The organism is Maribacter caenipelagi, from assembly GCF_004364175.1.
GTDB lineage: Bacteria > Bacteroidota > Bacteroidia > Flavobacteriales > Flavobacteriaceae > Maribacter > Maribacter caenipelagi.
The window spans coordinates 1-48,501 of record NZ_SNZW01000019.1 but is presented as its reverse complement, the minus strand read 5'-3'; the positions used below and the strand labels follow the sequence as shown (position 1 = coordinate 48,501).

Here is a 48,501-nt window from a genome sequence, read left to right as displayed (position 1 = left end):
TGCAGATTGGGCTACGCTAACTAATATCCCCCCTGATTTCATGGATGGAATTGATAACGATACTAATCTGGACGAAGCAGCCGTCGATGCTTTTGTAGCCAACAACGGTTACCTTACGGCAGAAATAGATGATAGCATTACAAATGAAATACAAACACTTGGCATAACAGGTAACAGTCTATCAATAAGTGGTGGAAATACAATAACGTTACCAACAGCAGCCACTGCAGATTGGGCTACGCTAACTAATATCCCCCCTGATTTCATGGATGGAATTGATAACGATACTAATCTGGACGAAGCAGCCGTCGATGCTTTTGTAGCCAACAACGGTTACCTTACGGCAGAAATAGATGATAGCATTACAAATGAAATACAAACACTTGGCATAATAGGTAACAGTATATCAATAAGTGGTGGAAATACAGTAACGTTACCAACAGCTGACCCAAATTTTGGAAACGACAATATTATAACGAATGGTAATGTTCAAGCAAACAGTTTTATTTCCGCTACCGCAACTTACCCTGATTATGTTTTTCAAAAGTATTTTTTAGGTAATTCTTCTATTAAATCTGATTATGAATTTTCATCCTTAGAAATAGTGGAAACATTTCTAAAAGAAAATCACCATTTACCCGGTGTAAAATCGGTTTCAGAAATCGAAGCAAATGATGGCAAGTGGAATTTATCAGAAGGTGCGCTTGTTAACCTAGAAAAAATAGAAGAATTATTTTTGCATACTATAGAGCAAGAAAAGAAAATTAAAGAATTACAGAGTGCCAATACTAACATGAGTAAAGAATTAGAGGGGTTAAAAGCTCAAATGGCAGAGATTAAAACCATGTTATTAGAAAAGCAGAACGACTAATGAAAAAATACATACACATACTGTTCTTTCTGTTTGCAGCAACTATTTCTGCCCAAACGGCACTATACAATAATGGTAACTTACGTATTCATGAAGGTGGGCAAATTGGTTTTCACACCAATCTTATTAATGAGTCTCCGACGGACAACAACCTTGGGCTAGCTGGTTTTTATGGTTCTGAGCTATTGACCGTTTCGGGCAGTGTTACTCCACAGTTCTATGATATGGAAATTGCCTTGGAAAACAACATGCAGTTAGACCTAGGAATGGACAATACCAATAACACTAACTTTATTTTTGGTAGCATTCTAACCCCTACCGCCCAACCAGATATTTTTTACAACTTTGTAGATAATTCTTTTTACAGTGGCGAAAATGACTTTAGTAAAATTGAAGGCTATGCGGCAATTACCAACCAGCAAAATTTTGGTTTCCCGGTAGGTGATGTGCAATATTTAAGACCGTTGATCATCAATTCTGAAAGCGTTAATCTATTTGCGAAATGTGCCTATTTCTACGAAAACCCAAACAATGCACCTGCACCTCTTGGTTCATATGATACCGGCGCAACCGACTTAGATGTAGAATTGGTAAACACCTTTGAATTTTGGAGACTAGAGGGTTCTATGCCTTCCACTGTAACACTAAGTTGGAATATACGTAGCACTGTAGAAAGTTTAACCGATAATGTAGACGAAGTCATACCTGTAGGGTGGAGCAAAGCCTCTCAACGATGGGTAAACCTAGTAGGCACTGTTCCTGTTGGTACTTTGACCGAAGGTTTTGTTACCACAGAATCTTTTATACCAGACGATTATGAAGTTATTACGCTGGGTTCTTCTAAAAGTCCGTTCGAACCTTTAGCTAGAGACGTACTTTTTATAGATAATTTCTTTATTTCTGTAAATGGTGACGGAATCAATGACAGCTTTTACATTGAAGAATTACAAGATTTTGACAGTAATTTTCTTCAAATTTATGATCGCTACGGTCTTAAAGTGTTCGAAAAGACAGACTACGTTGATGATTTTGTCGGATTTTCAAATCTGAACAATGTCCCATTCGGTGAAGAAAAAGGATTGCCTACTGGCGTCTATTTTTATACGATTTACATTCCCGAAGGCGATTTAAATTATCAAGGCTTTTTATATCTATCTAGATAATTTATCGATTTTTATAATATCATACTCTTATCATATTTTGTGACAAGAGTATGTCTACCATGATATAAAATATCAAGAACATTGACCCTAATATCTTTTATTGTTAAGATTCATTACTTTTACATTGCATGGTTTACCAATTTCAAAAGTTTTTTCATTTTGATCAAGTTTGGCAAATCTTTTGTATTAAACAACACCAATATAGAGTTATGCAGAGAAGAACATTTATCAACAGAAGCAGTTCAGCTGCTTTGGCACTAGCCATTACCCCAACTTTCTTTATTCAAGAAGATACCGAATATTCCATATTAGAACTCATGGGTAAAGAAGATATTGAGCTCTATGGAAAAGATATTAATCTTCGAAAAGAAGCTCATGATGCCTTTGTAGAAATGAAAAAGGCAGCTTACAAAGATGGTATCGATCTTAAAATAGTTTCAAGCTATAGAAGTTACGATAGGCAAGAAGCAATTTTTGAACGTAAATTTTTAAAATACACTGACGATGATGGCATGAACCCTACAGATGCTATTGACAAAATCATCGAATACTCTACGATACCCGGAACGAGCAGACATCATTGGGGCACCGATATTGATGTAGTAGATGGATATAGAAAAGTAGAAGGCGATGTTCTAGTGCCACACAAATATGAAGGCGAAGGTCCTTATGTTGATTTTAAAAAATGGATGGACGAAAATTCGGAAACCTACGGATTTTTCTTAGTGTATACCGACGAAGCAAAAAGAAGAGGTTTCAAATATGAGCCATGGCATTATAGCTATGCACCATTATCGATACCTATGCTTGAACAATTTAGAAGTAAAAATATCGCATCTATTCTTATTCGTGAAGATTTTTATGGTGCCGAGAATTTTACCATGAACTTTTTAAGATCCTACTTACAAAATAATATATTAGATATCAATAGAAACTTATTGTAAGCATTTTGTACATTAGAGCCTGTACTATAATACATTACCATGAGAAGAGGAAGTTGGAAAATTAGAATATTTATAGGTCTGGCCATTGTTGCCTTTGCATTTATACAAAAATGCAGTAATACCGAAGAGAACCCATATACTGGTCGGTCGCAACATATTACAATGTCTTCTGACCAAGAAATCGCTATAGGTTTACAAAGTGCTCCAGAAATGGCACAACAACATGGCGGACTCTACCCTGATGAACGTTTACAAGCTTTTGTTGAATCTGTCGGCAATAAACTAGTTCAAAACAGTATAGCCAGAGAAACACCCTATCAATATGATTTTCATTTATTGGCAGATGATCAAACTATTAATGCATTCGCCTTACCGGGCGGACAATGTTTTATTACCTATGCATTGTTCTCTCAACTTAACGAAGCACAACTGGCCGGAGTTCTTGGTCATGAAATTGGGCATGTAATCGGTAGACACTCTGCTGAAAGAATAGCAGATAGCCAAACGTGGCAAACTGCGACTATGGGTGCAACCGTTGGTGCTGGCGATATGGGCAGTATTTTAGGAAGTATTGGTCAGAACACACTACTAAAAAATGGTCGTGGCGATGAATTGGAAAGTGATGAACTAGGAGTTCTATTTATGATTCAATCTGGTTATGATCCTTACGAAATGATCAAGGTGATGGAAATCTTAAAAGCTGCCGGGGGACCAAACCGTACTCCTGAATTTCAGAGTACCCACCCTGATCCTGAAAATAGAATAGAAAAAATCAGAGAAGCGATAGACAAATACAAAAATCAAGGTTAATCGGTTTTTTTGCACACTTAATCTAGAGGACAATACTCAGTGTTTATATTTTTGTAGATTTGAGGAAGTCCCAAGCTTATTTTGCCATTTACGAATTGCCTTTATAGCTATGATTTAATCATAGAAGAACACTATAATGGGAACTATTACACATTTCAGAAACTTATACGTGCAGGCGTTTGAGAACTGTAAACCAATTGTATTGGTTGCTTTTTTAAAGGTCTACTCTGTATTTTGTGCCCTAATGATATTTTCGGCACTGTATGCTTTCGTTGTGAGAGCAGCAAATGGATTTGATTTTTAACGCGTTTTACTCTTTTACCTGAACACTATTTGAAGTAGAATTATTTAGAATTAAAAAAAGGCTCATTGATATTTCAATGAGCCCTTTTTATTTTCATAAAGATAAATCTATGAATCTTGTTTAATTACATCTAATACAGCTTTAGCATTCGACATTTTCGCATAGTCTTTTGCAGTATAACCTTGGTCACTTTTAATACTAAGGTTAGCGCCGTTCAACAATAAAACCTTAAGTATTTCTGCCTTATTATATCTAGCTGCATACATTGCCGGGGTTAGACCTAAAGACTTTTCATTCGATTTTTCACCTAAAGCCAATAAACTTCTTACCTGGTCTAAATCACCTTTCATGACTGCTTTACATAACGCACTAATTTCCTCATCTACAGAAACAGATACTGCTTCGTTCGAATTGATATAGTCTCTAGTATTTGCATAAACTCCTGTTAATGTAAATACACTAATGAGTAATAAAATTGAGATTGATTTTTTCATAATATTTACGTTATTTTGATTAATAAAATTATAGATATATTAAATTTACATATGTAATTTTAATAATTACGTAATATTAAGAAAGATATAATAAATATTTAACAATTAAAAAACAACCCAATAACCTAGAGGTAACCTAAGGCTTTTCCAAATTTTATTTTCCTAAATAATAAAATGACCAATAGCCCTTTAAATACCGATGGCAGTTTCAATTATTTCTAATGCTTCAGAGGCATTTGACAATTCTGCATACCGCTTGGCAGTATACCCTTGACTACTTTGAATTTTTAAATCCGCACCATTTTTAATAAGTATTTCTAATATAGCCACCTTATTATATCGAGCAGCAAACATAACCGGTGTCATACCTAAGGATTTTTGATTTACATCTTCGCCTAAATCTATCAACCGTTTTACAGTTTCTAAATCTCCCTGTATTACGGCTTTACAAAATGAGCTAATACCTACGCTAGCAAGGAGTTCTGTTTGGTGTGTTGATACTAATTCTTTCGCGTTAGTCTCTTTCGCTGTAGCTCCAAAAGTAAGAGCTACCACTGATAATGTAAGGATTACTTTTCTCATGATAATTGATTTTTGATTGATGCGTACAATAGTGTACATTTAAAAGACGCCAGTTTGCATTTATTGTTTCATGCTTTAACATTGTTATAACTAAACTTTAACAAACAAATCTTCACCCAAACTGAAAATATGTTGCGATACACTACCAAAATGAAAAAGGTAGGTAATCTAGTAGCTTAACTTAGCAGAACATAGTATTTTTGTACTCTTAAAACCTTATAAAGATGAACAAAAAAGTAATCTTAATGATATTAGATGGATGGGGTAAATCTCCTGACCCATCTGTATCTGCAGTAGATAAAGCCAACACTCCTTTTATAGATAGTTTATATTCCAAATATGCTAATTCTAACCTTCTTACCGATGGTATGAACGTAGGACTTCCTGAAGGTCAAATGGGCAATAGCGAAGTAGGTCATATGAATTTGGGTGCGGGTAGAATTGTTTATCAAGACTTGGCTAAAATCAATAAGGCAGTCAAAGAGAATACCTTAAGTTCTGAGCCAGTTTTAAAAAGTGCTTTCGAATACGCTAAAAAGAACAATAAAGATGTTCATTTCTTAGGGCTTTTAAGCGATGGTGGCGTACATAGCCATACCAATCATATCAAAGGATTAATCTCTGCAGGTAAAGCGTCTGGTGTTGAAAACATGTATTTACATGCTTTTACCGATGGTAGAGATGTAGATCCAAAAAGTGGAAAAGGTTTTTTAGAAGATATTGTACATTTTAGTGCTGATAAAAACACAAAGCTAGCTACCGTAATTGGCAGATATTATGCTATGGATCGTGACAAACGATGGGAGCGAGTTAAAGAAGCTTATGATGTTATTGTTAATGCAGAAGGTGAAAAATCGACTGACATTGGTAAAACCATTCAAAAAAGCTATGACAATGATATTACCGATGAGTTTATAAAACCTATCGTCATGACCAGTACAGATGGCACCCCTGTTGCTTCTGTAAAAGAAGATGATGTCGTTATTTTCTTCAATTTTAGAACAGATCGTGGTCGAGAACTAACGCAGGTTTTAAGTCAAGTTGATATGCATGAGCAAAACATGCACAAACTTAATCTGTATTACGTTACGTTGACAAACTATGACGAGTCTTACAATAACGTTCATGTAGTTTATAACAAAGACAATATTGTTGAAACTTTAGGCGAGGTATTGGCCAACGCAGGAAAAAAGCAAATTCGTATTGCAGAAACAGAAAAATACCCACATGTTACTTTCTTTTTCAATGGTGGTAGAGAAGTTCCTTTTGAAGGCGAATCACGTATTTTATGTCCGTCACCAAAAGTGGCGACATATGACCTTCAACCAGAAATGAGTGCTTATGAGATTAGAGATAAAATCATTCCTGAAATTCAAAAAGGAGATGTTGATTTTATTTGTCTAAACTTTGCGAATCCTGACATGGTAGGTCATACTGGTGTTATGGAGGCTGCAATTAAAGCTTGTGAAACGGTAGACGAATGCGCCAAAGATGTAATTACCGCAGCCATAGAAAAAGATTACTCTGTAATTGTTATTGCCGATCATGGTAATTGTGAAACAATGGTAAACGAAGATGGTAGTCCTAATACAGCACATACTACTAACCCTGTTCCACTAATTTTAGTAGACAAAGATATTCACCAAATTAAAGATGGTGTTTTAGGAGATATTGCACCAACAATTTTGAAATTAATGGGTGTAGAAAAGTCAGAATTTATGACCCAAAATTCTTTGGTATAAATTTTGACAATATTGAAAGGATAATATTTTATGATAAAAATAAAAACAGCGGAAGAAATTGAATTAATGCGTGAAAGCGCATTAATCGTTTCTAAAACATTAGGAATGATTGCCTCTGAGGTAAAACCAGGGGTTACTACACTTCATTTAGACACTTTGGCAGAGACCTTTATTCGTGACCATGGTGCAGTACCAGGTTTCTTAGGTCTTTACGATTTCCCGAACTCACTATGCATGAGCCCAAATGCTCAAGTAGTACATGGTATTCCGAATAACACTCCTTTAGTAGAAGGCGATATTATTTCGATTGACTGCGGAGCTTTAAAGAATGAGTTTTACGGAGATCACGCTTACACTTTTGAAGTAGGAGAAGTAAGTCCTGAAATCAAAAAGTTATTAGAGGTCACCAAAAAATCATTGTATGTTGGTATACGAGAATTCAAAGTTGGTAATCGTGTAGGTGATGTCGGGTATGCCATTCAAAAATTTACTGAAGACCATGGTTATGGTGTAGTTCGTGAATTGGTTGGTCATGGTCTAGGTAGAAAAATGCATGAAGGTCCTGAAATGCCAAATTATGGTAGACGTGGTAGAGGAAAGAAATTTGTTGAAGGTATGACCGTTGCAATAGAACCTATGACCAATATGGGTACAAAGAATATTAAGCAACTTAAAGACGGTTGGACAATTCTTACTGCAGATGGTAAACCTAGCGCTCATTTTGAACATGATGTTGCCATAGTTAACGGAAAACCAGAGTTACTATCTACCTTCAAGTATATTTACGACGCTTTAGGTATTGTAAGTAACGAAGAAGATGAGTTCAGAAACTCTACCGTAAAAAGTTAGAAAATACAGATGAAGAAAATTTTTAAATTTTTTCTTAACCTTGTTCCAAGGCCTGTATTAATTTCTTTAAGCTATTTAGTAAAACCTTTTTTCAAGGCTTACTATCGTGGTAATACCTATGAAGATCCTATTGACGGCAATACTTTTCGTAGCTTTTTACCTTACGGATATGAAAAACCTCGTGAGAACGTGCTCTCACCTTCTACCCTTTCGTTAGAACGCCATCGTTTACTGTGGTTGTTTTTAAAAGAGGAGACCGACCTTTTTACGGCTCCACTACATGTATTGCACTTTGCACCCGAACAAGCATTCTATAAAAGATTCAGAAAACTAAAAAATCTAAATTACGTTACCACGGACTTGAATTCACCTTTGGCAGACGTAAAGGCTGATATTTGTAATCTTCCCTTTGAAGATAATATGTTCGATGTAATTTTATGTAACCATGTGTTAGAGCACATACCAGATGACACGAAAGCAATGTCTGAATTATATAGAATACTAAAACCTGGTGGTTGGGGGATTTTTCAAATTCCACAAGATTTAAGCAGAGAAGAAACTTTTGAAGATGACACTATAACTGACAAAGTTGAACGTGCAGAAATATTTGGTCAATATGACCATGTTCGCATTTATGGCAGAGATTACTTTGATAAACTAAGAGGTATTGGTTTTACTGTTGAAGAAATAGATTATACTAAACTTATGAGCCAAGAAAATATCGATAGGTATCGCTTAGCACCTGGTGAGATAATTCCATTCGTGAAAAAATAGTTATTTGACTACAAACGATTTAAATCCTTTGGTTGAAAATTCCTTTGTATCCCCATTCTCATCTAAATAAACAATATAAGCTTCTAACATTGTATTTTCTTCAACAAGTTTAAAAGCATCATTTAAATTCATCGCCATTAATGCCGTAGCATAGGCATCTGCAGTAGCGCAATTATCAGCTAATATAGTTACGGCAAGTGTATTTGAAACTTGAGTATAACCTGTTTTAGGGTTTACAGTATGTACGAACTTCTTACCGGTTTCTTCATCAATTCTATACTTGCGATAGTTGCCCGAAGAAGCTAATGCCCTATCATTTAAATGAATTAATATTTTGGTAGCCCTATTCATTTGCTCTTCTGGATCATCAATGCCAACCACCCAAAATTTATCTTTTATGGTATTCTTTCCTTTGGCTACCAATTCACCACCCACTTCTATCAGATAATTCTCAACACCCTTAGCATCTAACATAGCCGCAAGCCTATCTATAGCGTAGCCTTTAGCAATTGCATTAAAGTCTAGGTAAATACTAGCATTAGCTTTTACTACATGATTGCTATCATCCAAACTAACCTTATCTAAGCCAACGAAATTTAGCAAACTATCGATTTTTAGGCTGTCCATTGATATTTGGCGCTCAGGTCCGAAGCCCCATGCATTTACAAGCGTACCAACCGTTGGGTCAAAAAAGCCATTAGTTTCTTTGTGAATTGATTTCGATAAAGAAAATACCTCTTGAAACATCTTATCGACAGCTATAGTACTATCTCCTTTATTAATTCTTGAAATATCAGACTCAGGAATATAAGTAGATAAAGAATGGTTAATAACGGCGAATACGGAGTCAATATCCTTTTCTAAATCTAATTTCTCACTAGAGATTGAAATAATACTATAAGATGTACCTAAAGCACCACCAACATTTTCATTTCGAAATTTAGTATCAGAATTCTCTTTACAAGAATGACACAAGCCAATTATAGCGGCAATTACTAAAATATAGTTCTTCATAATTCTACTAAACCATCATAGTCAACAATATACTCTTCATCTAAATACACGGGTAAATTATGATCTGTAGCATTTACCAAGCCAACCCCTGCGTAGAAAGTTGTTGCCTCAAATTTTATGGCATGTTCTTTCATTTTATTCAGGTCAGACATAAAAAAATCCATATCCTTGGGATCACCTGGGTACTCAATTGCCTTCACCACAACAAAGCGCATCTTCTTATCTTTAGTACATACAAACTGCGGATTTTTACGTAATTCACTGTTTACGGCTAAAAATTCAAATCCTTCATCCTCCAATTGCTTGCCAACAATATTCATGGCTAAATTATGAAGTTCTTGCTCTGTTAATACATGCATACTTAACTATGTTTTATAAAAAAACCGATACATTACATATCGGTTTTTTTTTATTATTCAAAGGACTTAAGGCTTATCCACCAAAGTCATCAAAACGTATATGTTCATCTGGGATACCGAAATCTTCACCCATTTTCTGAACAGCCTTGTTCATCAATGGAGGACCACAGAAATAAAGTTCAATATCTTCTGGAGACTCATGAAGACTTAAGTAGTTATCAATTACACAATTGTGAATGAAACCTACGAAACCATCACCAGGAGCATCAATATTCTCTTTTACTTTCCAGTTATCCTCTTCTTGAGGTTCAGATAATGCCAAGTAAAATTTGAAGTTTGGAAATTCTTCCTCTAATTTATAAAAGTGATCTAAATAGAATAATTCTCTTTTAGAACGACCACCGTACCAGTACGATACTTTTCTTTTCGTTTTTAATGTTTTGAATAGGTGATATAAGTGAGAACGCATTGGCGCCATACCTGCACCGCCACCTACGTATAACATTTCTGAATCTGACTCATTGATGAAAAATTCACCGTAAGGTCCAGAAATAGTACAATCATCACCTGGCTTCAAATTAAAAATATAAGAAGAAGCAACACCAGGATTAACATCCATCCATCCATTTTTAGATCGATCCCATGGCGGGGTGGCAATACGCACATTCAACATAATCTCTCTACCTTCAGCAGGGAAAGAAGCCATTGAATACGCTCTTTCAACCGTTTCTGGATTCTTCATTGTCAAAGGCCAAAGGTTGAATTTATCCCATTCTGCTTGGAATTTATCTGGAGTCTCATGTTCTTCTGGGTGCGCTGTAATATCAATATCAGCATATTTTACTTCACACTCAGGAATTTCAATTTGAATATACCCACCAGCTTTGTAGCCCATATCTTCAGGGATTTCAACTACAAACTCTTTAATAAAAGATGCTACGTTATAATTACGAACAACTTTTGCAGGCCATTTCTTAATACCGAACACCTCTTCAGGTATGGTAATTTCCATGTCTTGTTTCACCTTAACTTGACAAGCTAAACGTGCACCGTGATTTAATTCTTTCTTAGAGAAATGAGGTGTTTCTGTAGGTAATGCTTCACCACCACCAGAAAGTACATGGCATTCACATTGAATACATGTTCCACCACCACCACAGGCAGATGGTAAAAAGACTTTTTGGTTACCCAAGGTCGATAATAAAGATCCACCTGAAGAAACTTCAATTTTCTTTTCTCCGTTTATAGTAATGGTTACAGGACCAGATGGAGAAAGTTTTTGTTTAGTAAAAAGAAGTAATGCTACTAACGCCATCAACAATATTAGGAATGCGACAACAGTTATTAGAATAGTTCCGCCTGTACTTGCAGCTAAAATCATGTTTATTTATTTACGTCGTTATAAGAAATAACCTTTTCGTCAATTTCTTCGTTTTTTTCTACTACTACATCTTCAACAGGTGTTACAACCTCTGGCTGAATTACCTGATTAACTTGCTCGTTAGCTTCTTCAGCATCATCACCACCACCAGTTAACATACCTCCAAAACTTTGAAAGCCAATACCCATTAAACCAGTAATGATAAATGTAATACCAAGACCTCTTAAAGGAGCAGGAACATTACTATATCTAATTTTCTCACGAATAGCAGCAATCGCCAAAATTGCCAAGAACCAACCAATACCAGAACTTACACCATAATTAAATGCTAATCCGAAGGTTTCGATTTCTCTTGCCTGCATAAACAATGAGCCACCTAAAATAGCACAGTTCACTGCAATCAACGGCAAAAATATACCCAATGAGTTATATAGAGAAGGTGAAAATTTCTCAACTACAATCTCTACTAATTGTACCATCGTTGCAATGGTAGCGATAAAGAGAATAAAAGATAAAAAGCTAAGGTTGTAATCTGCATATTCAGGACCTAACCAAACTAAGGCTCCGTCTTGTAACAAATACTTATCTAACAACCAGTTCATTGGTACAGTAACCGCCAATACGAATATAACAGCAGCACCTAAACCAACTGCAGTAGCCACTTTTTTGGATACCGCTAAATAAGAACACATCCCCAAGAACACGGCAAATACCATGTTATCGATAAAGATGGACTTAAAAAATAATTCTACATGTTCTAACATAATTTCTACTTAAATGTCTGTTTAATTCTCTTCTACAAGTGCTGGGTTTCTTGAGCGTTGTACCCAAATGATTATACCTACAACAATCAATGCCGCTGGAGGAATAATCATAAAACCGTTATTCTCATAGCCCGTAGCGTACAATCCTGTTTTTGTTATTGGATCTCCTAAAACAGGATAACCAAATAACGTTCCCGAACCTAAGAGCTCTCTAAAGAAACCTACGATAACTAATATAACACCGTAACCTAAAGAGTTACCAATACCGTCCAAAAATGAACGCCATGGTCCATTTGCCAAAGCAAAAGCTTCAAAACGACCCATAATTATACAGTTTGTAATAATTAGACCAACGAATACCGCTAAGGTCTTACTTAACTCATAAGCATAAGCCTTAAGTACCTGATCCACTATAATTACCAATGTAGCAACTACAATTAGCTGAACAATAATTCTAATTTTTGAAGGAATGATATTTCTCATCAATGAGATAACTACGTTACCTGCACCTAAAACGAACATTACAGAAATAGCCATTACCAACGAAGCCTTTAGCTCTGCTGTAATTGCCAATGCCGAACAAATACCTAAAACCTGAATGGTAATAGGGTTGTTATCCGCAAGTGGATCCGTAATAAGATTTGTATCTTTTTTTGATAGTAGTGCCATATTACTTTACTCTAATTGTTTCTAAATAAGGTTTGTATAATTTGACAGTTTCGCTAATCATAGCAGAAACACCGTTACCGGTAATGGTAGCACCCGCCAAGGCATCTACTTCATTATCATCTTTTGTTTTATTCAATGGATCGTTGTTACCTTTTGCAACAGCGATACCTGCATATTGAGTACCATTTAGAATAGTTTCCCCTTCAAAATCATCCATGAAATAACGCATTTTAATATTCGCACCTAAACCAGGAGTCTCTCCTTTGTGGTCAAAATAAACACCTTGAACAGTCATGGTATCGTCTAAAGCGATAAAACCCCAAATAGCATCCCATAGACCTTTACCGTACATAGGAATGATATAGAATTTCTTTCCTTCTTTTTCACCAATAAAAACTGGCAACTTATATGGCTCTCCTTTTTTAATATTAGCCAATTGCTTTTTCAAATCAATCAAATAAGCTTCGTTATCTTCTGTGATCTTATCACCTTGAATAACCAATTGCTCTTTGATATAACTAGCAAACTCATCTTCTACTACATCTGTAGGTATAAAGTTTACACTACCAGCGTCATCTCCATTTTCATTTACACCCATGGCGTAAAGAATATTTTGCTGTTTTTCAAAACGCTCATTTTCTTTGATGTTAGGGCGTAATGCTGAAGCCAAAAACGCAAGTATTGACCCAACTACCACAACCATAACAGCAGCAAAAACTACTGTATAAACGTTACTATCTGTTTTTAGTGCCATAATTAAACTGTTTCAGCTTTAAGTTCTTCTGCCTTACCATCTGAATCTTTTGGATAGATAGTTGCATTTTTTAATCTGTTCATTCTTCTCTTAATATTACCCCTTACAACATAATGATCAATTGTTGGTGCAAATACGTTCATTAACAAAATTGCCAAGAATACCCCTTCTGGATATGCTGGGTTAAATACACGAATCATTACAGAAATGAATCCTATAAAGAAACCATAATACCACTTTCCTTTATTTGTTTGCGAACCCGTAACAGGATCAGTAGCCATATAGACAATACCGAATGCCAAACCACCTACGATTAAATGTTTCCAGAAATCGAAACTCATTAATCCGTAAAATTTGCTTGATTCGCCTATCCAACCAAAATCAACTACTTGATTAAAGATCAAGCCCATTACCAATGAACCAATAACGGCACTCACCATTATTCTCCAACTAGCAATCTTTGTAAAAATCAAGAACAAACCGCCTAATAAGATTAGAAATGCAGATGTTTCACCCACAGAACCTGGTATAAAACCGAAGAACATATCTGAAACTGAATATGTCATTTCAGCACCTTTATTCTGAGCTAAGTAACCTAATATAGTTTCACCTGATATTGCATCAACGTTTGCGCCAGCCAAAATTTCTTCTGAACGCTCACGAGCTCCATAAACCCAAACTTTATCACCACTCATCCAAGTAGGATAAGCAAAGAACAAGAATGCTCTAATAGTCAATGCAGGATTAAGAATGTTCATACCTGTACCCCCAAAAACTTCTTTACCTATAACAACACCAAAAACAACAGCTACAGACAACATCCAAAGTGGTGTATCAATAGGAACTATTAACGGCACCAACATACCTGTAACTAAATATCCTTCTTCTACTTCGTGACCTTTTATTACAGCAAAAATGAATTCTACTATAAGACCGACACCGTAAGAAACAACTACTAATGGCAATACCTTAATGATACCGATCCAAAAATTATCCCAAGTAAGGAAATCGTTCATCAAAGAAAAATCTGCCGGAAAACCGTTTATTGCAGAAAAATGCTGATAACCTGCGTTGAACATTGAGAATATTAACACTGGTATAAGCGCCATTATTACCGTGTTCATTGTACGCTTTAAATCATCGGCCGATTTTACGTGTGTGCCACCTGCATGAGTAGTCTCATCTGGCGAAAACAAAAAAGTATGAAAGGCATTAAAGGCAGGAGCCATTTTCTTACCCTGATACTTCAGTTTAAGTTCGTGTAATTTGCTTTTTAAACTCATTTCTTATCCTATTTCTTTTTGCAATAAATCTAACCCCTCACGAATAATTTTCTGGTGTGGTTGCTTAGAAATACATATAAACTCAGTTAACGAAAAATCTTCTGGAGCTACCTCGTACAAACCTAATTGCTCCATTTCATCCAAGTCTTTTACCATACAAGCTTTTAACAGTTGCATTGGAAAAATATCCATCGGAAAAACTTTTTCATATTGTCCCGTTACTACGAAAGCTCTGTGCTCTCCGTTAGTATTGGTATCCAAATCATATTTTTTGTTGGGCTGCATCCAAGAGAACGTCAATGCTCTGGTAGCCGAAATTTTATTAAAAACCGGTTTATTCCATCCAAACAATTCATAATCGTCTCCTTCTGGAATAACTGTTACCGTATTATTATAATATCCTAAATAACCGTCTGGCTTACTTTTAGAACCTGTAAGCACATCGCCATTTATAACTCTGAAATTTTCTTCGTTTACACCACTAGCGTATAAGAATGTAGAAATCTCTGCTCCAATTTTAGTTGTGTAATATTTAGGCGCCTTAACCGAAGAACCTGCAAGCGCTACAACACGCTCTGCATTGAACTTACCTGTCAACAAATACTCACCTATTATGATTAAATCTTGCGGAGTTACGGTCCAAACCAATTCACCTTTATTGATAGGATCTAATTTATTGATTTGCGTACCTACCAAACCTGCTGGATGAGGACCAGAAACATTATGTAACTCTACCCCAGTCATTGAAGACAATGGAGATTTACTAGAACCTACAGAAACATGAACTTTACCTGGTGTTAATTTACCCAATGCAGAAATTGCCGCTTGTAATTCTTTTTCTTTGCCCTGTAAAACATAATCCAAATCTGCCTGTAACGGCCCACTTGAATACCCAGAAATAAAAATAGATTTAGGCGTAGTATCAGGATTAGCAACTACGTCATAAGGTCTCTGCTTGATAAATGGCCAACAACCACTTTTCAAGAGAACAGCCTTCAACTCTTCTTTTGATGCATTTTCTACATCTAAAGCAGCACCTGAAAACGCCTCTTGTGTTTTATCTGCCAATATCTTTAAGGTCAAAATACGTCTTCTATCCCCTCTTTCAATCTCAATAAGCTCACCGCTTATTGGCGAAACAAAAAGCATGCTTTCCATGTTTTTGTTATAAAACAAAGGCTCACCCGCTTTTACTTCGGCGCCTTGCTTTACCATCAATTTTGGGGTAATTCCGTGAAAATCACTTAACTGTATAGCGTAAACATTACTTAAAACAGCTTTTGAAGTAGTCTGTTCTGCGGTTCCCACCAGATTAATGTTCAGCCCTTTTTTAATTCGAATGTCTTTTGACATGTGCGTATAGACCTTTAGGTTATCAAAATTTGAGCAAATTTAAGTACAAAAACTTCGTTTTCATAATTATTGTCCCATAAATTAGACAATAGAACGAGCTATATTTTTTAGGCACCCTTTTTGTTTACCTTTACTTAAAAAAACGGGGTATAATGCGCATTTTCTTCAAACATTTTATTTGTCTATTATTTTTACAAAATATAGTTGCTCAAGTTCAGGAAGAGGTAAACCCACCAGAGAATATAAAATCTATCGTCTTCAAAGGTCCTACAGAAGACCAATTTCCCGTAATTAAAATAGGAGAACCTCTCTATTTAGAATTCGACGATATATTAGCCAACGAACAAGACTATTATTATAAGGTTGTTCATTGCGATTATGATTGGACGCCTTCTACTTTGTTGAAATCTCAATACTTAGATGGTGTAGACAATCAAAGAATTACAGATTACGAGAACAGTTACAGCACTTTACAATCGTATTCTAATTACCAACTGACCATACCAAATGACAATGTTCGACTTAAAGTTAGCGGCAATTACCTTTTAGAAATCTACAATAGCTACAATGAACTACAATTCTCGAGAAGATTTGTAGTGTACAAAGACATTGTTTCAGTAGCTACCACAATTAAACGCTCTAGAGATTTTAACTATATCAACGAAAAGCAAGTGGTTCAATTTAGTATTACCTCTGGATCTTTACGACTTATAAACCCGAAAAAAGAAGTTAAAGTTGTGATTCTTCAAAATCATTATTGGCCGACCGCCATCACCAATATTGCCCCACAATACACAATGGGAAGTGAATTGGTATATAAATATGATCAAGAAACCGCTTTTTACGGTGGCAACGAATTTCTTCTGTTCGACACTAGCGACCTTAGAGCTCCAAGTTCGCAAATTTCAAGTATCGACCTAACGGACCTATATAATCATTATTTATTCTCTGATGATTTTAGAAACGACAAACCCTATACCTATTTTCCAGATATTAATGGCGATTTTGTAGTTAGAACTCTACAAGGCGACAATGCTTCAAGAGAAGCTGAGTACACCAACGTTTATTTTAGCCTACCGTACACCGAATATATTGCCTTAGACGATGTTTATATTTTTGGAAAGTTTAATAATTACGCCCTTACAGACCAAAACAAAATGGCTTACAATGAAAAGAACGGTATGCTAGAGGCTACCTTAAAAATAAAACAGGGTTTTTATAATTACAAATATGCCGTTAAGAGTGGCGAGAAAATTAAATTAAATGAGGTTGGCGGCAACTTTCATTTTACCGAAAATAATTATCTAGTACTTGTATATTACCGCAATTTTGGGGACATGTACGATAGTATTATAGGTATCGGGTCTGCCAATTCTAGAAATATCACCAACTAGCTGTATATTTACGTTTTTCATCATTTATGGAAAACAAACCAACAATTCAACCAAAAGGTAGATACGAACTTAAATACAGAGGTGTAGACTGCCTTAACTGCGGTCACCCGCTAGAGTTGAGCGACAAATACTGCCCCAATTGCTCTCAAGCCAACAGCACAAAAAAACTTACCCTTTTAGATTTTTTTGAAGAGTTTCTTGCCAACTACGTTTCTTATGATTCTAAGTTATGGCGAACATTGGCAGCGCTTTTATTAAAACCAGGGAAAATCACCAAAGAATATATCTCGGGTAGAAGATTATCATACACCAACCCTTTTCGATTTCTATTAAGCTTATCTATAATTTACTTTCTAATCATAAGTTTTAATAGCGAATTTGAGTCTTTCAATAAATACGGGTACGAAAATCGAAAACCGATATTCAACTTAATGCACGAAGAGTTTGATAAAATAGAATTTGAAAATGAAGAAGAAAGAGCCCTAGCCTTAGCCCAAATGGACTCTCTTAAAATTAATGGATTTCTCAAAAACCAAATTAGCGACAAAGATTCTACCATTTTAAAAGACCCCAAATCATATTTTAAGGAAATAAACACAGAAAATCTTACTAGTCGATTTTTTGGAAAAATAAACTTTTTTAATTCCATAATTAAATACGACACCATTTATTATTTTGAACAAGGTGTTACTAAATTTGAGATACCTGAGAATAAAGAAAATGAAATGGCTTTTAATTTAGCCAACAGCTTTTTAGAAATCGAAAAACGACCCGGATCGTTTATAAACTCACTGATTTCAAAACTACCATTTACTACATTTTTCTTTCTGCCGTTCTTTTCTTTTTTCATTTGGATGGTCTATATCAGAAAAAAATACACTTATACCGATCATTTAATCTTTAGCTTTCACAATCAGTCATTATTCTTTATCTTGCTCATTGTTAGTAATTTGATCAACGCAGTGTTCAGTTTCAGAAGCGAAGGATTGTTTATTTTAATATTCGCTATTTACCTTTATAAAGCAATGCGCAATTTCTATCAACAAGGAAGAGTTAAAACGGTTATAAAGTATTTTTTCCTAAACACAATATTTTTTATCTTAGGAGTATTAGCTATAACCATATTAATAGCACAAAGCGTATTTACATATTAAATATGATGATAACACAGGTTACTAAAGGCATAAAAATTTCGGTTCAAACAACTTTTGAAGGCACGTTTTTCAAAAACTACAAAATGCATTACGCATTTGGGTATACGATTACTATTGAGAACCAAAGTAAAGATGCCGTACAATTGACCTCTCGTCATTGGAAAATATACGACTCTTTAAATGATATGGAAACCTTAGACGGTGAAGGTGTCATTGGCAAAAAACCAGTAATTCAACCTGGCGAATCGCACACCTACAACTCTGGCTGTTTACTTACCTCACCTATCGGCGCAATGAAAGGTCATTACAATATGGTAATAATGAGTAATGCCGAAAAATTTAGAGTTTATATTCCTACTTTTAAATTTAGCGCACCTTTCGCCCTTAACTAAAGTATTTTTATAGTTTTTTGTCCAACACCCTTTTAGTACCTTTGATCAACTTTTTAATTTAAAAAAATTGACAATGGGTAAAGGATTTTTTCAAGTTCCTACAGCATTTAACGAACCAATTAAAAGCTATGCTCCTGGATCTCCAGAAAGAGAAGCAGTTTTGGAACAATACAAAGCATATTTCAACGATAAAGTTGATGTACCAATGTATATTGGTTCAGAAGAGGTACGCACAGGCAACACTAAGCCAATGTCGCCACCACATGATCACAAACACATTGTAGGTACTTATCATACTGCCAACAAAGAAAATGTACAATCTGCAATTGATAATTGTTTATCATCTAGAGATGCATGGGCTAACTTAACCTGGGAGCAACGTGCAGCTATTTTCTTAAAAGCTGCAGAGTTAATTGCAGGTCCTTACCGCGCTAAAATCAACGCAGCTACCATGATAGCTCAATCTAAAAATATTCACCAAGCAGAAATAGATGCTGCCTGCGAGTTAATTGACTTTTTACGTTTTAACGTAGAGTACATGTCTCAAATTTATGCAGAGCAACCTGATTCTGCCGAAGGTATTTGGAACAGGGTAGAATATCGTCCGTTAGAAGGTTTTATTTATGCTATAACCCCTTTCAACTTTACTGCCATTGCCGGTAATTTACCTGCAAGTGCTGCAATGATGGGTAACGTTGTAGTTTGGAAACCGAGTGATTCTCAGGTTTTCTCTGCAAAAGTTATAGTAGATATTTTCAAAGAAGCCGGTTTGCCTGACGGAGTTATCAATGTCGTTTATGGCGACCCAGTAATGATTACTGAAACAGTATTGGCTAGTCCTGATTTTGCCGGTATTCACTTTACTGGTTCTACGCATGTATTCAAAGAACTTTGGAAACAAATAGGAAATAACATTCATACCTATAAAACATACCCGAAAATAGTTGGTGAAACCGGTGGTAAAGATTTTATTCTAGCACACCCAACAGCTAACACTAAACAAGTAGCTACGGCTATTTCAAGAGGTGCATTTGAATTTCAAGGCCAAAAATGTAGCGCAGCTTCAAGAGTATATTTACCAAAATCTACTTCTAAAGAGATTCTAGAATTTGTAAAAGCCGATATCGCTTCTTTTAACAAACCTGGTTCTCCTGAAGATATGAGCAATTTTATTACTGCCGTAATTCACGAAGGTTCTTTTGATAAATTGGCAAAATATATTACCCAAGCCAAAGAAGATAAAAATGCAGAAGTATATGCTGGTGGTTCTTTTGATAAATCTAAAGGTTACTTTATTGAGCCAACGGTTATCTTAACTACAGATCCTAAATACACAACGATGGAAACTGAATTATTCGGTCCTGTAGTTACTATCTACGTTTACGACGATAAAGATTGGAGCGAAACACTACAATTAATAGACGGGACTTCTGAATACGCACTTACAGGCGCTGTACTTTCACAAGATAGATATGCAATTGACGAAGCTACAAAGGCATTACAAAACTGCGCAGGTAACTTCTATATCAATGACAAACCTACAGGTGCTGTAGTTGGTCAGCAGCCTTTCGGTGGAGCAAGAGCTTCAGGAACAAACGATAAGGCTGGGTCTGCTCAAAACCTATTACGTTGGGTTTCTCCAAGATTAATAAAGGAAACCTTTGTTACCCCTGTCGATTACAGGTATCCGTTTTTAGGATAAAACAACTTTAAAGGCTGAATTAAAAATTCAGCCTTTTTTTTGACATAGCGTTTATTTTAACTTAAATTACAGGTATTCCATATCACTTTTAACAACCTTAAAACACTAATTATGAAAAAATTACTACTCATAGCGTTCTTAATTACAGGATGCTTTTCTTACGCACAAGAAGAACTAACACAGAACACTATCCAAGTAGTTTTAGCCGGAAATCAGTCTCAGGTTATACAGCTTGCCGAAGCTTTTCCTGAAGAAAAATATGATTGGAGACCTGCTGAAGGTATTAGCTCTGTTGGCGAAGCCCTTTTACACGTTGCAGGCGGAAATTACTTTTTAGCCTCTAAATTAGGATTTGCTCCACCAGAAGATGTAGATGTTATGAACTTAAGTAAGATTACAGGCAAAGAAAACATCATTGTAGCTCTAAAAAAATCTAACGAATTTGTTCTAGAAAACATTACTAAAGTTGGAGATGGTTCTTTAAACGAAGAAGTTGATTTCGGTTTTATGAAATCGAATAAATTAGGTGGATTGCTAGCTATCATGGAGCACAACGGCGAACACAAAGGTCAACTAATTGCTTATGCAAGAACAAACGGAGTAGTACCACCATGGAGTAAATAAACCGTTTCACACATATTTAAAACGCCCATCGACTATTAGTCGATGGGCGTTTTTTCGTTATTTGGCAAACATTAACACTCCACGAACACAATATCAATGTAAATTTAACGTTAATTAATTGTAAACTAAAGGTAATTTACCGAAATTTGTAGTTCATTTAAAATCAATTACTTATGACTATCGACAGTATTAGACTACATATAACTTGCATTCAAATTCACACTTGGAATTATTTAAAAGAGTTCGCTCGAAAATACAAGAAGGCTTACTACAGTTCTTTTCTACTTTAAAAAGACTTAGCCCTTATATTTTAGTGGCAAGTAGACCATTTTCTTTGTCTCAAAGAAATCTTCTTTAAAATAATCGGTCAAATTATAAATTTCAGCCGTTTTATAATCTTTCAATTCCTCGTTTAAATCACCACCTTTTAAGTATAATATTCCGTTACGAATAGGGTGTTTAGATTCTTTTTTAATTTTACCTTTTATCCAGTGCACAAAGGTTGGCATAGCTGCCACTGCTCTACTTACGATAAAATCGAATTTACCTGGTATCTCTTCTACCCTGGCGTTTATCGTAGTAACATTGGTTAATTGCAAACCTTCAACTACTTCTTTCACTACTTTTATCTTTTTACCTATAGAATCTACTAACGTGAAGTGTACTTCGGGAAACAAAATAGCCAAAGGAATTCCCGGAAAACCACCCCCTGTACCAACATCAAGAACAGTAGAACCCTCTTTAAACTCTATGAACTTTGCAATACCCAATGAATGTAAAACGTGCCTTAGATAAAGCTCATCTATATCTTTTCTTGACACCACATTAATTTTTTGGTTCCAATCCTTATACAATTCCTCTAATTTCCTAAATTCTTGTTTCTGTTTTTCAGATAAATTGGGAAAATTTTCAAATATGATTTCAACAGTCATGCGTATATTTGTAAATAGATAATATTAGTATTTTCACTGATGCAAAGATTTAGCTTTTAATTAAGCTATCAAACTATTATAGATTCTATTACATAATATTAAGTAAAAGATTACCCAATTATGGAGCAAAATACCATTCGCTTTCCCAGAACAGATTCTGCAAAGTTTTTTAAAACTTTGAACAGTAGAGTTAACGATTATTTCAAAACAAATAAATTAAAGAAAACAGGTAACTGGAAGCTACACTTAAAAACTGTAGTGATGTTTGCTCTTTTTCTTGCTCCTTATTTTTTAATTCTAACCTTAGGCTTGCCAAATTGGGCTAATATTATCTTGACTATCGTTATGGGTGTTGGTATGGCAGGCGTTGGCATGAACGTAATGCACGATGGCAATCATGGTGCATACTCTAACAAAAAATGGGTGAACAAACTAATGGGAAGCAGTATCTACATTCTTGCTGGCAATGTATACAATTGGCAAGTACAACACAATGTACTTCACCACACATACACCAATATTCACGAACATGATGAGGATATGGAAGCAGGTAGAATTTTACGTTTCTCTAAACATGCAGAATGGAAAAAACACCATAGATTCCAGCATTTCTATTCCGTTTTACTTTATGGTCTTTTAACGTTCAACTGGGCGATTACGACAGATTTTCAGCAAATGTACAGGTATATGAAGCGTAAATTATCTTACGGTAAACTACCAAGTGCTACTATGAACTGGAGTACTCTTATTATCACAAAATTACTTTACGTCACTATTTGGATCGTATTACCAATGCTAATTTTAGATATTGCGTGGTGGAAAATCTTAATCGGATTCTTTTTAATGCACTATGTTGCAGGGGTAATTTTAAGTGTTGTGTTTCAATTGGCACATATTGTTGATGATGCAGACACGCCTTTACCTGATGATTCTGGTACTATGAAAAACACTTGGGCTATTCACCAATTGTTTACTACCGTAAACTTCGGCACTAAAAACAAGATTGTAAATTGGTTTACAGGCGGTTTAAATCATCAAGTAGAACACCATATTTTCCCGAACATAAGTCACGTTCATTACACAAATATTTCGAAAATTGTGAAACAAACGGCAAAGGAATTTAATTTACCATATCACGAGTATAAAACTACTAGAAAAGCTATAATTTCGCACTTTAAACATTTAAAAGAATTAGGCAAGGAGCCTACATTACAATACTAGAAATTAAGAGCAACCATGAGCAATCAACTTTCGGACAGAATTAACAGCGTTACACCGTCAGCTACTTTGGAAATGGCCGCTAAGGCCCGTGAATTAAGAGCACAAGGAAAAGACATTATTGGCTTAAGTTTAGGCGAGCCAGATTTCAACACTCCAGATTATATTAAGGACGCTGCTATTCAAGCAGTTAACGATGATTATAATTCTTACACTCCAGTCGATGGCTATGTAGAATTGAAAAAGGCAATTATCACTAAATTTAAAAGAGATAACAACCTTAGCTACGAACCTTCGCAAATTGTTGTTTCAACAGGAGCTAAACAATCTCTATATAATGTGGCACAAGTTATATTAAACCCTGGTGATGAAGTAATTTTACCGTGCCCTTACTGGGTAAGTTATAGTGATATTGTAAAATTAGCAGATGGAGTTCCTATAGAAGTATCAACTTCTTTAGAAAACGATTTTAAAATGACTCCTGAACAGTTAGAGGCTGCTATTACACCTAAAACAAGAATGTTATGGTATAGTTCTCCTTGTAACCCAAGTGGGTCTATTTATAGCAAAAAAGAATTACGAGCACTTGCAGATGTTTTAAAGAATCATCCTCAAATTATAGTGGTTAGTGACGAAATATACGAGCATATTAATTATGGTGTTACAGCGCATGCTTCAATGGCTGAATTTGAAGATATGTTTGACCGAACCGTTACCGTGAACGGAGTTGCCAAAGCATTTGCAATGACCGGATGGCGTATTGGTTATATTGGAGCCCCAGCGTACATTGCTCGTGCAACAAATAAACTACAAGGTCAAGTTACCAGTGGCGCAAACTGTATTGCTCAACGTGCTGTAATTACCGCATTAGAAGAATCTCCAGACCGTATTAAATATATGGTTGATGAATTTAAAGAAAGACGTAAACTGATTTTGGGTTTACTGAATGAAATTGAAGGATTTAAATGTAACGAACCTGAAGGTGCTTTTTATGTATACCCAGATGTAACTGCGTATTTCGGCAAAACATTTAATGGCACAACAATTAATAATGCATCAGATTTTTCTATGTACATTCTAGAAGCTGCCAACGTTGCCACCGTAACAGGTGATGCTTTTGGTAACGGAAATTGTATTCGTATTTCTTACGCTGCATCGGTAAAAGAAATTAAGGAAGCAATATCAAGAATAAAAGAAGCGCTGAAATAAACCTCAGCTAAATCATATAATGAAAAAAGTCTCTTCTTAAGAAGGGACTTTTTATGTTTTATACTTTTACTATACTTAAGTTCTTTTCCAAAAATATGGTGTCAATAATATCAGTACGGTAAAAAGTTCTAACCTACCTGCCAACATTAAAAAGCCGCACCACCACTTTGCCAAATCTGGCAAACTATTAAAATTACTTACAGGGTTTAAACTCCCTAATGCCGGACCAACATTACCTAATGAAGACGCTGCACCACCTATGGCAGATTCAAAATCCAATCCTAAAAAGCCCAACACCAGTGCTCCAATAATAAAGAGCAGCATGTAGAGTACAAAAAAGCCGATAATATTATAGACTATTTTCTCTTTTACAGTCTTATTGTTATATCGTACGGGTATAATCGCATTAGTATGCAATGTTCGCTTAAACTCTAATACACCATTCTTAATAATCAATAAGTGACGCATTACCTTTATACCACCTGCCGTTGATCCTGCCGAGCCTCCTAAGAAGAACAATCCGAAGAAAAAAACAGTCAAGAAAGGTGTCCACTGCGTAAAATCTGCGCTAACAAAACCTGTTGTCGTAATCACAGAAATAATTTGAAATAATGAATGCCTGAATGCACTTTCAGCCTTACCTAAAACCATAGGATAACCAGGAGTAAGTTCGGTAATATTAGCTTGATAATAAACAACAAGAGCTACTATAGCCGTAAAGACAATTACAAAACCCGCGTAGTACTTAAACTCTTCATCTTGTATTACTTTCTGGACTTTTCCTTTAAAAGCAAAATAGCTTAGTACGAAATTACTACCCGCTAGAAACATAAAGAATATGATGATATACTGAATCATCGGTTGATCATTCCAATATGCTACACTTGCATTTTTAGTTGAAAAACCACCAGTGGACAATGTTGCCATAGCGTGATTGATAGCATCAAAAAATGACATTCCAGCTACTTGAAGCAAAAGGGTTTCAGCTACCGTATAGCCGAAATAAATTAGCCACAAACGTTTTGCCGTATCTGTAATTCGTGGGTGTAATTTATCTCCTGTTGGTCCTGGTGCTTCTGCAGAAAACAACTGCATACCTCCTATTCCCAACAAAGGTAATATGGCAATAGCCAACACGATAATACCCATACCACCGATCCAGTGGGTTAAGCTTCTCCAAAATAAAATACCTTCTGGCATCGCCTCGATATCATCCATAATCGAAGCTCCAGTTGTAGTATAACCAGAAATGGTTTCAAAAAAAGCATTTGTTACTGTTGGTATGGTCCCAGAAAACAGATAAGGCAACATACCAGATATAGACATCACAATCCACCCGAAGGTTACAATGATATAGCCTTCTTTCTGCTTTACTTCTTTTTTATGACCTCTGGTATAATACATCATAAAAACCCCTACGAACATCGTACTTATAGACGCCAAAGCTATACTTAAAGTAACCCCGTCTTGGTAAACACCACTGACAACAGCCGCTAAAAGCATAAAGCCTCCGTTACAAAGTAACAGAAGCCCCATTATGTGAAATATGATTCTTAAATTGAGCCGCATCTTATAGGAACATTCGTTCTATTTTTTGAATCTCATTCGGCAAACAACAAACTACAACTCGATCACCTTCTTGAATTCTAAATCCACCAAGTGCAATATGTCCTACACCATCTCTAACAACACCACCAATTGTAGCTGCTTTCGGAAAATCTAGCTCCCTAATTGTAGCACCGGTTACTTTAGAATTCTTTTTTACTATAAATTCTAAAATCTCAGCATTTAAATTATTCAAACGCATTAAGGCTACAACCTCACCTTTTCGAATGTGTCTAAATATATTATTCGCAGCTAGTAGTTTTTTATTAATTAAAGTATCAATACCAATAGAATGAGAGAGTTGAAAATAATCCATATTCTCAACTAGCGCTATCGTCTTTTTTATATATTTTGATTTTGCCACCAAGCATGACATAATATTCGTTTCAGAATTACCGGTTACAGCAATAAAGGCATCCATAGATTCTAAACTCTCCTCATCTAGCAATTCAACATTTCTACCATCGCCATTAATTACAAGTGCATTTGGCAACTCATCTGCTAAATCAAAGGCTTTCTCTTTATTTTTTTCTATCAACTTTACGTTGAATTTGTTGGCACATAAATCTCTAGCTGTTTTATAACCTACTTTACTTCCTCCAAGAATCATTACATTCTTGATTTCAGCTTTTTTCTTTCCAGTTAATTTATAAAGCTCATCTACACCTTCTTTTACGGTTATAAAATACACTTGATCACCTTCCTTAAATACAGTATCACCTCTAGGTATTACCGTATACTGCGTACCCGTTCGCTGTAATGCAATTGGCATGAAATGTAACTCAGGAAAAATCTTTGCCGCTTCTTTTACCTGCTTGCCTACAAATGGTGCCGACTTAAGTAATGATACACCTACCATTATCAACTCTCCATCTTCAAATTCGTACGTATCATTAAATGCCGATTTATTTAAAAGCATCTGAATTTCAGTTGCCGCCAAAGCTTCTGGGGATATCAACTCATCGATACCCAGATCCGAAAACCTCAATAAATCTTTATTCTTAATAAACTCAGTATTTGATATTCTAGCAATAGTTCGCTTACAGCCTAATTGCTTAGCCAACATACAAAGTGTTAAGTTCGTAGTTTCAGAAGAAGTTACAGCAATAACCAAATCTGAATCTTTTACCTGAGCATCATTTAATACCGCAATAGAAGTTGCATCACCTTTTAAAACTCGTATATCTAGATGATTATCTGCGTACGCAAGACTTTCTTTTTTAGAATCGATTAAGGTAATATCCTGTGATTCATAGGAGAGCAACTTGGCTAAATGAAAGCCTACTTCCCCAGCACCAGCAATTATAATCTTCATTTATTTTATTAGACCGCTAATTATCAAGCACTAATTTTCTTCTCTTAACTATCATATATACTTAAAGGAAGCCTTGAAATCCATAGCATTTATTATGGGGCAAAATTACATAATTTAATTAGTTTATTCTTTATTTTCAATTCATTAACCCATCAATGACCAACCTAAATGGTTAAAAGGGAATAAAGCACTAGCTATATTGTATCTTTGCCAAAAAAAAGCAATAAAATGTCCCAAAAAGTTACTCCATACAAAGATTCTAATCTGGGGAAAAAAGAACAGGTCACCAAAATGTTCGATACTATCTCTAAAAATTACGACGGTTTAAACCGAGTAATTTCTTTTGGAATAGATATTAAATGGCGTAAAAAAGTTGTTGAAATCTTAAAAAAAGAGCAGCCTAATTCAATTTTGGATATTGCTACAGGCACAGGAGATTTAGCCATTGCTCTTGTTAAAACAGGTGCCAAAAAGATTGTCGGTCTAGACATTTCTCCAGGCATGTTAGCTGTCGGAAAAGAAAAAGTGACCGACAAAAAATTAGACAGTACTATCGAAATGGTTGTTGGCGATAGTGAAAAATTAACGTTCGAAGACAATTCTTTTGATGCTGTAACAGTATCTTTTGGGGTACGAAATTTTGAAACCCTGAATACTGGTATGGCAGAAATTTTACGTGTTTTAAAACCAAATGGAACGCTGGTTGTTTTAGAAACTTCTGTACCTACAAAAACTCCGTACAAACAAGGCTATGGCTTTTACACTAAAAATATTCTTCCGCTAATTGGAAAATTATTCTCGAAAGATGATTCTGCTTATGGCTATTTAAGCGAATCTGCTTCTGTTTTTCCACATGGTGAAAACTTCAACAATATTTTACGCGAAATCGGGTTTATAGATGTAACGAATAAACCTCAAACATTTGGGGTTGCATCAATTTATGTTGCGAAGAAGGCTAATCTATAATTTTAGCATACTTACAATATATATTTGAAGTTTTACCATCGTAAACCAGGATATATGAAGAAGTGGTTTTTTACACCCCTAGCGTTGTTGCTTGCGAACATTGTAAGTGCTCAATTCAACGAAAGTCCCATATTGAATAAACAAAACGAAGACAAGAAGCTCTTAAATTGGGGTTACTTCCTTGGTTTAAATCAATATGACTTTAAAATAGAATACAAAGAAAACGCCCAAGATATTTTGGTAAGCAAAAGTTTTGGTTTTAATGTTGGATTAATTGGAGAAGTACGACTTAACGAATTTTTAGATGTACGTTTTGAACCGGGACTTCACTACGGATCAAGATTAATGGGATTCCCTGGTTTTGATAATGAGCGAGATGCCATTAGAGAAGTAAAATCTACCTACATTAATTTCCCTTTATTACTAAAAGCGAGCACTAGAAGATATGGTAACTTTAAACCGTTTCTTTTAGGCGGTGTATCTACAGGACTCAACCTCGGTAGTAATGAAGAAAGTCTTGACGACAATAGTTCTGGTACCTTTAGAATGAAAAAATGGGTGTACAACTATGAAATTGGTTTCGGTATTGATTTTTACTTAGAGTACTTTAAATTTACACCTTCTATTCGTGGTGTATTTGCCATAACAGATGAATTAATACCCGATAATGACCCTAACAGCCCTTGGACCGGGAATATAGAATCTTTAAAAACTCGTGGAATTTTCATCAACTTTACTTTCGAGTAGCAATTAGCAATTAGCAATTAGCAATTAGCAATTAGCAATTAGCAATTAGCAATTAGCAATTAGCAATTAGCAATTAGCAATTAGCAATTAGCAAAAAAAAAAATTCCAGTTACATCGCTCAACTATTTTCTAATTTCATGTAATAAAATTGCAGTTGCCGAAGCTACGTTTAAACTTTCCGTAGTCACATCTCCAAATTGTGGTATTGCCAATCTATCGGTACAAAGTTTTGCGACAGCTTCAGAAACTCCTTTTCCTTCATTACCCATAATCATTATTCCTTTCTCGGGTAATTTTGAATTATTAACACTTACGCCATCCATAAAAGTACCATACACAGGTAACTTTGTTGTTGACAAAAATGCCTGAAGGTCTGTGTATTGAACATTCACCCTTGTAATCGAACCCATTGTTGCCTGTAATACCTTAGCATTATAGCAATCTACAGTAGTATTAGAACAAACTACATCTTTAACTCCAAACCAATCGCAAAGTCTTATGATAGTTCCTAAATTACCCGGATCTTGAATACCGTCTAACACCAAAATCCAATCAGATAAAATATTTTCTTTTTGTTTCGGTATATGAAATACTCCAAGAAATCCATTTGGGTTCTTTAAACTGCTTATCTGCCCTAACTCTTTATTGGATATTGCACTTACTTGCTCACCATTTACATCTAACCCGCTAGGGTCTATAGCAAATAGTTTATACACTTTCATGTCGGAATTTACTACTTCCTCCACCGTCTTTTTTCCTTCCACAACAAATAGTCCATGCTCATTTCGGCACTTTTTTTGCTGTAGACTTTTGATAAGTTTCAATTCACTTTTGACAACCATTCAAATAATGTATTTTTGATTTCTATGAGGATGGCACTTTGCTCCAAAAACAACATGGCTAAATTAAGCTTATTATCCCTACTGGCAATAGTCTTGCTATCGTGCAACTCTTTAAAAAAAGTTGAAGACGATGAGTATTTGGTAATTAAAAACGCCATTTACGCCGATTCGATCAAAGTAAACAATGAAGAATTAGAAAGTCTTATCTACCAAAAATCTAATTCTACTGTATTAGGCTATCCTTTAAGGTTAAATTTATACAATTTAGCTAAAGAGAATACCGACTCATCTTACAATGCGTGGCTATACAGAAAAGAGAACCGAAAAAAAAGACTTGACAACCTTCTTTCTGAAAAACAGGTAGAACGTTTGGGCGAATCATTTTTAGTAAAAGGTCTTAGCAACTGGCTTAAAGATATCGGAGAAGAACCAACCATTTTAGATACTACAAAAACTCGTTTAAGTTTAGCAAAACTTAGTGCTTACTATCAAAGCAAAGGCTATTTCACTAACAACACCTCGTACGAAATTGATAGTGCCAAACGTAAAAAAGCCAAAGTAAATTACCATATTGAACTAGGCGATCCTTATATAATCGATTCGCTGGGAAACAATATATCATCGAAGGCTATAGATTCATTGTACTTTTTAAATTCTGCCCAATCATTAATAGAAGAAGGGCAACAGTTCGACCTTAGCAATTTCAATGGTGAACGTGAAAGATTGACAGGTATTTTTAGAAATAGCGGTATTCGTAATTTTCAAGAAAGCTCTATTACCTTCGATATCTTAAGAGATACTATCAAAGCTGCAGAGGATCAGCAAATGAATATTACCCTAAATATTGGTGATTTAAAAACCAGGGGAGAAAATGAAGTTACCACTTCTGCTTACAAGATAGAAAAGATCAACAAAATAAATATTTACACTGACTACTTATCAACTAACTCTCAAGATTCACTTTACACCATAGACTACCAAGATTACACCATTCATTATTCAAAAAATTTTGACATAAAGCCGAAAACCTTAGCAAATGCAATCTTTTTCAAAAAAGACAGTATTTATAGAGATGTAGATAAAATTAGAACCTCTAGACAGCTAAATGCGCTTAACGTGTTTAAATATCCAAATATAATTTTTAAAGCAGATTCAATTGGCAACAAAGTAAACACCAATATTTACCTGGCTCCAAAAACAAAGTATTCCCTTGGTACCAATTTTGAAGTGAGCCGTTCCAACTTACGTAGATTAGGCGTTGGTTTGGGTACTACCCTACTTATAAGAAACATTTTCAAAGGTGCCGAAAACTTGAGTATTTCTGCAAATGGATCTTACGGACTTCTAAGCAGTAACACTTTTGAAGCCAATTACTTTTCAGAATTTGGTGGCGATATTACAATAGATTTCCCTAGAATATGGTTTCCGTTTATTAACACTTCTAGAATTATACCGAACTATACCCTACCAAAAACAAGAATTGCAATCGGAACCAATTTTCAGAACAATATCGGTTTGGACAAACAAACACTTAATGCAGTTTTTGGCTATAATTGGGTGCCTAGCGATTTCGTAAATCATGATGTTGAATTACTAAATATTCAATTTGTCAGAAATGTAAATAGCAATAGATTTTATAATGTATACACAAATACTTATGAACTGCTAGATGATATTGCCGACTCTTATGAAGATACTAACCTATACCCAGAATTAGCAGAATATTTTGAAACGGGAGATAGTGACACTGAATTAAATTTAATAATTCCGTCTGGCACCACTGGCTTTACAGATGCTATTATAAATCGTGACGTGAGTGCTACTAAAAATGATTTTGATGATGTAAGCTCTATAGAAGAAAGAAGAATAAGACTGACCGAGAACAATCTAATTTTCGCATCTAATTACACCTTTAACAAAACCAATAGAACCGGACCTACTGATAATTCGTTTTATCAATTCCGCTGGAAGATTGAAGGCGCAGGTAATGTTCTATCTGCTTTTTCAACAATTATTCCTTTTAATAAAAATGATGACGACCAACTTTTGGTTTTTGGCGTACCATTTTCTCAGTATATAAAGAATGAATTTGAATATGTAAAGTATTGGGATCTATCTCGCTCTAACGTTTTAGCGGCAAGAGCATTTTTCGGAATTGCCATCCCCTACGGAAATTCTGACAACATACCTTTTGTTCGTAGTTATTTTGGCGGTGGTTCAAATGACAACCGCGCATGGTTTCCTTATTCATTAGGCCCAGGTAGTGTTTCTGCAGTAAATGATTTTAATGAAGCAAACTTAAAACTGGCATTAAATCTTGAATATAGATTTCCTGTTGCAGGTGATATTAACGGAGCTATTTTCGCAGATGCAGGCAACATTTGGAATGTTCTAGATAATGTTGAAGACCCCGACGCTACCTTTGACGGCTTAGGATCTTTAAAGGATATTGCTTTAGGTACGGGTATAGGGTTACGATACGATTTCACCTATTTTCTATTTCGATTAGATTTGGGCTTCAAAACCTATAATCCTGCTGAGATTCAGTCTAAAAGATGGTTTAGAGATTACAATTTTGCGAATTCCGTATTGCAAATAGGCATCAACTATCCCTTTTAAATATAATTGTTTTATTACTTTTGTTTTTCATTTTTTTTAGAAACAAACAACAACATAATTATGGCTCACAATATCAAACCGGGAGTTGCAACCGGAGATGAAGTTCAAGAAATCTTCAACTACGCAAAAGAAAAAGGATTTGCATTACCTGCAGTAAACGTTATCGGTTCAGATACTATTAACGGTGTTTTAGAGACAGCTGCAAGTTTAAATGCACCTGTTATTATTCAATTTTCTAATGGTGGAGCTCAGTTCAATGCCGGTAAAGGTCTTTCTAATGATGGGCAAAAAGCAGCTATTTTAGGTGCGGTTGCAGGAGCTAAACATGTTCACCAATTAGCAGAAGCTTACGGTGCTACAGTTATTCTTCATACCGATCACTGTGCAAAAAAATTATTACCTTGGATCGATGGCCTTTTAGATGCTAGTGAAAAACATTTCGCCGAAACTGGCAAATCTTTATTCAGCTCTCATATGATCGATCTTTCTGAAGAGCCTTTAGAAGAGAACATCGAAATCTGCAAAGGATACTTAGAGCGCATGAGCAAAATGAACATGACGCTAGAAATCGAATTGGGTATTACTGGTGGCGAAGAAGATGGTGTTGACAATTCTGATGTAGATGATTCTAAGTTATACACACAACCAGAAGAAGTAGCATATGCTTACGAAGAGCTTTCTAAAGTAAGTCCTAAATTCACTATAGCTGCAGCTTTTGGTAACGTACATGGAGTTTACAAGCCGGGTAACGTTAAATTGACCCCGAAAATTCTTAAAAACTCTCAAGAGTATATTTCTGAAAAATATGGTGTTGAGCACAACCACATAGATTTTGTATTTCATGGTGGATCTGGATCTACAGTTGAAGAAATTAGAGAAGGTATTAGCTATGGAGTTATAAAAATGAATATCGATACAGATTTACAATATGCTTTCTTGGCAGGAGTTCGTGACTATATTCAAGACAATAAAGACTACCTACAAGCACAAATAGGTAACCCTAAAGGTGCTGACGAGCCTAACAAGAAATTTTACGATCCAAGAGTTTGGTTGAGAAAAGGGGAGACTGCTTTCATAGAGCGTTTGAAAAAAGCCTTTGAAGATTTGAACAACGTAAATACACTATAATCTTACAGGATAACCAAAAAATGGATGATATGACGGCTTGGTTTAAAAGAAAAGAAAAAGGGATTCAAACCTCTACCGAAGAAAAAAAAGACACACCAAAAGGTCTGTGGTACAAATCGCCAACAGGTAAAATAGTTGAGTCTGATGATCTTGCAAAGAACTTTTATGTAAGCCCGGAAGATGATTATCACGTAAGAATCGGTAGTAAGGAGTATTTTGAAATTTTGTTCGACAACAATAAGTTTACTGAACTTGATGCAAATTTAACTTCTAAAGATCCTTTGAAATTCGAGGATACCAAGAAATATAGTGAGCGTTTAAAAGCGGCACAGAAAAAAACCGGACTCAAAGATGCTGTAAGAACAGGATACGGAAAGTCCTTTGGTAAAGACATCGTAATCTGTTGTATGGATTTTAAATTCATCGGTGGTTCTATGGGTAGTGTCGTTGGTGAGAAAATTGCTCGCGGTATTGATTACGCGATTAAAAAGAAAACACCATTTATGATGATTTCTAAATCTGGTGGAGCTCGTATGATGGAGGCAGCGCTTTCATTAATGCAACTCGCAAAAACATCTGCTAAACTAGCGCAGTTATCTGAAGCTGGTTTACCATATATTTCTTTATGTACAGATCCAACAACTGGTGGTACTACCGCATCATATGCCATGCTTGGTGATATTAATATTGCTGAACCAGGTGCATTGATAGGTTTTGCCGGTCCGAGAATTGTAAAAGATACTACTGGTAAAGATTTACCTGAAGGTTTTCAGTCATCTGAGTTTTTACTGGAACACGGCTTTTTAGATTTCATTTCTCATAGAAGAGATTTAAAGAAAAAAGTGAACTTATATATTGACCTAATACAGAACAACCCTGTAAGATCAGAAAAGGCAACAGCTTGAAACAATTAGTATGTACCATACTATCGTTTTGGTTTTTATGCTGTTCTACAGATAAAGAAGAAATGCTCGTCGATGAATCAGATTCGACGAGCATTTTTGATTTTAATGCACAAGTTACCGAGGTAAGTATATCTGGTGAATCAAATGCGTATACTATTAGCACCACAATTTCTAGTCCCGATACAGGTTGTGACCAATATGCAGATTGGTGGGAAATTATAGATTTAGAAGGAAATCTCATTTATAGAAGAATTCTAACTCATAGTCATGTAGACGAACAACCATTTACAAGGTCTAGCTCTAATATTCTTCTTGAACATGACGACCAAGTTTATATTCGCGTTCACATGAACAACTCAGGTTATACATCCGCAGTGCAAAAAGGGTCAATCGCCAATGGATTTTCTGCTGATGAATTAAGCACTGATTTTGCTGAAAATTTAGAAAAAGTAGTACCGTTACCTAATGGTTGTGCTTTTTGATTTAAATTATAAGAATATCAATTAAACATTTCAAAAAAAATCATACCTTTGCGCCCTGGTTGAAAATCAATCATGTACATAAAAATCATTTAAATTAATATTGGAATGTATTTAACAAAAGAAGTAAAAGCCGAAATTTTCAAGAAACACGGCGGTAAAGCAGAGAACACTGGTTCTACAGAAGGACAGATCGCTTTATTCACACACCGAATCAATCACTTGACCGGTCACTTGAAAAGAAATCATAAAGACTATAACACTGAGCGTTCACTTGTGAAGCTAGTAGGTAAAAGAAGAAGTCTTCTTGATTACATGATCAAAAATGATATTGTAAAATACAGAGAGCTAATTAAAGAGCTAGGTATTAGAAAATAATATTGCAAAAAGGGGATAGCTTGCTATCCCCTTTTTTAATACTCCTGCCTTAGGAGGTTAAGCCAAACATATTGGCAAAGGCGAACAAAAAGCTACACACGGTTTTTCATTGGTCAACACAACAACACAACAACTCCGACCAGAGAATTTCAGTCGGAAAGACCATTGTTTAACAAATTTGCATTGCGCAAATTTTAATCGAATTTTATGATTCCAAAAGTATTTAAAGAGGTCATAGACCTTGGTGACGGTAGAGAAATTTCTATCGAAACAGGAAAATTGGCAAAACAGGCACACGGCTCTGTTGTTGTTCAATCAGGAAAATGTATGTTATTATGTACAGTTGTTTCCAACTACAAACAAAGTGATGTGGACTTTCTTCCACTTACGGTAGATTACCGTGAAAAATTTGCTGCTGCCGGTCGTTACCCAGGTGGTTTCTTCAAAAGAGAAGCAAGACCAAGTGATGGTGAAGTTTTAACCATGCGTTTAGTGGATCGTGTATTACGTCCATTATTCCCAAAAGATTATCACTCTGAAACTCAGGTGATGATTCAATTAATGTCTCATGATGATGATGTTATGCCAGATGCAATGGCAGGTTTAGCTGCTTCCGCTGCTATTCAATTGTCAGATTTCCCATTCGAATGCCCAATTTCAGAAGCTAGAGTTGCCCGTGTAAATGGTGAATTCGTTATTAACCCAACTCGCGCTCAATTAGCAGAGTCTGACATCGATATGATGATTGGTGCTTCAGCTGATTCAGTAATGATGGTTGAAGGTGAAATGGATGAAATTTCTGAAGAAGAAATGACAGAAGCTATCAAATTTGCTCATGAAGCAATTAAAGTACAATGTGCTGCTCAAGTTGCATTGGCCGAAGCTTTTGGCAAAAAAGAAGTTCGTGAGTACCAAGGTGAAAGAGAAGAGGCTGATTTAGCTAAGAAAATTCACGAAATGGCTTACGATAAAGTATATGCTATTGCTCAAGCAGGTTCTGCAAAGCACGAGCGTAGTGCTGCATTTGGAGAAATTAAAGAAGAAATCATAGCATCTTTTTCTGAAGAAGAGCAAGCTGATTTTGGTGCGTTAATTTCTAAATATTACAACAAAGCTGAAAAAGCAGCTGTACGTGATTTAACATTGAACGAAGGTTTACGCTTAGATGGTCGTAAGACTGATGAAATTAGACCAATTTGGTGTGAGGTTGATTATTTACCTTCTACTCATGGTTCTGCAATCTTTACTCGTGGAGAAACTCAAGCTTTAGCCACAGTAACTCTAGGTACATCTAGAGATGCAAACAAAATAGATATGCCATCTTACGAAGGCGAAGAGAATTTCTATTTACATTACAACTTCCCTCCTTTCTGTACAGGTGAAGCTAGACCAATTCGTGGAACATCTCGTAGAGAAGTTGGTCATGGTAACTTAGCTCAACGTGCCTTAAAAGGTATGATTCCTGCAGATTGCCCGTATACAGTTCGTGTTGTATCTGAAGTTTTAGAATCTAACGGTTCTTCTTCAATGGCAACAGTTTGTGCCGGTACAATGGCTATGATGGATGCTGGTGTAAAAATGAAGAAACCAGTTTCTGGTATTGCAATGGGATTAATTTCTGATGCTGATTCTGGAAAATATGCTGTATTATCTGATATTTTAGGTGATGAAGATCATTTAGGAGATATGGATTTCAAAGTAACCGGTACTGCCGATGGTATTACTGCTTGCCAAATGGATATTAAAGTAAAAGGATTGTCGTATGAAATTCTTGTAAATGCTTTAAAACAAGCACGTGATGGTCGTTTACATATTTTAGGCAAAATTACCGATACGATTGCTGCTCCTGCTGAAAGCGTTAAAGATCACGCACCTACAATGGTTACGCGTAGAATTCCTAACGAATTCATCGGTGCTTTAATTGGTCCTGGTGGAAAAGTGATTCAAGAGATGCAAAAAGAGACTGAAACTACTATCGTTATAAACGAGGATCCAGTTACCGAAGAAGGTATCGTAGAAATTTTAGGTGTAGGTAACGCAGGTATTGATGCTGTTATGGCAAAAATAGACTCTATCTTATTTAAGCCTGAAGTTGGTAGCGTTTACGAAGTAAAAGTTATTAAAATGCTTGATTTTGGTGCAGTTGTAGAATATATGGATGCTCCAGGTAACGAAGTATTATTACACGTAAGTGAATTAGCTTGGGAACGCACAGAGAATGTAGCTGATGTTGTAAATATGGGCGATGTATTCGATGTTAAGTATTTTGGCTTAGACAAACGTACTCGTAAAGAGAAAGTTTCTCGTAAAGCACTTTTACCAAAACCAGAAGGTTTTGTTGAAAGACCGCCACGTGATGACAAACGTAGAGATGACCGTCGTGGAAACGATCGTAGTCGTGATCGCGATAGAAAACCAAGAAGAGATTAATACTCTTGTAAGTTTATAAAGTTAGCCCCGACATATATGTTGGGGCTTTTTTTATGCATTTCAACAGATTTATGAAGTTTTTTGCCTCCAATTGTAACATTCGCAAGATTTTTACGTATAAGTATATGCAGTCTATGCAAATTGAACTTAATTTATTTTAATGAGACAGCTTAAGATTACAAAACAGGTCACCAATAGAGAGACCGCATCTTTGGACAAGTACTTACAAGAAATTGGAAAAGTGGACTTGATTACCGCTGATGAAGAAGTAGAGTTGGCACAACGTATCAAGGCAGGCGACCAGATCGCTCTTGAAAAACTTACCAAAGCCAACCTCAGATTCGTGGTTTCAGTTGCCAAGCAGTACCAAAACCAAGGCCTTACTTTACCAGATTTGATTAACGAGGGAAACCTTGGTCTAATTAAAGCTGCACAGCGTTTTGACGAAACGCGGGGATTCAAATTTATCTCCTACGCCGTATGGTGGATCCGTCAATCTATATTACAAGCTTTGGCAGAACAATCTCGTATCGTTCGTTTGCCATTGAACAAAATTGGTTCTATCAACAAAATCAACAAGACTTTTGCTTTCTTAGAGCAAGCGCATGAAAGAATGCCTTCTCCTGAAGAAATCGCGAAAGAATTGGATATGACGGTTGATGATGTAAAACAATCATTGAAAAACTCAGGTAGACATGTATCTATGGATGCACCTCTTATCGATGGTGAAGATTCTAACCTTTATGATGTACTTCGTAGTGGTGAGTCTCCAAACCCAGATAGAGAATTATTACATGAGTCTCTTCGTACAGAAATTGAGCGTGCTTTAGAAACATTAACGCCGCGTGAGGCAGATGTTATTCGATTATACTTTGGTCTTGCTAATCAGCATTCTATGACCTTAGAAGAAATTGGTGAAACTTTTGATCTTACAAGAGAAAGAGTTCGTCAAATTAAAGAAAAAGCAATTAGACGTTTAAAGCATACTTCGAGAAGTAAAATACTAAAAACGTATTTGGGTTAAAAAACCTATGCGATAAAGCTATAAAATTACATGTTAATTATTCCTTAAATTGGTAATATTGGCATATTAGTTGTAATTTTAACGGTAACAACAGTTTATCATGACTGTTCGTTTTTTGATTGATGAATAAACTCCGGCTGATTACCGGAGTTTTTTCATTTATAATAGTTTGTAATTTAAAAAGTCAGGTATAGACATACTGTCATATACCCTAAAAAATCTTTCCTTATCTTAGAGTATCAACAATAACCTAATGAAACATATAGTTCTAATTCTAATGAGTTTCACGCTATTTAATTCTTGTAATACAAAAAAGACAATTTCGGATTTCAATAAGTACCCTACTCCAATAAACGAAAACCTTTGGATACAATACACCAAAGATGCTACACTCTTTAAACTTTGGTCTCCAAATGCAGAAGAAGTAATTTTAAGGCTCTATAAAGATGGCCACGACGCTACTGTCTTTTCATCCCATAACCTGACAAAAGAGCTTCAAGGTATTTGGCAAGAAAAAGTAGATGGTGATTTAAATGGTATTTATTATACCTATCAGGTTAAAATTGATAATTTGTGGCTAGATGAAACTCCAGGAATTTATGCCAAAGCTGTTGGAGTAAATGGTAATAGAGCAATGGTCATAGATATGGAAACTACCAACCCCAAGGGTTGGCACGAAGACATATCTCCTACTCTTACTAAATATAACGAAGCTATAATTTATGAACTACATGTTCGTGACATGACAATTCATCCGCAGTCTGGCTCGTCGTTACCTGGCACATACTTAGGGTTGGTAGAAGCTGACACTAAAGGTCCAAATGGAATTACTACAGGTATTGATCATTTAAAAGAATTAGGTATTACACATTTGCATCTTTTACCCACTTTAGACCACTACTCTATTGATGAAACCAATTTAGGTACTCCACAATTTAATTGGGGCTACGACCCTAACAACTATAACGTACCAGAAGGTTCTTTTTCTACCGACCCCTTTAACGCAGGAGTCCGTATTAAAGAGTTTAAGCAAATGATAAAGACTTTTCATGACAATGGTATTGGGGTAATTTTAGATGTAGCATATAACCACACTGGTAAAACAGAAGAATCTAACTTTAATCAAGAAGTACCTGGGTATTATTATCGTTATCGGGAAGACGGTTCTTACTCAGATGCTGCTGCTTGTGGTAACGAAACTGCATCAGAGCGTGCTATGATGCAAAAATTCATGATTGAATCCGTTTTACATTGGACGAGAGAATACCATATAGACGGATTCCGGTTTGATCTCATGGGCATTCATGATATTGAAACCATGAATAAAATCGGTGAAGCTGTTTTAGAAATAAATCCTGATGCACTATTATATGGCGAAGGATGGACTGCTAAAGATTCTCCTCTACCTGAAGAAAAACGCGCCCTCAAAAAGCATATACCGCAACTTGCAAAATTTGCAGCTTTTAGTGATGATCTACGTGACGGACTAAAAGGTTCTGTATTTAAAGATGAAAGTCTGGGTTTTGTTAGTGGCGCTAAACAAACAGAAGAATCTATTAAATTCGGAATTGTAGGTGCTATTCAACATCCTCAAATTAAGTACGACAAAGTAAATTACTCAGATGCACCTTGGACCTTAGAACCATGGCAATCTATCAACTATGTTTCATGCCACGATAATCATACCTTATTTGACAAACTTAAAATATCAAGACCAGATGCAACATTAGAAGAATTGATTGCTATGGATAAATTGGCAAATGCAATTGTATTGACCTCACAAGGAACCCCATTTCTTCATGCTGGATCAGAAATGCTTCGTACTAAAAATGGCGAGCATAATTCTTATAACCTACCTGATAGCATTAACCAACTAAATTGGAAATGGAAAAACAACCACAAAGAGGTTTTCGCTTATTATAAAAATCTAATAAAGTTGAGAAAAGAGCATCCAGCTTTTTATATGGCGACCTCTGATCAAGTAAGAGAACATCTAAAATTTCAAACAACTAACAATAATCTTGTATCCTTTACATTAAAAGGTAATGCAAACGAGGATAGTTGGAAAAACATCTTAGTGGTTTATAATTCATCCAACGAAAAAATAAATTATAAAATTGATGGAGTTTGGCAAAAAGCTGTTTCTGGTAGTACCTTTGACTTTCAAGGGCTGCAAATATTAAAAGACAATATTGAAGTACCACCGTTATCAATGTATGTCGCATTTCAGAAATAATTGTAAGTATATAAAATTCTAATAAATTCATGAGTTCAGATTCTCAACCTAATAATCCGCTTCATGGCATTAAGCTGGCAACAATACTTGAAGAACTTACAGAAAAGTATTCTTGGGAAGACTTGGCTGGTCAAGTTGATATCAATTGCTTTAAAAGTAATCCCTCAATAAAATCAAGCTTAAAATTTTTACGTAGAACTCCGTGGGCACGTGAAAAAGTTGAACATTTATACTTACAATCCTTCAAAAAATAATGAGCCTTAATTTAGTTCTCATAGAACCAGAAATACCGAATAATACAGGTAATATCGGCAGATTAGCCCTTGGTACCGGATCTACATTGCATCTTGTTAAACCATTCGGATTTGAACTAACGGATAAACGTTTAAAAAGAGCGGGACTAGATTACTGGCAACACCTTAATGTCATTATGTATGAGAATGTTCATGAATTCTTTGAGCAACATAAGGACAAAAAAATGGTATTTTTTTCCGCCACTGCTACAAAAAGTCATTGGGAAATAAATTTTGAAAATGATATGTTTCTCGTTTTCGGGAAAGAATCTGTTGGCTTACCAAAAGAATTATTACAGCAAAACATTGAAAATACTGCCAAGATTCCATTATACAGCGAACACATTAGAAGTTTAAACTTAGCCAATGCTGTGGCCATTACTATCTATGAAGGTTTACGGCAAATAAACCTGTAACAATAACTACTATTTTAATAATCGTAGTTGAGTATAGCCCTAAAAACCGCTAACTAATATAGCGGTAGTTAAATTTTAGATGTTCTTATTCTCCCTCGTTAACTAATAGATTCAATCCAGACATACAATTAAAATCTATCGCTAAACAAATTCCAAATTACAGCAGTTCATTTTACCTATATCGTAAAAAACCAAATTGATATTACGATTCTCGCATCCATGAAAAAATACTCAAATAGGTGTAGAAATTAAGTTTAACCAACTTCTCGTTAAAATTTAAAAATCATTTAATTGTAGCGGAATAATTGATTATTTTCAAAGAGAAATTCTTCGATTTCACCAATAAAACTAATCTAACTTCCACCTTATGAATACGATAAAATGCTATCTATTTCTTGCATTTACATTGGTCGCCTTTGGCTCCAGTTTTGCACAAAAAAAATCAAAAACTAATACCGAAACCATAACTCCAGAATTCTACGAGAATTTAGAATGGCGAAATATCGGTCCTATACGTGGCGGCCGTTCTTTAGGGTCTTCAGGCAGTCCAAGTAGGCCCAATGAGTATTATTTTGGAGCAACGGGTGGCGGTCTATGGAAAACTACTGATGGTGGTAATGAATGGGAAGCTGTTACCGATGGTCAAATTACTAGCTCTTCCGTTGGTGCAGTGGCAGTCGCAGAAACCAACCCTGATATTGTATACATTGGTATGGGAGAAGTGCAATTACGCGGCAGTATCACCCAAGGTGACGGAGTTTATAAATCAACCGACGCAGGTAAAACTTGGCAGCATTTAGGCCTTGAAGAAACTCAAGCGGTTTCTAGAATTAGAATTCATCCTACAAATGCTGATATTGTTTATGTAGCAGCATTAGGTCACCCATATGGCGATAACGAACAACGCGGTGTTTTTAAAAGTACCGATGGTGGAAAAACTTGGAAGAAAACATTATATGTTAGCGATAAAGCAGGTGCGGTAGATTTAATTATCGATAGAAATAATCCTAACGTTTTATATGCCAGTACATGGCAAGTTCAAAGAAAAGCATGGAAAATGTGGGGCGGTGGGCCAGATTGTAAACTTTGGAAGTCAACTGATGCTGGTGAAACTTGGACAGATCTTTCAAAAAACCCTGGTATGCCAGAAGGTCCTTTAGGTAAAATCGGAGTGACGGTTTCTCCTGCAGATTCTAATCGCGTTTGGGCAGTTATAGAGGCTAATGAAGGTGGTGTTTTTCGTTCAGACGATGCCGGTAAAACTTGGGAAAGAACAAATGATGAAAGAAAACTGAGACAACGTGCTTTTTACTACTCTAGAATTTATGCCGATCCGCTAAATAAAGACATTGTTTACGGACTAAATGTTGATTTTTGGAAGTCTACCGACGGGGGAAAAACTTTTGACACAAAAATAAAAGTACCGCATGGCGATAATCATGATTTATGGATAGACCCAAATAATTCTGAACGCATGATTTCATCTAATGACGGCGGTGGTGTTGTTAGCATCAATGGTGGTAAAACTTGGACAGAAGAAGATTACACTACTACTCAACTCTACCATGTAATGACAACGAACGACGTACCTTATCATGTTGCCGGTGCACAACAAGACAATAGTACTATTGCCGTACCGAGTGATGGTTGGGAACATATGCAAGCTCGTGGTCAAGGCGATGGCTGGGCTTACGCTGTTGGAGGTGGTGAAAGTGGTTGGATCACGCAACACCCTACAAACTTAGATATTTTTTATGCCGGTAGCCAAGGTGCACTTTTAACTCGTTATGATAGAAGTAACGGGCAATCTAGAGATATTCAAGTGTACCCACGATTTTTCTCTGGTGAGCCAGCTAGTGCCTTACCAGAGCGCTGGCAGTGGACTTTCCCCATTATGTTTGCTCCACAAGATTCAAATGTGATGTACACATGCTCTCAACATGTTTGGAAAACTACAGATGACGGACAGTCATGGGAGAAAATTAGTCCAGATTTAACGTATGCAGACCCATCTACTTTAGGAAAAACCGGTGGAATTATTACTATGGATATGAACGGACCAGAAATTTATGCGACTGTATTTGCCCTCGCACCTTCTAACCATGATATCAATACGATATGGGCCGGATCAGATGATGGTAAAATACATATTACTAGAGATGGTGGTAAAAACTGGGCAGATATTACCCCTAAAGATTTACCTAAATTTTCTAGAGTAAGTATTATTGATGAATCTATTCATAACCCAGGTACGCTTTATGTTGCAGCTAACAGATACCAAGTTGATGACCGACAACCGTATGTTTTTAAAACACATGATTTTGGCAAAACTTGGACCAAGATTATCAACGGTATTGAAGATGGACATTTTGCAAGAGCGGTACGTGAAGATCCCGTTAAAGAAGGGCTGCTATTTTTGGCTACGGAACACGGTGTATATTTCTCTATGAACGACGGTGAGCTATGGCAAAGCCTTCAACTAAAACTGCCAGACACTCCTGTTAGAGATTTAGTTATAAAAGATAATGATGTCGTTTTAGGCACACACGGTAGAGGATTCTGGATTTTAGATGATATTAAACCTATAAGACAGTTTACGCCAGAAATGATAAAGCAAGATGCTGTTCTATTTAAACCCACAGATGCACTAAGAGGTTTAACCAACGCTTCCATTCAATACTATTTAAAAGAACAAAAAGACACCATAACTTTTGAAATTTATGATGGTAAGGATCAATTGATAAACACTTTTACAGGCAGTAAACCAAAATATGAAGTAGACCCTAACATTCCTTATTGGCTAAAAGGCGGGTCTTCAAAGCCTACCACTGCAAAAGGAATAAACACGTTTACCTGGGATATGAGATATACGGGCGCTACCACTTTTGACGGTATGATTATTTGGAGTGCAAGACCTGCAAGAGGACCAAAAGCTCCATTAGGAACTTATAAAGTGAAAATGAAATCTGGCGATTATGAAAAAACATATGCCTTCGAAATAAAAATGGACCCAAATCTTAAGGGTATCACAAAAGAAGATTTAGATGAGCAGTTTGAACTTTCTAATAAAATTATGGGCAAAACTACTGCTGCTAATGAAACGGTAATCAAAATTCGTGAGATTAAAAAGACGCTTAATGATGTAAAAGATGAAATTGATATTACCGATTTAAAAAATACCGTAATGCCTTTTATTAATGAACTATCAGAAGTTGAAGAAGCGCTTTATCAAGTAAAAAACCAATCAGGACAAGACCCTTTGAACTTTCCTATTAAACTCAACAATAGATTAGCTTCGTTGCGCCGCAGTGTTGAATCAGGTGAAGCTAAACCTACCAATGGTGCTTATAAAGTCTTTGAAGAACTCTCGGCAGAACTGGAGATAGAACTGAATAAATTTAATAGGGTAATGCAGAAATATAAAGTAAAAGTAAACCCTTTTCTTTCTAAGAATGATGGTACTGTTATAGATTAAATGGAGTAAAAGCTATATTAAAAACACCTGTTGAACGAATTACAAATCCGTATTTTTGTACTGAACTATTAAGGTTTTATAACATGAAAAAGGCAAGTATAGCACCATCACTTTTGGCAGCTGATTTTGGAAATCTACAACGTGATGTAGAAATGGTCAATGCTAGTGAGGCGGAGTATCATCATATAGATGTAATGGACGGAGTTTTTGTTCCTAACATATCTTACGGTATGCCAGTTGTAAAAGCAATTCACAAGCATGCTAGAAAACCTTTAGATGTTCATTTAATGATTGTAAATCCTGATAGATATCTTGAAGAATTTTCAAATCTTGGAGCTCATATATTGACGGTGCATTATGAGGCGTGTACGCACCTACATAGAACTATACAAGCTATAAAGGCATTGGGAATGAAAGCTGGTGTTGCATTGAATCCACATACAAATGTTTTGCTTTTAGAAGATATCATTCAAGAAATTGATCTAGTATTAATTATGAGCGTAAATCCTGGCTTTGGCGGACAATCATTTATAGAAAATACGTATGATAAAATAAAAGCAACTAAAGCTTTGATTACAAGAAAAAAATCATCTGCTCTTATTGAAGTCGATGGCGGAGTAACCACTTCCAATTCAAAAAAATTGGTTGAAGTAGGTGCAGATATTTTAGTTGCCGGTAGTTTTGTATTTAAAAGCACCGATCCAATTAAAACTATAAAAGAATTAAAAGGATGAAAACTGAATTTGATATGATCATCATTGGTGGTGGACCAATAGGAATTGCTTGCGGTTTAAAAGCAAAGAAAAACGGACTCAGTTACCTTATTTTAGAAAAAGGTCCTATTGTAAACTCTTTGTTTCACTACCCAAGTAACATGCAGTTTTTCTCTTCATCTGAAAAACTAGAAATAGACGAAATTCCATTTATTAGTAATGAAGCTAAACCTAAACGAGATGAAGCTTTAGAATACTACAGACGAATTGTAACCTCTAATAAATTGAATATTAATCTATTTGAAAAAGTAGAAAATGTTCAAAAAAATGAAAATGTATTTACAATAGCTTCAGATAAGAGAGACTATACTTCTAAACAAGTTGTCGTCGCAACTGGTTTTTATGACATCCCTAATTTATTGAATGTACCTGGGGAAAAATTAGAAAAAGTAGTGCACTATTATGATAACCCACATTATTATTCTGGTCAAAAAGTTGCGATAATTGGAGCCAGTAATTCAGCAATTGACGCTGCACTTGAATGTTGGCGAAAAGGTGCAGAGGTTTGTTTGATTATTCGTGGATCAGAAGTTGGTCAACGAGTTAAGTACTGGGTGCGACCAGATATTATAAATAGAATTGAAGAAGGTAGTATTAAAGCTTATTACAACTCAACCATAAAATCAATTACAAAAAATCAAATCAATTTAACTACACCAAATGGTGATGTAGTAATTGAAAATGATTTCGTTTTAGCATTAACAGGATATAAACCTAATTTTAATTTTTTAGAAAAACTAGGTGTTAATATAAGTGATGACGCCAGGAAATTACCCGAATATAATCCTGATACTATGGAGACCAATGTTGAAGGTCTTTATTTAGCAGGTGTAATTTGTGGAGGAATGGAAACACACAAATGGTTTATAGAAAATTCTAGAATTCACGCAAAAATGATTGTTAAGCATATCGTTTCAAACACGATAACTACATCGTAATTCACTGATATCATGTTATTAAAAGTTCTAACAACAATAGACACTTTTTAAAAACGTTATACTTACTTAACAACAAAACCAAAACATATGATTTTCTTCGGTACCGGATCAGCCAACCTTGACTCCGTAAAAACAAAAAATATTACTTGTCAACATTGCAACAATCAAGATACTATATACATCAATATTTACAGAAGGCATGCACACGTTTTTTGGATTCCTATATTTCCATTAGGAAAAGGTGGTAGTTCTTATTGCACCCATTGTAAAGAGACCTTATCACCGAAACAAATGCCAGAGGCACTTAAAATTCAATATAAAAACATTAAAGGAGAAGCGAAAGGACCCTTATGGCAATTTTCAGGACTTTTAGTATTAGCACTTTTAATAGGCTTTGCAATATATTCTGGTGGCAAAGACAAAGAAAATACACAGCTATATTTATCAGCTCCGGTAGTAGGTGACATATACGAATACAAAGCTGATAATGGCAGTTATTCTACCATGAGACTTGAAAAAGTAACTTCTGACAGTTTATACCTTTCTCTAAACGATTATGAAATATCAAAAAAATCTAGACTATATAAGATTGATAAAGATGAGAATTATTCTGAAGTAACTTATGGGTATTCAAAGAATGAAATTTCTCAAATGCAAAAAGAAGGTGTTATTTTCGATATTAATAGAGATTAATAATCAGCATTCAAAACAAACGAAAACCTGAGAAGCAAACTTCTCAGGTTTTTTTTATATACAGTACTGTAAGTTCAAATTATCTGTGTTTACTTTTAAAATTGTCTATTCAAAGATATGGTATCAGTCATTCTTTTATATAACGTGGTTACATAAGACACTTAAGGAATAATTCATATCTCGAAATATCAGATTAACTTTCATTTACAACTTCTCTTTCAAATTAACGATTAGCTAAGTTTGATTATATGAAGATTATACTCGAATAGAAGTTAAATCCTTATTGACACTATTAACCATCCCAATAGACTTTATCAATATAACTTAATTATAGTAGTAGTAGTAGTAGTAGTAATGTTGCCATACCCTTTTATAACGGGATTATTCGGTATAGTATAGTTGGCTTTATGGTATAAAAAAAGCCCCTTACATTTCTGTAAAGGGCTTTCGAAAAAGGCGGCTACCTACTCTCCCACTTGGTATAGCAGTACCATCGGCGCAAAC

Annotated in this window: 44 protein-coding genes; 30 read left to right on the top strand and 14 right to left on the bottom strand. The window is 35.4% G+C overall.

Annotation, left to right across the window (positions count from 1 at the left end; genetic code table 11):
• Positions 1 to 870: 870 nt before the first annotated feature.
• The 4 genes from DFQ03_RS17435 (at position 871) to DFQ03_RS19205 (ending at position 4,092) form a co-directional block, all read left to right on the top strand.
• A complete protein-coding gene (locus DFQ03_RS17435; protein ID WP_133674524.1) occupies positions 871 to 2,034 on the top strand; it encodes a gliding motility-associated C-terminal domain-containing protein in 1,164 nt (387 codons plus the stop codon).
• Positions 2,035 to 2,243: 209 nt separating this feature from the next.
• The gene (locus DFQ03_RS17430; RefSeq protein WP_133674523.1) at positions 2,244 to 2,978 is read left to right on the top strand and encodes a M15 family metallopeptidase; all 735 of its coding nucleotides are present in this window, start codon (positions 2,244 to 2,246) and stop codon (positions 2,976 to 2,978) included.
• Positions 2,979 to 3,017: 39 nt separating this feature from the next.
• Positions 3,018 to 3,788, top strand: a complete 771-nt coding sequence (locus DFQ03_RS17425) for a M48 family metalloprotease (RefSeq protein WP_133674522.1) — start codon at positions 3,018 to 3,020, stop codon at positions 3,786 to 3,788.
• A gap of 136 nt (positions 3,789 to 3,924) precedes the next feature.
• Positions 3,925 to 4,092 carry a DUF6747 family protein gene (locus DFQ03_RS19205; protein WP_317128193.1) on the top strand — a complete coding sequence of 56 codons (168 nt, stop codon included), beginning with the start codon at positions 3,925 to 3,927 and terminating at the stop codon, positions 4,090 to 4,092.
• A gap of 107 nt (positions 4,093 to 4,199) precedes the next feature.
• On the opposite strand, the gene DFQ03_RS17420 is transcribed toward DFQ03_RS19205, so the two are convergent.
• The gene (locus tag DFQ03_RS17420) at positions 4,200 to 4,586 is read right to left on the bottom strand and encodes an ankyrin repeat domain-containing protein (protein ID WP_133674521.1); all 387 of its coding nucleotides are present in this window, start codon (positions 4,584 to 4,586) and stop codon (positions 4,200 to 4,202) included.
• A 189-nt stretch (positions 4,587 to 4,775) separates the two neighbouring features.
• On the bottom strand, positions 4,776 to 5,168 hold the full coding sequence (locus DFQ03_RS17415) for an ankyrin repeat domain-containing protein (protein WP_133674520.1): 393 nt from the start codon (positions 5,166 to 5,168) through the stop codon (positions 4,776 to 4,778).
• Between the two features lie 224 nt (positions 5,169 to 5,392).
• Here DFQ03_RS17415 and gpmI point away from each other — a divergent pair, with 224 nt between their 5' ends.
• Genes gpmI through DFQ03_RS17400 form a run of 3 tightly spaced genes read left to right on the top strand, consistent with a single transcriptional unit; the run spans position 5,393 to position 8,533 of the window.
• On the top strand, positions 5,393 to 6,910 hold the full coding sequence (gpmI, locus tag DFQ03_RS17410; RefSeq protein WP_133674519.1) for a 2,3-bisphosphoglycerate-independent phosphoglycerate mutase: 1,518 nt from the start codon (positions 5,393 to 5,395) through the stop codon (positions 6,908 to 6,910).
• A gap of 30 nt (positions 6,911 to 6,940) precedes the next feature.
• Positions 6,941 to 7,759, top strand: a complete 819-nt coding sequence (map, locus tag DFQ03_RS17405; RefSeq protein ID WP_133674518.1) for a type I methionyl aminopeptidase — start codon at positions 6,941 to 6,943, stop codon at positions 7,757 to 7,759.
• 9 nt (positions 7,760 to 7,768) lie between these two features.
• A complete protein-coding gene (locus tag DFQ03_RS17400) occupies positions 7,769 to 8,533 on the top strand; it encodes a class I SAM-dependent methyltransferase (RefSeq protein ID WP_133674517.1) in 765 nt (254 codons plus the stop codon).
• Here DFQ03_RS17400 and DFQ03_RS17395 read toward each other — a convergent pair whose 3' ends face one another.
• The 8 genes from DFQ03_RS17395 to DFQ03_RS17360 all read right to left on the bottom strand — a co-directional run bounded on the left by DFQ03_RS17395 (position 8,534) and on the right by DFQ03_RS17360 (position 16,110).
• Positions 8,534 to 9,547, bottom strand: a complete 1,014-nt coding sequence (locus tag DFQ03_RS17395) for an FAD:protein FMN transferase (protein ID WP_133674516.1) — start codon at positions 9,545 to 9,547, stop codon at positions 8,534 to 8,536.
• On the bottom strand, positions 9,544 to 9,906 hold the full coding sequence (locus tag DFQ03_RS17390) for a Na(+)-translocating NADH-quinone reductase subunit F (protein WP_133674515.1): 363 nt from the start codon (positions 9,904 to 9,906) through the stop codon (positions 9,544 to 9,546). The genes DFQ03_RS17395 and DFQ03_RS17390 overlap by 4 nt, the downstream gene beginning before the upstream one ends.
• A 73-nt stretch (positions 9,907 to 9,979) precedes the next feature.
• Positions 9,980 to 11,287: an NADH:ubiquinone reductase (Na(+)-transporting) subunit F gene (nqrF, locus tag DFQ03_RS17385; protein WP_133674514.1), complete on the bottom strand. Its 1,308-nt coding sequence runs from the start codon at positions 11,285 to 11,287 to the stop codon at positions 9,980 to 9,982.
• A 2-nt stretch (positions 11,288 to 11,289) separates the two neighbouring features.
• A complete protein-coding gene (gene nqrE / locus DFQ03_RS17380) occupies positions 11,290 to 12,051 on the bottom strand; it encodes an NADH:ubiquinone reductase (Na(+)-transporting) subunit E (RefSeq protein ID WP_133674513.1) in 762 nt (253 codons plus the stop codon).
• A gap of 21 nt (positions 12,052 to 12,072) precedes the next feature.
• Complete coding sequence (locus tag DFQ03_RS17375; RefSeq protein WP_133674512.1) at positions 12,073 to 12,720, bottom strand: NADH:ubiquinone reductase (Na(+)-transporting) subunit D; 648 nt, start codon at positions 12,718 to 12,720, stop codon at positions 12,073 to 12,075.
• 1 nt (position 12,721) lies between these two features.
• Positions 12,722 to 13,474: a Na(+)-translocating NADH-quinone reductase subunit C gene (locus DFQ03_RS17370; protein ID WP_133674511.1), complete on the bottom strand. Its 753-nt coding sequence runs from the start codon at positions 13,472 to 13,474 to the stop codon at positions 12,722 to 12,724.
• 2 nt (positions 13,475 to 13,476) lie between these two features.
• Positions 13,477 to 14,757 carry an NADH:ubiquinone reductase (Na(+)-transporting) subunit B gene (locus tag DFQ03_RS17365; RefSeq protein ID WP_133674510.1) on the bottom strand — a complete coding sequence of 427 codons (1,281 nt, stop codon included), beginning with the start codon at positions 14,755 to 14,757 and terminating at the stop codon, positions 13,477 to 13,479.
• 3 nt (positions 14,758 to 14,760) lie between these two features.
• Positions 14,761 to 16,110, bottom strand: a complete 1,350-nt coding sequence (locus DFQ03_RS17360) for a Na(+)-translocating NADH-quinone reductase subunit A (RefSeq protein WP_133674509.1) — start codon at positions 16,108 to 16,110, stop codon at positions 14,761 to 14,763.
• A 152-nt stretch (positions 16,111 to 16,262) separates the two neighbouring features.
• Here DFQ03_RS17360 and DFQ03_RS17355 point away from each other — a divergent pair, with 152 nt between their 5' ends.
• The 5 genes from DFQ03_RS17355 to DFQ03_RS17335 all read left to right on the top strand — a co-directional run bounded on the left by DFQ03_RS17355 (position 16,263) and on the right by DFQ03_RS17335 (position 21,376).
• Entirely contained in the window at positions 16,263 to 17,504 is a 1,242-nt protein-coding gene (locus DFQ03_RS17355) for a type IX secretion system plug protein (RefSeq protein WP_133674508.1), read from the top strand.
• 26 nt (positions 17,505 to 17,530) lie between these two features.
• Complete coding sequence (locus DFQ03_RS17350; protein WP_133674507.1) at positions 17,531 to 18,658, top strand: DUF3667 domain-containing protein; 1,128 nt, start codon at positions 17,531 to 17,533, stop codon at positions 18,656 to 18,658.
• 5 nt (positions 18,659 to 18,663) lie between these two features.
• Complete coding sequence (gene apaG / locus DFQ03_RS17345) at positions 18,664 to 19,050, top strand: Co2+/Mg2+ efflux protein ApaG (RefSeq protein WP_133674619.1); 387 nt, start codon at positions 18,664 to 18,666, stop codon at positions 19,048 to 19,050.
• 73 nt (positions 19,051 to 19,123) lie between these two features.
• Entirely contained in the window at positions 19,124 to 20,752 is a 1,629-nt protein-coding gene (pruA, locus tag DFQ03_RS17340; protein ID WP_133674506.1) for an L-glutamate gamma-semialdehyde dehydrogenase, read from the top strand.
• A 111-nt stretch (positions 20,753 to 20,863) separates the two neighbouring features.
• Positions 20,864 to 21,376: a DinB family protein gene (locus tag DFQ03_RS17335; protein ID WP_133674505.1), complete on the top strand. Its 513-nt coding sequence runs from the start codon at positions 20,864 to 20,866 to the stop codon at positions 21,374 to 21,376.
• Between the two features lie 296 nt (positions 21,377 to 21,672).
• On the opposite strand, the gene rsmG is transcribed toward DFQ03_RS17335, so the two are convergent.
• Entirely contained in the window at positions 21,673 to 22,308 is a 636-nt protein-coding gene (gene rsmG / locus DFQ03_RS17330; RefSeq protein ID WP_133674504.1) for a 16S rRNA (guanine(527)-N(7))-methyltransferase RsmG, read from the bottom strand.
• Positions 22,309 to 22,428: 120 nt separating this feature from the next.
• On the opposite strand from rsmG, the gene DFQ03_RS17325 reads away from it, so the two are divergent.
• Both DFQ03_RS17325 and DFQ03_RS17320 read left to right on the top strand, forming a co-directional pair.
• Positions 22,429 to 23,529 carry a fatty acid desaturase family protein gene (locus DFQ03_RS17325; protein ID WP_133674503.1) on the top strand — a complete coding sequence of 367 codons (1,101 nt, stop codon included), beginning with the start codon at positions 22,429 to 22,431 and terminating at the stop codon, positions 23,527 to 23,529.
• Between the two features lie 15 nt (positions 23,530 to 23,544).
• Positions 23,545 to 24,735 carry a pyridoxal phosphate-dependent aminotransferase gene (locus tag DFQ03_RS17320; RefSeq protein ID WP_133674502.1) on the top strand — a complete coding sequence of 397 codons (1,191 nt, stop codon included), beginning with the start codon at positions 23,545 to 23,547 and terminating at the stop codon, positions 24,733 to 24,735.
• A 75-nt stretch (positions 24,736 to 24,810) separates the two neighbouring features.
• On the opposite strand, the gene DFQ03_RS17315 is transcribed toward DFQ03_RS17320, so the two are convergent.
• Together DFQ03_RS17315 and trkA are read right to left on the bottom strand one after the other, a co-directional pair.
• On the bottom strand, positions 24,811 to 26,304 hold the full coding sequence (locus DFQ03_RS17315; protein WP_133674501.1) for a TrkH family potassium uptake protein: 1,494 nt from the start codon (positions 26,302 to 26,304) through the stop codon (positions 24,811 to 24,813).
• Between the two features lies 1 nt (position 26,305).
• A complete protein-coding gene (gene trkA / locus DFQ03_RS17310; protein WP_133674500.1) occupies positions 26,306 to 27,655 on the bottom strand; it encodes a Trk system potassium transporter TrkA in 1,350 nt (449 codons plus the stop codon).
• 228 nt (positions 27,656 to 27,883) lie between these two features.
• Between trkA and ubiE the strand changes: the two genes are divergently transcribed.
• Together ubiE and porT are read left to right on the top strand one after the other, a co-directional pair.
• Positions 27,884 to 28,621 (top strand): bifunctional demethylmenaquinone methyltransferase/2-methoxy-6-polyprenyl-1,4-benzoquinol methylase UbiE, encoded by a 738-nt coding sequence (ubiE, locus tag DFQ03_RS17305; RefSeq protein WP_133674499.1) that lies wholly within the window; start codon positions 27,884 to 27,886, stop codon positions 28,619 to 28,621.
• A 54-nt stretch (positions 28,622 to 28,675) separates the two neighbouring features.
• Positions 28,676 to 29,368 carry a type IX secretion/gliding motility protein PorT/SprT gene (gene porT / locus DFQ03_RS17300; RefSeq protein ID WP_133674498.1) on the top strand — a complete coding sequence of 231 codons (693 nt, stop codon included), beginning with the start codon at positions 28,676 to 28,678 and terminating at the stop codon, positions 29,366 to 29,368.
• A gap of 122 nt (positions 29,369 to 29,490) precedes the next feature.
• Here porT and DFQ03_RS17295 read toward each other — a convergent pair whose 3' ends face one another.
• A complete protein-coding gene (locus DFQ03_RS17295) occupies positions 29,491 to 30,210 on the bottom strand; it encodes a TrmH family RNA methyltransferase (RefSeq protein WP_133674497.1) in 720 nt (239 codons plus the stop codon).
• 54 nt (positions 30,211 to 30,264) lie between these two features.
• Here DFQ03_RS17295 and tamL point away from each other — a divergent pair, with 54 nt between their 5' ends.
• The 14 genes from tamL to DFQ03_RS17225 all read left to right on the top strand — a co-directional run bounded on the left by tamL (position 30,265) and on the right by DFQ03_RS17225 (position 47,997).
• Entirely contained in the window at positions 30,265 to 32,829 is a 2,565-nt protein-coding gene (gene tamL, locus DFQ03_RS17290; RefSeq protein ID WP_243834533.1) for a translocation and assembly module lipoprotein TamL, read from the top strand.
• A gap of 60 nt (positions 32,830 to 32,889) precedes the next feature.
• Entirely contained in the window at positions 32,890 to 33,957 is a 1,068-nt protein-coding gene (gene fbaA, locus DFQ03_RS17285; RefSeq protein ID WP_133674496.1) for a class II fructose-bisphosphate aldolase, read from the top strand.
• Between the two features lie 29 nt (positions 33,958 to 33,986).
• The gene (gene accD / locus DFQ03_RS17280; protein ID WP_133674617.1) at positions 33,987 to 34,862 is read left to right on the top strand and encodes an acetyl-CoA carboxylase, carboxyltransferase subunit beta; all 876 of its coding nucleotides are present in this window, start codon (positions 33,987 to 33,989) and stop codon (positions 34,860 to 34,862) included.
• Positions 34,859 to 35,344, top strand: coding sequence for a hypothetical protein (locus DFQ03_RS17275; protein WP_133674495.1), 486 nt, complete (start codon positions 34,859 to 34,861; stop codon positions 35,342 to 35,344). Before accD ends, DFQ03_RS17275 begins: the two co-directional genes overlap by 4 nt.
• A gap of 105 nt (positions 35,345 to 35,449) precedes the next feature.
• Complete coding sequence (gene rpsO / locus DFQ03_RS17270) at positions 35,450 to 35,719, top strand: 30S ribosomal protein S15 (RefSeq protein WP_038235085.1); 270 nt, start codon at positions 35,450 to 35,452, stop codon at positions 35,717 to 35,719.
• A gap of 207 nt (positions 35,720 to 35,926) precedes the next feature.
• The gene (locus tag DFQ03_RS17265) at positions 35,927 to 38,149 is read left to right on the top strand and encodes a polyribonucleotide nucleotidyltransferase (RefSeq protein ID WP_133674494.1); all 2,223 of its coding nucleotides are present in this window, start codon (positions 35,927 to 35,929) and stop codon (positions 38,147 to 38,149) included.
• Between the two features lie 160 nt (positions 38,150 to 38,309).
• Positions 38,310 to 39,173 carry a sigma-70 family RNA polymerase sigma factor gene (locus DFQ03_RS17260; protein WP_036156158.1) on the top strand — a complete coding sequence of 288 codons (864 nt, stop codon included), beginning with the start codon at positions 38,310 to 38,312 and terminating at the stop codon, positions 39,171 to 39,173.
• Positions 39,174 to 39,426: 253 nt separating this feature from the next.
• Positions 39,427 to 41,409, top strand: coding sequence for a type I pullulanase (pulA, locus tag DFQ03_RS17255; protein WP_133674493.1), 1,983 nt, complete (start codon positions 39,427 to 39,429; stop codon positions 41,407 to 41,409).
• 29 nt (positions 41,410 to 41,438) lie between these two features.
• Positions 41,439 to 41,663: a VF530 family protein gene (locus DFQ03_RS17250; RefSeq protein ID WP_073247394.1), complete on the top strand. Its 225-nt coding sequence runs from the start codon at positions 41,439 to 41,441 to the stop codon at positions 41,661 to 41,663.
• Positions 41,663 to 42,118 (top strand): tRNA (cytidine(34)-2'-O)-methyltransferase, encoded by a 456-nt coding sequence (locus tag DFQ03_RS17245; protein ID WP_133674492.1) that lies wholly within the window; start codon positions 41,663 to 41,665, stop codon positions 42,116 to 42,118. The genes DFQ03_RS17250 and DFQ03_RS17245 overlap by 1 nt, the downstream gene beginning before the upstream one ends.
• Before the next feature lie 367 nt (positions 42,119 to 42,485).
• Entirely contained in the window at positions 42,486 to 45,593 is a 3,108-nt protein-coding gene (locus tag DFQ03_RS17240; RefSeq protein ID WP_133674491.1) for a WD40/YVTN/BNR-like repeat-containing protein, read from the top strand.
• An 83-nt stretch (positions 45,594 to 45,676) separates the two neighbouring features.
• Positions 45,677 to 46,327 (top strand): ribulose-phosphate 3-epimerase, encoded by a 651-nt coding sequence (gene rpe / locus DFQ03_RS17235; protein ID WP_133674490.1) that lies wholly within the window; start codon positions 45,677 to 45,679, stop codon positions 46,325 to 46,327.
• The gene (locus DFQ03_RS17230) at positions 46,324 to 47,304 is read left to right on the top strand and encodes a YpdA family putative bacillithiol disulfide reductase (RefSeq protein WP_133674489.1); all 981 of its coding nucleotides are present in this window, start codon (positions 46,324 to 46,326) and stop codon (positions 47,302 to 47,304) included. Before rpe ends, DFQ03_RS17230 begins: the two co-directional genes overlap by 4 nt.
• An 87-nt stretch (positions 47,305 to 47,391) precedes the next feature.
• Entirely contained in the window at positions 47,392 to 47,997 is a 606-nt protein-coding gene (locus tag DFQ03_RS17225) for a hypothetical protein (protein WP_133674488.1), read from the top strand.
• Positions 47,998 to 48,501: the final 504 nt, after the last annotated feature.

Bases quoted from the DNA above. Each gene is read 5' to 3' on its own strand.
- rsmG (WP_133674504.1), bottom strand. From the start codon at position 22,308: ATGACTGTTGAAATCATATTTGAAAATTTTCCCAATTTATCTGAAAAA.
- DFQ03_RS17355 (WP_133674508.1), top strand. From the start codon at position 16,263: ATGCGCATTTTCTTCAAACATTTTATTTGTCTATTATTTTTACAAAAT.
- DFQ03_RS17365 (WP_133674510.1), bottom strand. From the start codon at position 14,757: ATGAGTTTAAAAAGCAAATTACACGAACTTAAACTGAAGTATCAGGGT.
- DFQ03_RS17400 (WP_133674517.1), top strand. From the start codon at position 7,769: ATGAAGAAAATTTTTAAATTTTTTCTTAACCTTGTTCCAAGGCCTGTA.
- DFQ03_RS17265 (WP_133674494.1), top strand. From the start codon at position 35,927: ATGATTCCAAAAGTATTTAAAGAGGTCATAGACCTTGGTGACGGTAGA.
- DFQ03_RS17230 (WP_133674489.1), top strand. From the start codon at position 46,324: ATGAAAACTGAATTTGATATGATCATCATTGGTGGTGGACCAATAGGA.
- tamL (WP_243834533.1), top strand. From the start codon at position 30,265: ATGGCTAAATTAAGCTTATTATCCCTACTGGCAATAGTCTTGCTATCG.
- pruA (WP_133674506.1), top strand. From the start codon at position 19,124: ATGGGTAAAGGATTTTTTCAAGTTCCTACAGCATTTAACGAACCAATT.
- DFQ03_RS17375 (WP_133674512.1), bottom strand. From the start codon at position 12,720: ATGGCACTACTATCAAAAAAAGATACAAATCTTATTACGGATCCACTT.
- DFQ03_RS19205 (WP_317128193.1), top strand. From the start codon at position 3,925: ATGGGAACTATTACACATTTCAGAAACTTATACGTGCAGGCGTTTGAG.
- porT (WP_133674498.1), top strand. From the start codon at position 28,676: ATGAAGAAGTGGTTTTTTACACCCCTAGCGTTGTTGCTTGCGAACATT.
- DFQ03_RS17390 (WP_133674515.1), bottom strand. From the start codon at position 9,906: ATGCATGTATTAACAGAGCAAGAACTTCATAATTTAGCCATGAATATT.
- DFQ03_RS17435 (WP_133674524.1), top strand. From the start codon at position 871: ATGAAAAAATACATACACATACTGTTCTTTCTGTTTGCAGCAACTATT.
- DFQ03_RS17245 (WP_133674492.1), top strand. From the start codon at position 41,663: ATGAGCCTTAATTTAGTTCTCATAGAACCAGAAATACCGAATAATACA.
- DFQ03_RS17335 (WP_133674505.1), top strand. From the start codon at position 20,864: ATGAAAAAATTACTACTCATAGCGTTCTTAATTACAGGATGCTTTTCT.
- DFQ03_RS17370 (WP_133674511.1), bottom strand. From the start codon at position 13,474: ATGGCACTAAAAACAGATAGTAACGTTTATACAGTAGTTTTTGCTGCT.
- DFQ03_RS17225 (WP_133674488.1), top strand. From the start codon at position 47,392: ATGATTTTCTTCGGTACCGGATCAGCCAACCTTGACTCCGTAAAAACA.
- gpmI (WP_133674519.1), top strand. From the start codon at position 5,393: ATGAACAAAAAAGTAATCTTAATGATATTAGATGGATGGGGTAAATCT.
- map (WP_133674518.1), top strand. From the start codon at position 6,941: ATGATAAAAATAAAAACAGCGGAAGAAATTGAATTAATGCGTGAAAGC.
- ubiE (WP_133674499.1), top strand. From the start codon at position 27,884: ATGTCCCAAAAAGTTACTCCATACAAAGATTCTAATCTGGGGAAAAAA.
- DFQ03_RS17320 (WP_133674502.1), top strand. From the start codon at position 23,545: ATGAGCAATCAACTTTCGGACAGAATTAACAGCGTTACACCGTCAGCT.
- nqrE (WP_133674513.1), bottom strand. From the start codon at position 12,051: ATGTTAGAACATGTAGAATTATTTTTTAAGTCCATCTTTATCGATAAC.
- pulA (WP_133674493.1), top strand. From the start codon at position 39,427: ATGAAACATATAGTTCTAATTCTAATGAGTTTCACGCTATTTAATTCT.
- DFQ03_RS17240 (WP_133674491.1), top strand. From the start codon at position 42,486: ATGAATACGATAAAATGCTATCTATTTCTTGCATTTACATTGGTCGCC.
- DFQ03_RS17425 (WP_133674522.1), top strand. From the start codon at position 3,018: ATGAGAAGAGGAAGTTGGAAAATTAGAATATTTATAGGTCTGGCCATT.
- DFQ03_RS17360 (WP_133674509.1), bottom strand. From the start codon at position 16,110: ATGTCAAAAGACATTCGAATTAAAAAAGGGCTGAACATTAATCTGGTG.
- fbaA (WP_133674496.1), top strand. From the start codon at position 32,890: ATGGCTCACAATATCAAACCGGGAGTTGCAACCGGAGATGAAGTTCAA.
- DFQ03_RS17350 (WP_133674507.1), top strand. From the start codon at position 17,531: ATGGAAAACAAACCAACAATTCAACCAAAAGGTAGATACGAACTTAAA.
- DFQ03_RS17430 (WP_133674523.1), top strand. From the start codon at position 2,244: ATGCAGAGAAGAACATTTATCAACAGAAGCAGTTCAGCTGCTTTGGCA.
- DFQ03_RS17295 (WP_133674497.1), bottom strand. From the start codon at position 30,210: ATGGTTGTCAAAAGTGAATTGAAACTTATCAAAAGTCTACAGCAAAAA.
- rpe (WP_133674490.1), top strand. From the start codon at position 45,677: ATGAAAAAGGCAAGTATAGCACCATCACTTTTGGCAGCTGATTTTGGA.
- DFQ03_RS17415 (WP_133674520.1), bottom strand. From the start codon at position 5,168: ATGAGAAAAGTAATCCTTACATTATCAGTGGTAGCTCTTACTTTTGGA.
- DFQ03_RS17315 (WP_133674501.1), bottom strand. From the start codon at position 26,304: ATGCGGCTCAATTTAAGAATCATATTTCACATAATGGGGCTTCTGTTA.
- DFQ03_RS17260 (WP_036156158.1), top strand. From the start codon at position 38,310: ATGAGACAGCTTAAGATTACAAAACAGGTCACCAATAGAGAGACCGCA.
- DFQ03_RS17250 (WP_073247394.1), top strand. From the start codon at position 41,439: ATGAGTTCAGATTCTCAACCTAATAATCCGCTTCATGGCATTAAGCTG.
- DFQ03_RS17325 (WP_133674503.1), top strand. From the start codon at position 22,429: ATGGAGCAAAATACCATTCGCTTTCCCAGAACAGATTCTGCAAAGTTT.
- trkA (WP_133674500.1), bottom strand. From the start codon at position 27,655: ATGAAGATTATAATTGCTGGTGCTGGGGAAGTAGGCTTTCATTTAGCC.
- rpsO (WP_038235085.1), top strand. From the start codon at position 35,450: ATGTATTTAACAAAAGAAGTAAAAGCCGAAATTTTCAAGAAACACGGC.
- accD (WP_133674617.1), top strand. From the start codon at position 33,987: ATGACGGCTTGGTTTAAAAGAAAAGAAAAAGGGATTCAAACCTCTACC.
- DFQ03_RS17420 (WP_133674521.1), bottom strand. From the start codon at position 4,586: ATGAAAAAATCAATCTCAATTTTATTACTCATTAGTGTATTTACATTA.
- nqrF (WP_133674514.1), bottom strand. From the start codon at position 11,287: ATGATTTTAGCTGCAAGTACAGGCGGAACTATTCTAATAACTGTTGTC.
- apaG (WP_133674619.1), top strand. From the start codon at position 18,664: ATGATAACACAGGTTACTAAAGGCATAAAAATTTCGGTTCAAACAACT.
- DFQ03_RS17395 (WP_133674516.1), bottom strand. From the start codon at position 9,547: ATGAAGAACTATATTTTAGTAATTGCCGCTATAATTGGCTTGTGTCAT.